Source organism: Rhizobium sp. S163, assembly GCF_030380805.1.
Lineage (GTDB): Bacteria > Pseudomonadota > Alphaproteobacteria > Rhizobiales > Rhizobiaceae > Rhizobium.
Genome location: NZ_JAUDSA010000019.1, coordinates 110,939 through 168,609, shown reverse-complemented (window position 1 = coordinate 168,609; position 57,671 = coordinate 110,939). Strand labels below are relative to the sequence as shown.

Genomic DNA, 57,671 nt, shown 5'->3' with positions numbered 1-57,671 from the left:
TCTCAGATCGCGTCGCTCACGACCGATAAGGCAGGTGCCCTCAGCAGCGACCAGATCGGCGCTCTGACAGCAAAGCAGATCGCGGCAATCAGCGCTGCTGACGTTGCGGTTCTGTCCACCGACAACGTGGCGCTGCTGAAGACCGACCAGGTGGCCGCTCTCACCACGGCGCAGATCACGGCGATGTCGTCGGATCAGATCAAGGCCCTGACCAGCACCCAGATCGGCGTGCTGAACTCGGCCCAGCTCGGCGCCATGTCGACTGATGGTGTCTCGTCCTTCACGACAGACGAGATCGCCTCGATCAGCACCAAGGCGCTGACCGGCCTGAGCACTGACGATATCAGCGTGCTGAGCAGCGATCAGTTCAAGGCTCTGAAGACCGGCCAGATCGCCCTTTTGACGACCGGCCAGCTTGCCGCGATCAAGACCGACAACATCGCTCTCCTGTCTTCGGATCAGGTCGGTGCGCTGACGGCGGTCCAGGTCAAGGGTCTGACCACCGACGAAGTCGCGGCTCTCACCACCGACAACGTCGCTGTGCTCAAGTCGACCCAGGTCTCTTCGTTGACCACCGACCAGATCACCGCCATGTCGTCGGATCAGGTCAAGGCACTGACGAGCGCTCAGGTCGCGGTTCTCACCGCTGCCCAGATCGGCGCGATGGATACGGACGATATCGGCTCGTTCTCCACCGACGAGATCGCGGCCATCAGCACCAAGGCTATCGCGGAACTCTCCGCGGCCAGCATTGAGGCAATGAGCACCGATCAGTTCAAGGCTCTGACGACGAACCAGATCGCGCTTCTGACCACCAGCCAGATCGCCTCGCTGTCGACCGACAAGATGGTCGCCATGAGCTCCGATCAGCTCGGGGTCCTGACCGCCAAGCAGGTTGCGGCGCTCAGCACCGCAGACATCGCGGTCCTGACGACGGACCAGGTGGCTGTGCTGAAGACCGGTCAGGTGGCTTCGCTGACGACGGACCAGATCGAGGCGATGACCTCCGATCAGGTTCAGGCCTTCACCAGCAGCCAGATCGCGGTGATGAGCTCGGCGGAGATTGCCGCGATGTCCAGCGAGGACATCTCGACCTTCACGACCGACGAAATCGCGGCGATCAGCAACAAGGCTCTGGCTGGACTGCAGACCGAAGACATCGCGGCCATGAACAGCGACCAGCTGGGCGCCTTCACCTCGACGCAGGTGCCGGCTCTGAACTCGGCCCAGGTCGACGCGGTTCTCGCAGCATACGCAGCGCTGAACCCGTAAGCCGGAACCAGACCGAAAATAGAGACGCCGCCCGATCACATCGGGCGGCGTTTTGCGTTTTGGCAGATTGAGCCAGACAGCCTTGTCATCAGGCGTTCTACGGCGTTTCGCGGGCCAATCAGCCAGCCCGACGCAAGCTCTATCCGATAGCAAGGAGCCCGACGCTTTCGTGCGTCTGTTGACCTCAGGCCATCCGGCCACCTTGCCGTAGGACGTCCATGAACGCGAACACCGCCATTGCATCGAGCCAAGTCTCTCCAATCGCAAACATTTTGGAGCAGGCACGCCATCAACGCCTGTCGCTTGGCGACCTGATCGCCGTCGCGGAAGGTCTCGCGAACGCCGACCAGCGGCAGCAGGCGGCCGAGCTCTACAAGACGTGGATCGCGTTCAACGACAGCAATCCGTTGCTGCATCTCGCCTATTTCAACTATTCCGTCGTCTCGCGTAATGCCGGTGACGTGGCCGGCGCGATCAGCGCGCTGCGTGCCTGCCTGAAGATCGATCCGCGTTTTGGCCCGGCGCATATCAACCTCGGCCGTGCGCTTGAGGATTGCGGTCTCGGCCATCAGGCCGTCGAGCAATGGCGCAGCTATGTCGAGATGACCAGCGACATTACCAGCGAGCGCATCGAGCATCGCCTGATGACGCTTCAGCATATCGGCCGCGTTCTTGAGGGCGGCAACGTGCTGGAGGCGGCGGAAACCACGCTGTGGCAGGCGATCGAGCTGCAGCCGAACCGGCCGGAGGCCGGGCAGCACTGGACGTCGCTGCGCCAGCGGCAGTGCAAGTGGCCGATCCTGACGCCGTCGATCCATGTCAGCGCCCGCCAGCTGCTCGACGCCATGTCGACGCTGACGCTCTCCTGCTACGCCGACGACCCGCTCTATCAGCTGGCCAAGGCCTATCGATACAACAAGACGCTCGTCGGCCGCCCGAATCTTTCGGCCTTCCCGCGCAAGCCCGCGCGCGTGAAGACCGGCACCGGCCAGCGCCTGCGCGTCGGCTATGTCTCGTCGGATCTGCGTGATCACGCCGTCGGCTTCGCGCTCAGCGAAGTGCTGGAGCTGCACGACAAGACGACCGTCGAGATCTTCGGCTATTATTGCGGTGAGCCGCGCACCAATGACGCGACGCAGGAGCGCATCAAGGCGGCCGTCGATGGGTGGCGCGATATCAGCGCGCTCAGCGATACCGATGCGGCCAACCTCATCCGCAAGGACGAGATCGATATCCTGATCGACGTCAACGGCTACACCAAGCATGCCCGCACGAAGCTGTTCGCCTATCGTCCGGCGCCTGTGATCGTCAATTTCTGCGGCTATCCGGGCTCGATGGGCAGCCCCGTGCACCAGTACATGATCGCCGACGAGACGATCGTGCCTGTTGAAAACGAGATCTACTATACGGAAAAGGTCCTGCGGATCGCCTGCAACCAGCCGATCGATCGCAAGCGCCAGATCGCCGCGACGCCGACCCGCACGCAGGCGGGCCTGCCCGAGGATGCCTTCGTCTTCGCCTGCTTCAACGGGATGCAGAAGATCAGCGAGCCGTGCTTTGCCCGCTGGATGACGATCCTGGCTGCGACGCCGGGCAGCGTGCTCTGGCTGCTCGCAGCAGACGAAGCCGTGAACGACCGCCTCGTGCAGGCCGCCGTCAAGGCCGGCATCGATGCCGAGCGGATCATCTTCGCGCCGAAGGCGCCGAACGCGCATCACCTGGCGCGCATTGCGCTTGCCGATCTCTTCCTCGACACCTTCCCCTATGGTGCTCATTCGACTGCGGGCGACGCGATCACGATGGGCCTTCCGGTACTCACGGTCCCGGGCAAGAGCTTTGCCTCGCGCTTCTGCAACAGCATCGTTGCCGCCGCCGGTGTGCCGGAGCTCGCCTGCAGCGGGCCTGATGATTACGTCAAGCGTGCGATCGGCTTCTTCAAGGATCGCGCAAGCCTTGCCGCCATCCGCCAGTCGCTGAAGGACAAGCGCGAGGGCAGTGCGCTTCGCGATATTCCAGGTCTCGCCCGTCGTCTGGAACAACTCTTCTGGCAGATGCAGGGCGAAGCCGAGCGCGGCGAAACGCCGGTGCCTGATCTCAGCAACCTCGAGGCCTATTACGAGATCGGCGCCGAGCTCGTGCAGACGCTCAGCGAGTTCGAGGACGATGCAAGCTATCGCCGCCACTACCGCGAGAAGCTCGCGCAGTGGAACGACTACGCGCCGCTCGCCATCGATACGCGCCTGTGGACGGAGCCGACGGCTTAACGCCGCCGGTCCATCCTCAAGGGTTTCAACTTGCCGCAAGGCCACAGGCAACGGGTGCTTTAGAGAATGCAGGGGAATGGAAAGATCGTGATCGTCGGCGCCGGACTGTCGGGCGCCGTGATCGGGCGAGAACTGGCGCTGGCGGGGCACAAGGTCGAGATCCTTGATGCCCGCGACCATATCGCCGGCAACTGCCACACCGAGCGCGATGCCGACACCGGCGTGATGGTGCATGTCTACGGACCGCACATCTTCCATACCGACGATGCCGAGGTCTGGGACTACGTCAACGGCTTCCAGACCTTCATGCCCTACAAGAACCGCGTGAAGACGACGAGCAAGAGCCAAGTCTATTCGCTGCCGGTCAATCTGCACACGATCAACCAGTTCTTCGGCAAGACGCTGCGTCCGGATGAGGCAAAGGCGTTCATCGAGGAGCAGGCCGACAAGACGATCACCGATCCGCAGACCTTCGAAGAGCAGGCCATGCGCTTCGTCGGCAAGGATCTCTACGAGGCCTTCTTCAAGGGCTATACCGAGAAGCAGTGGGGCTGCTCGCCGACCGAGCTGCCAGCCTCGATCCTGAAGCGGCTGCCGGTGCGTTTCAACTACGACGACAACTACTTCTTCCATAAATTCCAGGGCATGCCCGAGAATGGCTATACCGACATGATCGGCCGCATTCTCGACCATCCCAATATCACGGTGAAGCTGAGCACGCGTTTCGAGCGCGCCGAGCATCCGGATGCCAGCCACATCTTCTATTCCGGCCAGCTCGACGGCTATTTCGACTATGAGGCCGGACGTCTCGGCTACCGGACGCTCGATTTCGAGCGCTTCAGCTATGACGGCGATTATCAGGGCTGCGCGGTCATGAACTACGGCGACGCCTCGGTTCCGTTTACGCGCATCACCGAGCACAAGCACTTCTCTCCGTGGGAAGAGCACCAGGGCTCGGTCTGCTACCGCGAGTTCTCGCGCGCCTGCGGGCCTGATGATATTCCCTACTATCCGATCCGGATGGTCGAGGAGAAAGAACAGCTGGCGCAATATGTTACGCGTGCCGAGAAGGAAGAGGGCGTCACCTTCGTCGGCCGCCTTGGCACCTATCGCTATCTCGATATGGACGTGACGATCCGCGAGGCGCTCGACACGGCGCGGCTCTATCTCTCGACGCTGTCCGAGAGCACCCGCATGCCGGCTTTCCTGCATCGTCCGGTCTGACCGAAACCTCTTCGTCGCTATTGCGAAAGGCGCTGGCTGCAAGGCTGGCGCCTTTCTCGTTTACAGCGTCGAATTTCGACTTTGCGGCGTTCGATCCGACAAGACGCGCGTCCATCAGGCAATCACATATTGGTGAACTGGCAGTCGCAGCTTGTCCGGAAGGCGGCTTTGGCTTTCGTATAGCGTTGTATTCCTTTGAATATATTGCTCTGCTGATGCGGCAGCCGGCGCTTTGGTGAGGGCGCTGTATTTCGAGTGTGGCGCGTAACAAAATGGCTGCGCCGCCCGTACTTGTTGTCAGACACACTTGATACCGTCGAGGAGACCACGAGATGATGAATAGACGCAGACTGCTTTTCAGTGCCGGCATTGCCGCGATCGGCCTGCCGCTTGTTCTCGGTCGTTCGAAGGTTTCGGCCGCTGAGACCTTTCCCGTCACCCATACGGATGCCGAGTGGAAGAAGATGCTGACAGCGGATCAATATGCCGTCCTGCGCGAGGAGGGGACCGAGCGCCCCTTCACCAGCGCCCTGCTTCACGAAGAGCGCAAGGGGAACTTCGCCTGCGCCGGCTGCGGACAGGACGGTTTTGCATCCGCGACCAAATTCGACAGCGGCACGGGATGGCCGAGCTTCTGGGCGCCGCTTGACGGCAAGGTCGTCGGCACGACGCGCGACACGCAGTTCGGGATGGTGCGCGAGGCGGTGCATTGCGGCCGTTGCGGCGGGCATCTCGGGCATGTCTTCGACGACGGGCCGCAACCGACCGGCCTGCGCTACTGCCTGAACGGCGTCGCTTTGACATTTCATCCGGCTTCGGCCTGATCAACGGGACCTGTCATGATCCTCTTCATTCTCGCTTATCTCGGGGGCGTGCTGACCATCGTCAGCCCCTGCATCCTGCCGGTGCTGCCGTTCGTCTTCGCGCGCGCCGGCCAGCCGTTTCTGCGCAGCACGCTGCCGATGCTTGTCGGCATGGCGGCGACCTTTGCGGCCGTAGCGACACTGGCGGCGCTTGGTGGCGGCTGGGCGGTGCAGGCCAACGAGTATGGCCGCTATGCGGCGCTTGTGCTGCTCGCTGTCTTCGGCATCATCCTGCTTTTCCCGGCCCTGTCCGATTATCTGACGCGGCCGCTGGTATCGCTCGGGGCGCGGCTGTCGCAATCTGCCGATCGCGGTGCCCGAAGCGGCGGATCGACGGTCGCGGCGTCGGCCTTGCTGGGCGTTGCCACGGGGTTGCTCTGGGCGCCCTGCGCCGGCCCGGTTCTCGGCCTGATCCTGACGGGGGCGGCGTTGCAGGGCGCGAGCGTCGGGACGACGTTATTGCTGCTCGCTTACGCTCTGGGTGCGGCGACGTCGTTGGCGCTGGCGCTTTTGATCGGCGGCCGGGTGTATCAGGCGATGAAGCGGTCGCTTGGCGTCGGTGAATGGGTGCGCCGCGGGCTGGGCGTTGCCGTTCTGGCCGCGGTTGTGGCGATCGGTCTCGGCCTCGATACCGGTTTCCTCACGCAGGCCTCGCTGGCCAGCACGGGCACCCTGGAGCAGAGCCTGATCGACAAGCTGCATCCGCAGCAGCAGGCGGCGGAGAATACCGCCTCCGTCGTCATGAAGGGCGACGCCATGATGAGCGGAAGCAACCAGATGATGATGTCCGGCAATTCTCCCGCCATGATGTCCGGTAATAATGCGATGATGGCCGGCTCGAACGCGATGATGATGAAGGGCGGGCCGAAGAAGACTGCCGCTGAAACGCTTCCGGTCGAAGGAACGATGCCGTCACTGGATGGCGCCGTACAGTGGCTTAATTCGCCGCCGCTCTCGGCGCAGTCGCTCAAGGGTAAGGTCGTTCTCGTCGATTTCTGGACCTACTCCTGCATCAACTGCCTGCGCGCCATTCCCTATGTCCGCGCCTGGGCGGAAAAGTACAAGGATCAGGGGCTGGTGGTGATCGGCGTGCATGCGCCGGAGTTCGCATTCGAAAAGAACATCGACAACGTCAAGAAGGCGATCGGCGATCTCAAGATCACCTATCCGGTCGCCATCGATAACGACTATGCCATCTGGCGCGCCTTCGAAAACCAGTACTGGCCGGCGCATTATTTCATCGATGCCGAGGGCAGGGTGCGCCATCATCACTTCGGCGAGGGGGACTATGACGGCTCCGAGCGGGTGATCCAGCAGCTTCTGGCGGAGGCCGGCAAGGCCAACGTTGCCGCCGATATGGTTGAGGTCAAGGCGACTGGTGCCGAAGCGGCATCGAACCAGGCGGATGTGCAATCGCCGGAGACCTATGTCGGCTGGCAGCGTTCCGAGAACTTCGTCGATCAGAAAGGCACGGTCAATGACGCCGCCCATACCTATGTCGCGGCGACACCGCGGCTCAACGAATGGGGCCTGACGGGCAACTGGACTGTCGGTTCCGAGCAGGCCGCGCTGAACGACAAGGACGGCAGCATCTACTACCGCTTCCATGCGCGCGATCTGCATCTGGTGCTCGGTCCGGGCGCCGATGGCAAGCCGGTGCGCTTCCAGGTGACCGTCGATGGCAAGCCGCCCGGCGACGGGCATGGGGCCGATACCGATGCCGATGGCAACGGTACCGTGACCGCGCAGCGGCTCTACCAGCTCATCCGCGAGCCGGGCGCCGTTGGCGATCACACATTCGAAATCCGCTTTCTTGATCCCGGCGTACAAGCTTACGCCTTCACCTTCGGTTGATAGGAGACCATCATGACTGATTATAAGGGCATGACTGACCATAAGGGCATGACCGATCATAAGGGTTCGACTACACGGCGCTCGATGCGCATCGTCGCCTTTGGTGCGGCGGGCGTGCTGGCCGCGGGGCTGGCGATGTATTTCACGCCGTCATCGGCCGAAGAGGCGCGGGTCATTCCGGCACCTGTTCTGGACGAGCCGGCCGGCGGCGGCAGCGAGACGGCGACCTTTGCCGGCGGTTGCTTCTGGGGCGTGCAGGGCGTGTTCCAGCATGTGAACGGGGTGAAGAGCGCGACGTCGGGCTATGCCGGCGGCTCCAAGAATACCGCGCAATACGAGACCGTCAGCGGCGGTGATACCGGCCATGCGGAATCGGTTCAGGTCGTGTTTGATCCGAAGAAGGTGAGCTACGGCCGGCTGCTGCAAATCTACTTCTCGGTCGCACACGATCCGACGCAGCTGAACCGCCAAGGGCCGGATACCGGCACGCAGTATCGCTCGGCGATCTTCCCCGCCAATGACGAGCAGGCCAAGGTGGCCAAGGCCTATATCGGCCAGCTGAACCAGGCACGGGTTTTCGACGCGGCCATCGTGACGAAGATCGAGCCGGGCAAGAGCTTCTATCCCGCGGAGGGGTATCATCAGGACTTCCTGACGAACAATCCGACCTACCCCTATATCGTCATCAACGACCTGCCGAAGGTCGCCGCGCTGAAGCAGCTGTTCCCTAGAGATTACAGCGAAAAGCCGGTTCTTGTGGCGGCCTCCGGGTCGAACTAAGGATCGCCTGACGCGAACAGCAAGCGCCCGCTCGCTTTCGAGCGGGCGTTTTGCGTTCAGCCGCTCCTCGTCATCTCATTATACCTGAGTATAAAATTCCAGAAATACCGAGTTTTACGCGCTAAATATCGCGCCAAAGTTTGCACATGTGCAAAATAGTTCTCGCTTTCATCTAAAATGGAACCAGTTTTCACCTCGGGGCGCTTGTCACCTGAGGCAAGCGGGCGTACGGCGCTAGCGTCACATTGCCCTGCGCTGAATTGACGCTTCAGCAACACTCGGTGGCTGCCTCCCACAGCCACAAAGGAGCCAATCATGAGAGACCTCCCGGGCCTGCCGTCCCGCAGAAGCTTCCTGAAAGCTTCCGCGGCGACCGCGGCTATTGCCGGTATCGCCGTTGGAGCGAAAGCCGAACAGAAACCCGAACCCGTCGCACTCACCGAATACAAGCCGGACTGTCTTAAGCCCACGGAGTGGGCCTTCGTCATGGCTGCGGTCGCGAGGCTGATTCCGTCGGAGGGCGATGGCCCCGGCGCGATCGAGACGCGCGTTCCCGTTTTCATCGACAAGCAGCTCGCCGGCGATTACGGCAAGGCGTCCGACTGGTACATGGTCGGCCCCTATGAGCCGGCGGCGAGCCCGCTGCGCGGCTGGCAGACCCCGCTCAACCCGCTGGAGATCTACCAGCAGGCGATCCCGCTGTTCGACGAATGGTGCAAGACCACCCACGGCAAGATCTTCGCCGAGCTTGACGCGGCAACGCAGGACAAGGCGCTCACCTCGCTCCAGAAGGACGAGATGAAGATCAAGCCTGAATTGCGCGAGTTCTTCGGCATTCTGCTTGCCAACACCAAGGAAGGTTACTTCTCCGACCCGATGTATGGCGGCAACCATGGCATGGCAGCCTGGAAGTATATCGGCTTCCCGGGCGCGCGGGGTTCCTACAAGGAATGGGTCGGAAAGCATAACGTCAAGTATCCGCTTGGTCCCGTCTCGATCTCCGGCGAAAGGGGCTAACGATCATGGCACGTACAGAAAAGAAAAAAGACGTCGTTCTCGTCGGCTTCGGCTGGACCGGCGCGATCATGGGCATCGAGCTTGCCAATGAAGGCCTCGAGGTTCTGGCGCTGGAGCGCGGTCACGACCAGGCGACGGTTCCTGATTTCCAGTACCCGAACATGATCGACGAGCTGAAGTACGGCATCCGCTACGGCATGATGGAAAAGCCGGCGAACACGACGGTCACCATCCGCCGCTCGCTGGATGAGACCGCGCTGCCTTACCGCAGCCTCGGCACCTTCCTGCTCGGCACCGGTGTTGGCGGCGCGGGCACGCACTGGAACGGCCTCAACTGGCGTCCGATGCAGTCGGAATATCGCTTGAAGTCCTACGTGACCGAGAAGTTCGGCGCAGGCGTCATGACCGAGGACATGACGATCCAGGACTATCCGATGACCTACGAAGAGCTCGAGCCGCATTTCGATCGCTTCGAGAAGGTCGCGGGCATTTCCGGCCAGGCCGGCAACGTCAATGGCAAGATCGTCGAGGGCGGCAACCCGTTTGAGGCGCCGCGTTCCAACGACTATCCGATGCCGGCGATGCCGTCGACCTGGGATGGCGTGAAGTTCCGCGATGCGGCGAAGGCTGCGGGCTATCACCCGTTCCCGAGCCCTGGCGGCATTGCCTCCAAGGACTATGTCAACGAATACAACATGCAGATGGGCCCGTGTAACCATTGCGGTTTCTGCGAGCGCTACGGCTGCTACAACTATTCGAAGTCCTCGCCGCAGACGGCCATTATCGATGCCCTGAAGCGCAAGAAGAACTTCGAATACCGCGTCAACTCGGAAGTGCTGCGCGTCGAAAAGGCGGAAGACGGCAAGACCGCGACCGGCGTCACCTATTTCGACCACAAGACCGGCGAAGAAGTCTTCCAGCCGGCCGATCTGGTGATCCTGACCGCGTTTGCGCTGAACAACGTTCACCTGATGCTCGTCTCCGGCATCGGCAAGCCTTACGACCCGGTCACCAACGAAGGTGTCGTCGGCCGTAACTATGCCTACCAGATCACCGGCGGCTACACGCTGTTCTTCAAGGACGAGAACTTCAACCCCTTCATCGGCACGGGCGCCAACGGCTTCTGCATCGACGATTTCGGTATCGACAATATCGACTTCGCCAAGGAAGGTTTTGTTGGTGGCGCCTACTGGCGTGCCGGCCAGACCAACGGCCAGCCGGGCCACACGATGCCGCTGCCGGCAGGTACCCCGGGTTGGGGCGCAGGCTGGAAGAAGGGCATCGGCGAATGGTACGGCCACTCGATGAACATCGGCGCCCACGGCTCCGTCATGTCCTATCGCGGCCACTATCTCGATCTCGACCCGACCTACAAGGACCGCCACGGCCGTCCGATGATGCGCATGACCTACAACTGGCATGAGAACGAAATCCGCCAGACGCAGTTCATGAAGTCGAAGATGGAACCGATCGCCAAGTCGATGAACCCGACCACGATGCAGGAAGGTTTCAAGAAGGAAGGCGCCATGTTCGACGTCCGTCCTTACCAGACCACCCACAACACGGGCGGCACCGTCACCGGCGACGATCCGAAGACCTCGGTTCTCAACCGTTATCTGCAGTCCTGGGATTGCCATAACGTCTTCGTCATGGGTGCCAACGTCTTCCCGCAGAACACGCAGTACAACCCGACCGGCATGGTCGGCGGTCTGGCCTATTGGGCGGCGCACCACATCCGCAAGGATTACCTGCCCAACCCGCGGCCGCTGGCTTAAGGAGAACAGAGATGAAAACCTTTCTCCGCATCATCGGAACGCTGGTCGTTCTCGGCGTCATCGCCTTGGTCGCCTTCATCTTCGTGCCGGTGCAGCGCACCGGCCCGGTCACTCAGCTCGCAGCCGACTTCAAGCCGGCCAAGGGGCAAGGTGAATATGTCATGCGCGCCGGCGACTGCATGGCCTGCCACACCAGCGAAGGCGGCAAGCCCTTCGCCGGTGGCCGCGCCATCCAGAGCCCGATGGGCACGATCTGGACCACCAACATCACGCCCGACAAGGACACCGGCATCGGCAACTGGACGCTCGCCGATTTCCGCGCTGCCCTCTACGACGGCGTGACGCCCAACGGTACGCATCTCTATCCGGCCATGCCGTACGAGAACTACCGCAAGCTGTCTGAAGAAGACGTCGTGGCGCTCTACGACTACTTCATGCACGAGGTCGAGCCCGTCTCGAACAAGGTGGAGGAAACCAAGCTTTCCTTCCCGTTCAACATGCGCTTCGGCCTGCGCGCCTGGAACTGGCTGGCCGCCAGCTACGCGGCCGGCTTCAAGCCGGAGCAGGGCGAGGACGTGCAGTTCAACCGCGGCAAGTATCTCGTTGAAGGCGCCGGCCACTGTGCTGCCTGCCACAGCCCGCGCAACCTGTTCATGGCGCAGGACGGCATCGACAATTCGTCGAAGGCCTTCCTCTCCGGCGGCGAGATCGACGGCTTCACGGCCCCTGATCTTCGTGGTCCGGCAAGTGGTCCGCAGACCTGGAGCACCGAGCAGCTGGCGGCTTATCTCTCGACCGCTCGCAACGCTCACTCGTCGGCAACCGGCGAAATGATGCTCGTCGTTCGCGACTCGCTGCAGTACATGAGCCACGACGACAACCTCGCCATCGCCACCTATCTGAAGAAGATCGGCAGCGCTGGTGGTTCGGCTTCGGCCGCACAGCCGGAGAAGGCAGAGGTAACGGCAACCGAAACGCTGCTTTCGGACGCCAAGCCCGACATGCCGCTCGGCCCGCGTCTCTATCTCGACAACTGCGCTGCCTGCCACATGGTGAGCGGCAAGGGTGCCGGCGAGACCTTCCCGGCGCTCGATGGCAACTCGCTGGTTGATGCGAAGTCGCCCAAGGGCCTGATCAGCGTGATCCTGCACGGCGCCGAACTGCCGTCGACGCCGGATCGCCCGATGAAGCTGCGCATGCAGGGCTACGAGAACCGCCTGTCGGATGACGAAGTCGCCGCACTCGCGACCTTCCTGCGCGACGGCTGGCACAACAAGGCCGCCGCTGTTACGGCTGCCGACGTGACCGCCGTTCGCGGCGAGAAGCACTAGGATAAGAGCCCGGCAGCGCGAGAGTGCTGCCGGTTTTTCCATGAGACTGGACATGAAACAGCCCGCGGGAGAGATCCCGCGGGCTGTTTTGCTTTTGTGCCTCTGGCCGGCCTCAGCGCTATCGCTCCCTCATCCCGGCCTTGTGCCGGGATCCAGCAGCGCCGCGTCTGCGGCGCGAGAAAGCTCTTTCAGCCCAAGGACTTGGGCTGGCTGGATTCCTGTGACATCGCCTGAGCGAAGCTTGGGCACAGGAATGAGGTGGATGGCGTGGGCGCCGGATAACAAACAGCCCACCGGACAAGATCCGGTGGGCTGTTTCCATTGCAAAGCCGACTTGAAATCAGGTGCGCGGCTTCAGGTTTTCGGGGTCGTAGATCGGCTTGTAGCCGACGCTGACCACTTCGACCGGATAGGTCTCGGCGAAATACTCGACGTTCAGCTTGCGGCCGACCTGGCAGTATTCCTGCGGGAGGTAGGCGAGCGCGATGTTCTTGCCGACGGTCGGGCCATAGGCGACCGAGGTGGTGTAGGAGATGCGGCCGAGGCTATCGACCAGCGACTTGCCTGTTTCCGGATCCATGACCGGCATGGAGCCGACGGGGTAGCGTTTGACGCCCTTGCTGTCGGTATTTTCGGTCATCACAAGCGTGCAGAGCATCGCCGGCTGATGTTCGCGGGCCTTGTATTCCAGGTGCTTGGCCTTGCCGCGGAAATCGGCTTCCTTGACCTTCGGGCGGGCGAGGTCTGCTTCCAGCAGATTGTACTGGGTGAGCAGGTCACCGTTCTGCAGGCGCAGCGATTTTTCCATGCGGCGCGAGTTGGCGTAGGTTTCGACGCCGAAGGGCATGACGCCGGTGGCGCGCAGCGCATCCCAGACGGCCAGGCCGTCCTCGTACTTCATGTGCAGTTCCCAGCCCTGTTCGCCGACATAGGAGATGCGGAAGGCGGTGACTGTCTTGCCCGCGATCTCGATCGGCTTGATCGCCGCGAAGGCGAAGTTTTCGGGATCGAGCGCTGCCGGATCGGCGACCACCTTCTTCAGCGTGTCGCGGGCGTTCGGGCCCCAGATGCCGATCGTGATGAACTTTTCCGAGACGTCCGTGATGATGACCTCGAGGCCACGATCCTCGGCGACGCGCTTCATGTAGTGGAAGTCGCGCGGGCCGGCATCGGCGCCGTTGATCAGCCGGCAGCGGTCGGCCATGCGGATGACGGTGAAGTCGGCGCGCACCATGCCCTCGTCGTCGAGGAAGTGGGTGTAGATGCCCTTGCCGATGTTGGCGTCACCGCCGATCTTGGCGGCGCAGAGCCACTCAAGAAGCTCGACATGATCAGGGCCTTCGAGGTCGACCATGTGGAAGTGGCTGAGGTTGACGATGCCGCAATCCTCGCTCATCGCCAGATGCTCGGCGTTGGAGACGCGCCAGAAGTGGCGGTTGTCCCATTCGTTTTCGCGCACGGGAACGCGGTCTGCATATTTCTCCAGCAGGTGCTCGTTGGCCTTGTAGCCATGTGCGCGCTCCCAGCCGCCGAGCTCCATGAAGTAGCCGCCGAGTTCCTTTTCGCGCTCGTAGAATGGCGAGCGCTTGGCGTTGCGGCCCGAGGCGTAGGGTTCGCGGGTGTGAACGGCGGGGAAATAGATCTTCTGTGCGGCCTCGTAGCAGCGGCCGGCGATGAAGTCCTCGGTCAGCTGGTGCGGATAGAAGCGGGAATAGTCGATCGAGTTGTGGTCGATCTCGGTGCGGCCGTCGGTCATCCAGTCGGCGATCAGCTTGCCGTAGCCCGGGCCGTCCTTGACCCAGATGGCGACGCAATACCAGAGGCCACGCACCTTCTGGCTCTCGCCACAGGAAGGGCCGCCGGCGGCGGAGACCTGCAAAAGGCCGTTGAAGGAGTGGCCTTCATTATAGCCGAGTTCGCCGAGGATCGGCGTCAGTTCCATGGCCTTTTCGAGCGGCTCGAGGATCTGCTCCATTTCCAGATCGCGCTGCGAGGGCGAGAGGCGCGCCTCGTGCTTTTCGAGAAGCTCGCGCGGGTGGCACATGCGCGGATTGGTGGTCTCGTAGTAGCCCCACTCGATCTGGCCGCCTTCGGTGGTCTTCGGGTCGCCGGTGTCGCGCATATAGGCGGAGTTGCCCTGGTCGCGCAGCAGCGGGTAGCCGATTTCCTTGCCCGTGCCTTCGAACTCGTTGTAGGGGCCGAAGAAGGTGAGGGGGTGATCGACCGGCATGACGGGCAGGTCCTCGCCGACCATTTCGGCGATCAGGCGGCCCCAGAGGCCGGCGCAGACGATGACGTGATCGGCCATGATGGTGCCGCGATGGGTGACGACGCCCTTGATGCGGCCGCCCTCGACGATCAGCGACTGGGCCGGCGTGTTGCCGAACATCTGGAGCTTGCCGGATTTCTCGGCGGCGTCGACCAGCTTGCCGGCAACGGTCTGCGAGCGCGGGATGACGAGGCCGGCGTCGGGATCGAACATGCCGCCCTGGACCTGATCTTCCTCGATCAGCGGGAACATTTCCTTGATCTCTGCGGGCGAGACGTAATGCGCCCGGGTGCCGAAGGCCTTGGCGGAGCTCAGCTTGCGCTTGATCTCTTCCATCCAGGCGTCGTCGCCGGTACGCGCGACTTCCAGGCCGCCGATGCGGGAGTAGTGGCCCATCTTCTCGTAGAAATCGATCGAATACTGGGTGGTCCAGACCGAGAGATAGTCGTGCGACGTGGTGTAACAGAAGTCCGAGGCGTGGGCGGTCGAGCCGATATCGGTCGGGATGCCCGACTTGTCGATGCCGACGATGTCGTCCCATCCGCGCTCGATCAGGTGATGGGCGATGGATGCGCCGACGATGCCGCCGAGACCGATGATGACGACCTTAGCCTGCTTAGGAAACTCTGCCATTGAGTGCGACCCTGATTGAATATTGAGATCGGATTTTAGGGATAGAAACGCGACGTGTAGAGCCTGTCTACGACATAATTATCAAACTGCACGACCAGAGGCATGTGGCTTGTGGATGAAAGGGCGCGGGCAGCGCGGGCTTTCGCTGCTTTATGGGCACGAGCCGCGCCACCGGGCAAGGCTGATGTTGCGTCGTTTCCGCGACATGTTAGAATCCCTTCTAATATTCAGAGAGTTGGCTCTATTTCCGCCACCCCCGCGGGCAAGGACCGGCAATGAAGACTGCGAGTGCGCCGATGGCAAGCTACGGTGTCGAACCAGGGATACGCTTCGCGTTGCTCCTTGATGGGCGCGGCGGCTGCAGGCAGATCGACATGGACGATGTCTGCGCCTGGAAGCCTGGCGATGGCGTGATCTGGCTGCACCTCGAGCGCGATCATCCGGCGGCCGCCGAATGGGTGAACGCCAAGGGCGGTTTCGATAGCTTCGTGGCGGAAGCGCTGCTGGAGGAGGAGACGCGGCCGCGCGTGGAGCCTGTTGATGACGGGCTTCTGATCATCCTGCGCGGCGTTTGCGCCACCGCCCCCGATGAGGCCGAGGAGCCGCATTCCGGGCTCGATCTCGTGCCGCTGCATCTTTGGGTCGACGGCGACCGCGTCGTGTCTCTGCGTGACAGCGGCCACTACATCACCGCGCTTCGCGATATCAGGGCGGCCCTGGAGAAGGGCAAGGGGCCGCAGCGCAGCGGCGATCTCCTGGCGCTGATCGGGGAGAAGCTGGTGCGCGATCTCGAACCGGTTCTCGACGGAATGGACGAGGAGGTCGACGAGCTCGATGAGATGATCTTCCACGGCGAGGCGAGCGAGGTGCGCGAGCGCCTGAAGCTCTTGCGCCGCCGTTCGGTGCAGCTGCGCCGCTATCTGGCGCCGCAGCGCGATGCGCTGAACCGTATCGAGCACGACGACGCGCCCTGGCTGCTCGAACGCGACAAGCTGAGGCTGCGGGAAGTGATCGACAAGCTGATGCGATTCATCGAATATCTCGACGCGATCCGCGACCGGACGGGGATTCTGCACGACGACTTGTCGACCGTGATCAGCGAGCGCATCGCCCGCAATTCGAACCGGCTGGCGGCTCTTGCGGCGCTGCTTCTGCCGCCCAGCGTTGTGGCCGGGCTGTTCGGGATGAATGTCGGCGGGATACCCGGGGTCAACGATACCTGGGCGTTCATCGTCATCGTTGGTTTCGTGACGATCACGTCGATCGCGACGCTCTGGGCGTTGCGACGGATCGGCTGGCTTTAGCTAAGAGTGGTAGCCGGATATCAAACAAGCGTGATTTAGGATCGGCTTCATTGACAATGCAATTTCGGGGGAAATATCACTCCTCCTACCGCTGCAGCGTGTGGCTCAGTAAATCCGTGTCCCCGCCACCTGTTGCCTTCAACCAAGGCTGAAGATCAGCATGATCGATACGCGTTTTTCCACGGCGATGCAGATCGTTGTCAGCGTCGCCGTCAATGACGAGGCCGACGTGCGCTCGACGAGCCAGTCGCTTGCGGTGGGGCTCGATACGAATGCGAGCTTCGTGCGCAAGCTGCTGCCGCCGCTGACGGAGAGCGGCATTCTCGTTTCGGCAGCAGGGAGCAAGGGCGGGATCAGGCTGGCGCGGCCGAGCAAGGAAATCCTGCTCAGCGAGATTTATGCGGCGGTGACGGGAAGCCGGAAGCTCTGGGCGACGCGCCACGAAATTCCGCATGCGGGTCTGGTGGGCGAGAATATCGGCGATCTCTCCGAATATCTCTGCGACCGGGCGGAGCAGGCGGTTGTCGATATGCTGGGAGCGGTGACCGTCGAGGATAGCGTCGCGGAGCTGCGTCGCCTCGATGTCGAGCGGCACAAGCTTGATGCTGCCGGCACACGTGCGGCCGATCGGCGTGACGCCGCGGAATAATCCATTCAGCCAATAGCAAAAGGTGGCTCAGCAGGGAAACCGAACCACCTTCCGTAAACTGATCGGAGGTCAATCTGATCAGAAACACCTGATTCGGGCGCCATTCCTCGCTCACGCCGGATCAGAGGATCCGGTGTGATTGAAGAGTGGCGCCCGAAGTTTATTAGAATGCGCGCTGCAGGCGGAAGAAGCCCGTCGTTACGTCGTTGCCGACGTCCGGATCGAGATAGTTCACGGTTGCCTTGGCATAGAGGTTGTCAACGATCTGGTAGTCGACCGTTACGCCAACCTTCCAAGCGTCGTTGTTGTCGTTGAACTGGCCAGCGACGATGCCGTAGTTGCCGTAGTACTGAACGCCGGGGGTGATCTTCAGCTTGTCGGTTGCCTTGATGGCGTACTCAGCAGCGAATACCCACTCAGCCTTGTTGTAGTAGGCGTTCGGGTCGGAGGAGTAGATACCTGCGAGGCCGAGGGTGCCCGGGCCGATAGCAACGGTGCCCATAGCGCGAACAGCGCCGGCTTCGTTGTCGGTGTCGTAGCCAGCAGTGATCTGGTACGTGAAGGCGCCAGCCTTGCCGCCGATGCCAACAGCAACGCCGAAGTTGTTGGAGGTTTCGCCGTTGTAGTACGGGCTGTCTTCCAGCTCGTCGAGGCTGATGCCAGCGTAGAAGCCGTCAGCTTCGTACTGGTAACGCAGCGAGTTGTGCAGGGTGACCGGCGAGCCGATGTCATCGGTTTCGCCCGAGAGACCATCGTCCCACCAGCTGTAGAACAGACCAGCGCGGATGCCGGCGATGTCGATGTAAGCGGAGTCGAGGATAGCAGCCTGCGAGGAAGCGTTGTCAGCATTCGTCTGCAGAACGATTACGCCGGTGAGCGGGCCGTATTCGGTGTCGCTCTTAGCGGTGAACTGAACCTGACCGCGGGTGTACATGTCCCAGTCCGAACGGTTGGCGACGGTCGAGCCGTTGCCGGTCGTTGCGCTGGCGTTCGGGCCGGCGTTGATCTGGGTACGGATGTAACCGCTGACCTTGAGGCAGGTTTCCGTGCCCGGGATGTAGAAGTAGCCGGTGCCGTAAGCGTCGCAAACGCGAACGTATTCTACAGCTTCCGGTTCAGCAGCGACGATAGCGTCTGCAGCCTGAGCGCCCGATACGGCGGCGAGAGCCGCTGCCGAGCTGATGAGCATCATACGAATAGTCATAGTTGAGTCCAATCTATTTAGGATTGGGCACAGGTTATTGCTGCCGAAAACGGCTCCTACCTACCCCAATTTTTAAACAAGCCCTCACGGGGACGTGATGTTCCCGTGACCGGCAAATTACATTTTGGTCTAAATGTATCAATTACAGATACAGTCATAATTCGTTATATTTGCGATGCAAAAAGACGGTGTTGCAGAAAGGCAACTTTTACGACGATGAACGCGGTTCATCAGCAGCCCAATCCCAATAATCGAGCTATCTCAATACTATATGGCGAAATGCTTATGCACGTCTATCGTGCTGCAATGCAATATTATTGCCGAATTACGGTTGTCCTTCGGTCATGATGCAGCACTCACGCCAGCGAATCGTTCGCCAATCAGATGGCGGGTCAACGGGTCTTCAAGGTCGAATTGAAGGCGGCCGTCCGGTGTCGTCAGCCGCTCCAGCATCCTGCGAACGCCCTCGCTAAAGAGGTGGCTCGACTGGTGCGCATCGACACTCGCTAAAGTAGTTTTTCCGACAATGCTAATGTCGTTATGGGCGATGATTTCGTTCACCTTGGTCATCGCGCAATTGCCGCCGGCGGCGGCCTCGAGATCGATGATGACGGTGCCCGCCGTCAGCAGGGGGAGCGATGCGTCGTCAATCAAAACAGGTGCGCGCCCGGTGGAGCCGCCGACGCCCGATATGATGAGCTGCATGTCCTGCAATTGGCTGGCCAGCTGCTTGCGGCTGGCTGCGACAAGAACGTCGGTTGTCGAAGCGTGGGCGCTAGCGAGCGAGGGGTTCATCGCCACGAACTTCGCGCCCAGTCCTTCGGCCCGTTCGCGATCGCCCTCGGTGAAACCGAAAAGATGGGTGAGGGCGCCGAGACGGCGGGCGGTAGCGATCGCCTGGAGGGCGGCCGCGCCGGCGCCAAGCGCCGCCATCTTGATCGGGCGCGCCTGAGAGCCATCCATGACCAGCATCGGATGGCCGACGCCGAGTTGGCGGGCGCCTTCGAGAACCGCGGCGTGGCCGCAGATGGCCGCCTGCCGCGTCGCCACGTCCATGCTGCCGGCATCCGCGACGCCTTCGAGGCGCGCGAGGTCGAGCATGAGGCCGCGGGTTGCCGGTTCGCTGGCGTCGAGCGGGGAGCCGAGGAAGAGCAGGGTCGCGGATCCGGCAAAGCCGCGCGCGTCCTGCGGCTTGCGGATGCTGACGAAAAGATTGCAGTCGCGCGCGATCGTTTCGCGGTTGGCAGGCTGTGCGCCGGCTGCGATATAGGCTTCATCCTCATAGCCCGCGGCGATGCCGCAGCCGCGTTCGAAGCTGATCGAAAAGCGTGTCGATAGGCTGCCGACATCCTCGGGCGTCAACGCCACGCGCCGCTCACCGGGCACAGTTTCCCGGAGCAGTCCAGCGTGGACGGGAGCGAGGTTTGGCATTCAGAACTCTGTTGGTGAAAGACCGAAGGGCGCGCGCGGTCGCTATAGGGCGTTGACCTCATCGTTTTATGACAGTTTTGTAATTTTTCACCGATGATCGCGATATATTCGCGGAACGTGCAACCCACGGTAAAATTCCGGTTGAGACACGTTCCAGAAGTTTGCAAGAATGAGCCCGGCAGGGGGCAGCATTGCGAGGATATGCGGTTTTGCGCTGCCGCATTTGGATGTAATGATCCTTGCGAAGCGCTTGGCTGCTGGAGGCATTCGTGAATTTCTATTCGGTCTATGATCAGGGATTTGTCCGCGTGGCGGCTTGCACGCCGATCTGCGAGGTAGGCGATCCTGATTTCAATTCGAAGGCGACGCTGGATATGGCGCGACAGGGCCACGCGCAGGGCGTTGGCCTGATGGTGTTTCCGGAGCTCGGCATATCGGGCTACTCCATCGATGACCTTCTTGGACAGGACGCGCTTCTGAAGGCGGTGGATGCATCGATCGCCGAGATTGTGGCGGCGAGTGCGGCACTGACCCCGGTTCTCCTGGTGGGCGCGCCGCTGCAGCACGAGGGGCGGCTTTATAACTGCGCCGTCGCCATTCACGCCGGCCGCATCCTTGGCGTCGTGCCGAAGGTGCATCTGCCCAATTATCGCGAATTCTACGAGAAGCGCTGGTTTGCCTCCGGGCGGACGGTGCGGGGCCAGACGATCCGGGTCGCCGGCGAGAGCGTGCCTTTCGGTATCGACATGATATTCGCGGCCGAGGATCGGCCCGATTTCACCTTCCATATCGAGATCTGCGAGGATCTCTGGGCGCCGGCCGCGCCGAGCGATTTCGGTGCGCTTGCCGGCGCGCTTATCCTGACCAACCTGTCGGCCAGCAACATCACCGTCGGCAAGGCGGAAACCCGCAAGCTGCTCTGCGCCTCGCAATCGTCGCGCAGCCTGTCTGCCTATATCTATTCGGCCGCCGGGCCGGGGGAATCGACGACGGATCTGGCGTGGGACGGACAGGCCTGCATCTACGAGCTTGGCTCGATGCTATCGGAGACCGAGCGTTTCCCGATGACGTCGCAGATGTGCGTTGCCGATATCGATGTCGAGCGGCTGCGGCTGGAGCGCTTGCGCACCGGGACCTTCAACGATGCCGCGACGCTCAACCTGACGCCGGATCGCGCGTTCCGGCGCATCGGCTTCCAGTTCCAGGCGCCGCAGGGCGATATCGGGCTCGAGCGGGATGTCGCGCGCTTTCCGTTCGTGCCTGCTGATGAAAGCCGGCTGGATCAGGATTGCTACGAGACCTTCAACATCCAGGTGCAGGGCTTGATGAAGCGTCTGCGCTCGACGGGGATCAAGCGGCTTTGCCTGGGCATCTCGGGCGGGCTTGATTCGACGCATGCACTTCTGGTGGCGGCGCGGGCATACGACAAGCTCGGCTGGCCGCGCTCCGATATCTTGTGCTTCACCATGCCGGGCTTTGCCACCGGCGACGAGACCAAGTCGAATGCCTGGGCGCTGATGCGCGGCATCGGAGTGACGGCGGAAGAGATCGATATCAAGCCGCTGGCGCTGCAGCTGCTGCGCGACCTCAAGCATCCGTTCTCCGGCGGGCAGCCGGTCTATGACGTAACGTTCGAAAACGTGCAGGCGGGCCTGCGCACCGACTTCCTGTTCCGCGCGGCCAACCAGCGCAACGCGCTGGTGCTTGGCACGGGCGACCTGTCGGAAATCGGACTGGGGTGGTCGACCTATGGGGTCGGCGACCAGATGAGCCATTATAATGTCAACGCCTCCGTGCCGAAGACGCTGATCCAGCATCTCATCCGCTGGGTCATCCGCACCGGCGATTTCGATGCCGACGCGAAGGCCACGCTGGAGCGCATTCTCGGCACGCTGATCTCGCCGGAGCTCGTTCCCGCCGACGAGAACGGCGTGATGCAGAGCACCGAAGACAAGATCGGTCCATATGATCTGCACGACTTCGCGCTGTTCTACACCACCCGGTTCGGGCTGCGGCCGTCGAAGGTGGCTTTCCTCGCTTATTCCGCATGGAAGGATGTCGACGCCGGTGTCTGGCCGCCGCATTTCCCCGAGGACAAGCGCCGCGCCTTCGATCTTCCGGTGATCAAGAAGTGGATGGAAACGTTTCTATTCCGATTCTTCACGATCAGCCAGTTCAAGCGCTCGGCCTCGCCGAACGGGCCGAAGGTCACATCGGGCGGTTCGCTTTCGCCACGCGGCGACTGGCGCGCGCCTTCCGATGGCAATGCGCGGGTCTGGATCAAGGAACTGAAGGCCAACGTTCCCGACGTCGTGAACTGACGGAGTTGGCGGCGGCATCCTTGCCGAAGCCTGCCTGTGGCACACATAAGAGAGCATAGCTTACGGAGGTAGATGCTCGTGGAGTGTGATGGTCCTGACGAACCGTTGCGTTACGAGATTCGGCGCGAGCCCTCGGGGCGGTGGACGGTCGTGGATTCGATGACCGCGCTGCCGGCGGCAAGCAATGGACGCGACCTGGTCGGGCTTTCCAGGGATGACGCGCGCGATATCGCCGAGGAGCTCAACCGGAGTATCGCGCAGGGTCGTGATCCGTTGATCTGACGACCGGCGGAACCTGATGGAGATGCGATATGGCAGATCATGACGATCGCCTGACGGATCAACGCCGGACAGATCAAGGCTCGGCGGATCAGGCTACCGAACGGCCGGGTCGCCTGGATGACAGGGAAGAGCGCATGCTCAGCGAAGGCCGCAGGCTTTCGGTCTGGGCGCTTATCGGTGCGGCGATCTTCGTCGTGGTGATGATTGCGCTTGCTTTTGCCGTTTTCAAGAGCGATGGACCTGATCCGGGCGCCGCGACGTCACCTCCAGCTGCAAATAAGCCGTCTTCCGAGGGGCCATAGGGCAACACTTCGCCATATAAACTCTATAAACGATGTCATTTGTTGTCTCTGGACAGATTCAGCGCTATTCCCTGCGCTACAGGGGATCACGCGAGGAGCTTAAGGTATTCGGAAATGCTGACAAAAAAAGGAAAATACGGCCTGAAGGCATTGGTTGATCTCGCACGGCTCGCACCGGGCGAAACGGCGTTCATCAACGATGTGGCGGCCCGCAACAATATTCCGAAGAAGTTCCTCGACACCATCCTTCTCGAATTGCGCAATGTCGGCATCCTTCGCTCGAAGAAGGGGCCGGGCGGTGGCTATTCGCTGTCGCGTCCGGCGTCCGAAATCCGCATCGGTCATGTGATCCGCACGCTCGATGGTCCGCTGGCGCCGATCCGCTGCGCAAGCCGCACCGCGTTCGAAGCCTGCGACGACTGTTCCGATCCCGAGACCTGTCAGGTGCGCCGGTCGATGACCGATGTGCGCGACGCGATTGCCGATATCCTCGACAACATGACGCTCGAGCAGTTCGTCGCATCCGGCAACAACAACAAGTGGACCGAGAGCGACGAGACGGTGCCGATGTCGGTCGCCTGAGCGACGGCGTTTCGTAGCATACCCCGGTTTCTATGATTTCGGCCATACGACCTGTCCCATGACCGTGCTGCCGATTCATAGGATACTCACTATATGGTGAGGGGATGGTCTTCGCGGGGTGGCTGCGCGAAGATAGCGCGTGTTTTTTAAGAAGTAAGAGTGCTACTGACATTCCATTGCCCGCGTGGGCGCTGTCTTGGGTCGTGTTTGCCGCTGCCTGATGAAAGGCGCAGCCTCCGCGACCCATGACATTATGCAGCATGAGGTACCATATGCCGTCGAACCCTCGCACACGGCTCCAGCTCGATCCCGGCGATATGCCGATCTACGCGATTGGGGACATTCACGGCAGGCTCGATCTCTTGCGACAGGCCGAGCAGGCGATTTTCGACGATGCATCGCGCCTGCCGGGGCGCAAGCTCATCATCACGCTCGGTGACTATATCGATCGCGGGCCGGCCTCGGCGCAGGTGATTTCGCACCTGATGCAGCCGGTGCCCGAGGATTTCGATCGCATCAGCCTGACGGGCAATCATGAAATGATGATGCTCGACTATCTCGACGGCAAGATGTCGTATGACAGCTGGATGATGACCGGTGCGGATGCGCTGCTGCATTCCTACGGCATCGATCCGAACCAGATGCCGGGGCTGTTTCGCACGGCGTCGAAGCGCGATGCCTTCATTCGCGATTCTTTGCCGAAGGCGCATATCGACTTCCTGCGCGCGCTGCCGATCATGATCGACACGCCGGCGGTGCTTTTCGTGCATGCCGGCATCGATCCGGCGCGGTCGATCGACAATCAGCAGGATGACGATCTGGTCTTCATCCGCCACCGCTTCATCGAAAGCGATCTGCCGCTGCCGAAGCTCGTCGTGCACGGGCACACGCCGGTCGATCAGCCCGACGTGCAGGAGATGCGGCTCAACCTCGACACCGGCGCCTACCGCAGCGACAGGTTGACTGTCGCGCGGTTGTGGCAGGGCGAGGTGCGCCTGTTCTCGACCTAATCAGGCATCCGCTTCAGCGGTTTCCCGCATCTTCGGCGTCTCTTCGGTGTAGTAGCTCGTGTATTTGTGGCGGTAACGCTCGGTGCCGCCGAAGTTGGTGAACTTGCCGAGTTCGGCCATGTCGGTCTTGTTGAGGATCACACCAAGGATCTTCGACTTGATCTGCGGCTCGGCGTTCAGGACATCGCGCACTAGGTTGGTGGGCGTCTCACCCCATTCGGTGACGAACAGGAAGCCATCGACCTGCGGCGCGAAGGCCTTGGCATCGATGACGGGGCCGAGCGGCGCAAGGTCGACGACGATGTAGTCGAACATCTTGCGTGCAGCTTCCATCAGGTTGAACATGCCCTGCGAGGCCAGCAGTTCGCTGGTGTGCATCAGGTTGTCATTGGAGACGACGGGCAGGATCGCGAGCTTGCTGGCCGGGTCGACCTTAACGGCGCCGGCCCACGGGATTTCACCCAGAACGGCTTCGACGAGGCCATGCTGCGGCGGCGTCTTCAGCATGCGGGTCAGGCCCGGATTGCGAAGGTCGGCGTCGATGAGGAGCGTGCGCTTGCCGCTTGAGGCGAGCAGTGCCGCGAAGTTTGCGGCCGTCGTCGACTTGCCTTCGCCCGGCATAGCCGAGACGACGCCGATGACGCGGTCGGAGCGACCCTGGAACATGACGTCGCTGGCAAGCTTGGCGTTGCGGAGCGTTTCGGCGAAGACCGAGCGCGGCGCTTCCAAGACGACACGCATGATACGCTCGAAAGTCGCGCCGTCGTCACCGACAGGATCTCCGGGCTCGGGGGCGAGCTGGCTCGGGTTTCGGAAGATCTTGCGTTCACGCGGCGGCTTGCCGACCAGCGGCAGGTAGCCCAGGAACTTCAGGCCGAGAATGGTGCGGACATCGCCCTCGACGCGGAAGAAGCGTTCGCGGAATTCCTGGAACACGACTAGGCCGCCGCCGGCCATCAGGCCGAGAACGATGGCGAGACCGAGCGTCATCGTCCGCTTCGGGCTGGACGGCGAGACCGGGATGCCGGCTTCGGAGATCACACGCGCCTTGGCGATCGGGAAGGACTGCTGCTGCGAGGCCTCTTCATACTTGCCGAGGTAGGATTCGTAGAGCGTCTTCAGTGCCGATGCGCGCTGTTCGAGATCGTTCAGCTGAACGATGGACTTATCGGCCTCCGAGTTCTTGCCGGTCAGGTGGTCGATGTTCTGGCGCAGCGATGCTTCGCGCGAGCGGGCGACTTCGAATTCGTTGCGGGCGTTCGAGGCGAGCTGCTGCAGTTCCTGGAAGATCTGGCGGGTCAGATCTTCCTTTTCCGAGCGGAGTGCGACCGCCTGCGGATGATCGGCGCCGAAGTTCGTCGTCACTTCCTGCTCGCGCTTGCTGACATTGATGTAGCGCGTACGCAGATCCTGGATAACGGAATTGTTGGCCTGGCCGGAAGAGATGGCGGCGTTGTTGACTGCGCCCTCGGGGCCGAGATCGATGATCTGCTTGAACTGGTTGTAGCGGGCCGAGGTGCTGGCAGCGTCCGATTGGGCGACGATCAGCTGCTTGGTGAGGTCGGCCAACTGCTGCTCGGACATGAGCTCGCCATTGGCCGAGGTCAGGCCGTTCTTCGCCTTGAAATTGGCGGCCTCAAGCGCTGCCTGCTGCGAACGTTCGCGCAGGTCGGTCAGGCGCTGCTGCAGCCAGACGGAGGCGCTTTCGGTGGCGTCGAAGTTGGCGTTCAGCTGGTCGCTCAGATAAGCGGTCGCATAGGCCTTGGTGATGCGGGCGGCGAGGAGCTTGTCGGTCGAGCGGAACGAAACGGCGAGAACCGCGCTTCGGTTGACGCGCGAGACAGCGACGGCTTCCTGAATGAGGGCGGCGGCCTTCTGGCGGCGGCCGGCGCGGGCGTCGTCTTCGGAAACCGGAGGACGGCCGGGAAGGACGGCGCTGGCGAGCAGCTTGACGCCCGACTTGATCAGGCCAACAGGGGAGGCGGGCGGATCGAGGATCGTGGCGTTGTCCTGCAGGTTCTCGGCATCGACGACGCGCAGAGCGAGCTGATTGGACTTCAGGATTTCGACCGCGCTGGCGATCTGCATGTCGACCTGCTGCGAGTTCGCCACCGGCGTGGCGTCCTGCGCATACTTGGTCATGCTGTCATCGAGCAGAATCTGCGTCATTGACGTATATTGCGACGTGGAGAACAGAAGGTAGATCACCGCCAGCGTCACTGTCACCCCGACGCAGAGCGCGATCGAGCCGACGCGGCGCATCAGGATCGCGATCAGGCGATCGATGTCGATGAAGGAATCGGAGTCGTCGGGCGCTTTTGGCAGAGAGCTGTGCAAGGTGAGGTTCCGTTGGTTCATGGCTCTATCCTTTGCGGGAACGGGTCGTGCCATCGATGGCTGTGAGGTCGGCCTGCGGGCCAATCAGTTTGCGGAGCGACGCGATAACGCGGTTGGCCCGTGCTGCGATGGGCATGCTGAGATGCCCGACAGCGGATGGGGTGCCCCAGGCTGTCCTGATCGTTCCGAGGATCGACCGGTCTTTGATATTCTGGACGAGAACGAGGAAGGCTCTTCCCCGAAGCAGGCTTTTTGCCCTGAAATCCTGGGCGGCTGCTGCTTCCGCATCCAGCGTGTGATTGCGAAGGAAGGTCTTATCCCCTTCGATCATGGCGTCGATGTGGTGAAGCGAAAGAACGCGGGAGATCGATCCTTCGCGGATATTATAGTCGTAACCGGCAAGCGGCTCGAAAACGCAGCGCCCGCCGAGCGCCATAGCGCTGGCGAGATAGAGATAGTCCTCGCCGATCTTCAGGCTTTCGTCGAAGCGAAGGGCATGGCTTTCGATGAAGGCGCGCTGAAAGATCGGCTTCAGATAGCCGAAATTATGGGTGGTTTGAAAAAGGGCGTTGGAGCGAATGAAGGCGGAAAGCGTGAGCGTCGGCATTTGCGCCAGCGCGTCCTCGGCGAACATGGTTTCGGCCGGCGTGCCGTCGGTCCTGATGACACGCAGATTGTCGACGGCGATTTCGGCGCCGGCCTTTTCGGCACGATCAATCATCCGGCGCAGCCGGTCGGGATCGACCGTGTCGTCTGAATCGAGCACCGCCAGCCAGCGGCCGGTGGCGGCCGAGATCGCGGCGTTGCGCGCCGCTGATGGCCCGCCGTTACGGGCGAGCGCGATCAGCCGGACGTTGCGGTCGGCATAGCTTTCCGCGATCGCCCTGGTTTCATCGGCCGAACAGTCGTCGGCGACGATGACCTCGACCGTGACGCCGCGCTGGGCAAGCGCGCTGTCGATCGCCTTTCCGAGCGTCGCCGCCGCATTATAAGCGGCGATGATAAAGCTGACGTCGGGCATGTCTTGCTTCATGCGGCCTCCGCCGTTCCGTACTGGCGGATTTCGCGCACGCCGAGCAGGCCGCTGACGACGCCGGAATGCATGACGCCGCGAAGGGCGTAGCGGTAGCGCGGCACGGCCGAGAAGACGCAGGCGAGGGCGGCAGCGTAGCAGAAGCCGGCCTTTGCAGCGGCAAGCGCGATCTGCTTCGGCCGGTTGAGGCCACCGGAACCCGTCTCCTGCAGCAGCCGTCCGTGCGTCTGGCCGAAGCGGAAGCGGCGCTTGGCGAGCCAGGAGAGATCGGCGCGATTTTCGGTCACGGGCTCGTAGACATAGGCCTTCTCGGCAAAGGCGATCTTGCCGCCGGCCTCATGCATGTGGCTGAAGAATTCCGTGTCTTCTCCACCGGTATGGCCGAGCGCGAGATTGAAGCGGCGGCCGGCAAGGCTTGGCGAGGAGAGGCGCAGCAGGACGTTGCAGGTGTAGCCGGTGCGGATTTCGCCGTTGACCCAGACGGGCAGCGTCGAATGGAAATCGCCGACCCGCATCCAGCGTGGTGCGGTGTCCGCGTATACACTGCGGACAGGTCCGAGAACGGCGTCGGCCTTGGTTGATCGGGCAGTCGAGAGGAGCTCGACCAGCCAATCCTCGCTGGCATCCTCGTCGTCGTCGATGAAAGCCAGGAAATCGCCGGTGGCGTTATCGAGGCAGGCGTTGCGGGCGATCGAGATGTTCGATGCCGGGCAATGCACATAGGCGATTTCGTGGGCGATGCGCGGACGAAGTGCCTCGACGCGCTCCCTGGCGCTCGGCGTCTTGTCGTTATCGGCGACGATGATGCGCAGGCGCGAGCCGGGAGGGACTTCGAGGACGGCCAGCGACAGCAGCGCTTCGTCGAGCGAAGCGCGGCGATAGGTGCAGATGCCGATGTCGATCTGCAATTGTCTCGTCTGCTGTTTTTTCGTCTGCTGTTTCTCAGTGTGCTCTGGGGGCTGGTTCACGACGCCACCTTTCTGCCGCGGAAGCTGAGGAGTTCCATCCAGAAACCGGCCGACCAGGCGAAGTGCATCACCATGGCCGATACGGCGGCCAGCGGGCCGTAGGGGTTGCGCTGGCCGATCGCCATCCAGAAACCGTAGCCGACGCAGGCGACTGCCCAGAGGCTGAACGGAATGACGGCGGCCCAGTTCACCACGGCCAGAAATGCGCCGATGAAGACGGGGACGACCAGAAGCGGCAGCATCTGGCGAACATTCGGCATGCTGCCATGCTTCAGGATGTTCTTGGCGCGGCCGCGGCCATAGCCGAGATATTGCCTGAACAGCGTGGCGACGCTGGAGCGCGGGTAATAGACCATGCGGGTCTTGTCAGTCATCCAGATGCCGAAGCCGGCCTTCTTCAGGCGGTAGTCGAGCTCGGCGTCTTCATTGTGGCTGAAGGTCTCGTCGTAGCCGCCAACGGCCTCGAAGGCGGCGATGCGCATCAGGGCGTGGTGGCCGTGGTTGGTCCAATGGCCCTTGGCACCCTCGCGGTGCTTCGAGCCGCCATTGCCGAGCTTGGAGTTCTGGGCGAAGGCGGTGGCCTTCTGGAACATGCCGAAGCCGACCGTTTCCATGGACACGACCACGGAATCGGCCTGGGTCGCGACGGCTTCCTCGACGAGGCGACGGCAATAATCGTCGGGATAATCGCCATGGGCGTCGATGCGGATGAGATAGTCGTAGTCGCGGCCGAAGGTGGCGACGGCCAGATTGGTGGCGGCGCTCTGCAGGCGGCGGGGATTGTCGAGGAGCACGATGCGCGGATCGGACATGCTGATGCGGGCGACGATCTCGCGCGTCGCATCCTTGCTGCCGCCGTCGGCGACGACGATCTTGGCGTTCATGTGATCGATTTCGCGGCTCAGCTTAGCGAGCAGCGGCTCGATGTGCTTCTCTTCGTTCAAGCAAGGGATGATTATGAGACTGGAGACGCTGGAACTGGCATCAGGCTGCATGGTTGTCCACCCTTCTGGAGATACGGTTTTCGGTGCGGATGCACTGCTGTCGCCCCTCTCGACGGCAGCAGGCACAAGGCGGGAAAGGCTGGCGACGAGCGCTTCGCAGTCGCTGCGGTCGGCAAGCCAGGTTTTCTGATCGGTCAAGGCGACGGCGTCGCTCAGCGCATGGTAGCGCTCGCCGGTCATGGTTTCGAACAGCGCGCGCAGTGCTGCCGGGCTTGCATCCGGAAGGGCAAGGCCGATTGATTTTTCGCGCAGGAAGCGCGCGGTCTGCGTGCCTTCGAGCGCGATCGGAACGGTGCCGTAGAGGCATCCCTCGTAGAGCCGGTTCGGCAGCAGCCAGCTGGAATTCAGGCCTTCCTCGAAGAAGTCGATCGCCCAGGAGAAATGGACGCCGTCGTAGATCGCCCTCAAATCCTCGGGGTTCCTGTAGGGGCCTTCGAAGCGGAGATAGGGTTCGCTGGCGACGAAGCCGTCGAAATCCTCGAATTCGGAATAGGCGGGGCGGCCGCGCAGCACGATCTCGACGCGACCTTCCATGAGGCGGGAGAACTCGGCGAGCATGGTCAGCGACTTCCTGCAACGGAGCGCGCCGAACCAGCCGATCTTCCAGGGCTGGCCGGGCTGCTTCAGAGGGCGGGCGATCGTCGGCTGCACCGTCTGGTCGATCGATATGACCTTGTTTTCGATCAGCAGCGTCTCAGCCTTGATGCCGGAGCGCGGTGCGAAGTGGTGTTCGATGAAGGCGGGGGAGCTCGTCATGATCAGCCGGGCGTTGCGGCCGAAACGGGCTTCGGCGCCGCGCATGATCTTGCCGACCATGTCGTTGCGCGAGAGCAGCCGGTGAATGTCGAGGCATTCGTAGACGACGGGCACATCGCCGCCGAACATCGCATTGGCGCGATCGGCGACCGCGAGCGCCTCGAGATTGCGGCCGATGATGACGTCGGGCTTGTCGACGCTATTCAGCAGGCCTTTCAGCCCGCTCATTGCCTTTACGACAGCGCCGATGCGCTGCGCGAACTTGGCGTCGGCGGTGCGGCCAAGCTCGATCGGCGTGATGCCGTGCACTTCGGCGAGACGGTTTTCGCCGCGCCTAAAGCCGGCCAGCGTCACCTCCGCGCCGCCCTCGCGCAGCATCAGCACCCGCCGCCGGACGGCGGGATCCGCCAGATCATGCACGAGATACAGGACTTTGAGCATGGCACTCCTTGTCATTTGCGCGCCTTCGGCGCCGGTCAATTCAGCGTGCATGCGATCGATTCAGGGAACTGGCACTTGTCGCCGGGGGCCGTGTAGGCGAAGCGGTCGACTTCCAGCGATGTCGGCTTGGTGTAGGCGAACTTGCCCATCCAATCCTTCAGCGTGTCGGTGCCCCAGAGGCTGAAGAAAATCTTCTGCTGGCTGTCGGGGATCTTTGCGGGATCGGTGACATCCTGGACGAGCTTGCCGTTCAGATAATAGCGCAGCCGGCCGGGCTCCCAGACGAAGGCGTAGTCGTTGAAGCCGTCATCGGCGTTGGCGCCGATCGGAACCAGCTTCTCATTGCCGCCCTTGGCCTTGATGTACTGGTTGACCTGAACCTGGCCGGAATTCTTGCCGAGGACCTCGAAGTCGATCTCGTCGTGCGGCTGCTTGTCGGCCGGGCCGATATAGGTGAAGAAGGCCGAGTTCAGGCCGGACCCGGTGGCCGCCTTCATGCGGGCCTCATAGGTGCCGTAGCCGAAGCGCTTCTTGGTCTGGATCTCGCCGCAGAGATAGCTGCGGTCCTTCGACTGACCCTCGGCGAAGGAGAGCTGCAACGCGCCGCCTTCGACCTTCACCTGGTTTTTCGACCAGGTACAGTTCTGATGTGGGCCGTTGTTCCAGCCGTCGGAGATGTACCAGATGCTACGGTCGAGCTTATCGAAGTTCTCCACGAAGGAGGCACTGCCCGGTTGCTGGGCTGCCTGCTGGGCGAAAGCCGAGGAGGCGCCGATGAGGAGCGTGCCGATAATGCCGAGTGTGGGGCAAAGCTTTCGCGCATGGGCGATTTTGGTCGTCATGTGTCACCTTTGCTGTGTAGCGAGTTTGGAAGGAGCCGCGCCCGCGGAAACCGGCTTGTCATAGGGCTTCTTGGCCCGCGCGCCGGTCATGACGGCGTAGAGGCGAGGGGCGATCTTGCGGCAGAGATTGTTCGAGAAGGCCAGGAACGGGAACAGGATCGCCAGCGAGAGAATGAAGAAGGCCGGGTAGAAGCTGACGCCCGATTTGCCCCAGACGATCCACATGAAGATCAGCAGCGGATAGTGGCTGCAGAAAATCCAGAAGCTCAGGCTGCCTGTTTTCGACAGCCGCTGGCCGATCTGTGTTTCGATAAGCGGCGCCGACAAGAGCCAGAAGCCGAGCGCGCCGAAGATGGCGAGCGTGTTGCGCAGGAACTGCACCCAATCCGGCAGGCTCGGTCCGGTCATGTAGATGACGGTGGCAAGCGCCGCGCAACTGGCGAGCAGGAGGACCGCGCCAAGCGTGGCGAAGCGGTCGAGCGCCTTCAGGTCGATCTTGTTCAGGCCGATATAGATGCCGAGGCTGAACGAGAAGAGGATGGAGCGCTTCAGGACGACATAGAGCGATGCCTCCGGCACCACGGCGACCACGAGCAGCACCGACAGCGTCAGAAGCGGCGCATGGCGGATCAGCCATGCCAGCAGCGGCGACAGCAGGATGCAGACGAAGAGATCGCGCAGGAAATAGAGCGGCACGTTGACCGGGAAGTCCTCGACCGCGAAGAGCTGGGTCATCAGCTCGCGCGCCGAGGCTTGCCACGGGTTCGGCACGTATCCGTCGCCAAGGCCGACGCCGAGCGCCACCAGGATCGCGAGGAAGAACAGGCCGTTCCACAAGAGGAATGGCAGCAGCACGGTCTTGGATTTCGTGCGTACCGTTTTCAGGTAGCTGAAATTCTCCAGGCCGCCACGGAACAGGAGATAGCCGGAAATCGCACTCAGGCAGGGCACACCCACCCTGAACAGCGCTTCCGCCAGGAATACTCTCAGCCAATCGAAGGCGCCGTAGGTCCCGACGAAGGGACTGGTCTGGTCGCTGAATGGTATGTGTACGAAGACGATGCCCGAAATGAGCACAATCCGCATCAGGTTGATCCGTGAGGACACGTTGGTATCAACATTCACGTTGTCAGTCACCCCTTTTGGGTCGCAGCTCCCCTTTGCAACCGTTTCAATCAGAGCAGACTTCAGCTCGCAGCGAGGGAAGTTAGGGCGAATTCACGGAAGAAAATATGGCACTGCAGCAAAAGTGATCGATCACGCCGTTTCGTAACGGATACTACTTGCCGTAACGGCTCGCGAAAAATGCGCGGCTGAAGTGTTCTCGCCCCGGCCAGAAGCCAGCGTCAGCAGTGCATTCAAGAAAATGATTATATTCACTGGCTTAGGCGCGAAAGACGTGGTGCGGCGCACGAAAGTTTTTATCAAATGAGAGGAAATGTTACAGTAGCCGTCCGCAAGTGGTTCATCATTTATGGTCGGAATGGGGCGGTTTGATCCGGAATGGAGCGTTTCCGGATCGAGGGGCCGTCAGCGGCCTTCCTGCCGCCTTTGACAAATTTCGGCCGAAATGCCCCTGATGCTTGTGCGGTGCAGCAGCTGGCCTAGATGGCACGGCTGCAGGCACCGACCGAAGCACCAATTCGAACCTCTCAGGGAGAGAGTATGGCGACTTTCACGATCATTATTCCGTTTTACCAGCGGGATGACGGCATCCTCAGACGGGCGCTTGCGTCGGCGTTTGCGCAGAGTTTTCAGGACTTCGATATCATCGTCGTCGACGATCAGTCGCCCTATGCGCCGGCAAGCGAGCTTGCGCCGCTGACCGCCGAAGAGCGGGCGCGAATCACCGTCGTCAGCCAGCCGAACGCGGGGCCGGGCGGCGCGCGCAATACCGGGCTCGATCATGTTCCCGCCGATACGCGCTATGTCGCGTTTCTCGATTCGGACGACATCTGGACGCCGGATCATCTGAAAAACGCGTTCACGGCCATGGATACGCTTGGCGGCGATTGCTACTGGGCGTCGATCGAGGGCGGGGCGGAGTTCGACTATCATTTCGGGATCGCGGCGCTTGCGAAGATCGACGGCGCGCAGCGGCTGATGGAGACGCCGCATATTCTCTCTGTTCCCGATATAGCGGGGGTGATGATCAACGACTGGGCCTTCCTGCACATGTCGTGCATGGTCATCGGCCGACCCCTGATCGAGACCGTGCGTTTCGACGCGGCGCTGCGGCTGGCGGCGGAAGACGTCCTGTTCTTCTGCGACTGCATGCTGGCGGCCAAGCAGGTTCTGCTTTGCGCCGATGCGGGCGCGCTGCGCGGCGAGGGGATCAACATCTTCCACGGCGTCGACAATACGTCGCCGGAATATCTGAAGCAGCAGTTCATCACCTGGATGGCGCTCGACAGGCTGGAAAGCCGCTTCGCCTCGCGGCCGCGTGAGATCGCGACCATCCGCTCCTACAAGAGCCGGGCGCGCAAGCAGGCGCTGTGGGGGCAGGTGGGGCAGCTCAAACGCCGCCGCCGCCCTGATTTCGGCTTGCTCGCCCGCTGGCTGGTGCAGGATCCAAGGCTGATCCAGAGCGCATTCCAGCTCGCCGCCGGCAAGCTGGTAAAATAACTGCTCTTTGCTTTATCGCATGTCGGTGCCGCAAAACCGCGGCACGCTTTTGCGCGACATGCTTTACTCCGCCGGCGCGTCGAGCAAATAGCGAAGGCGGTCGCCGCTTGAGGTGACCGCTACGCCATCCGGGTTGCGCCAGCGTTCCGTCTTGTCGGCGAGGATGCCGCCGGCGATGGCCGGAAAGGCGGAGGGATGGGACGCGACATAGGCGATCGCGGCGCCGGCGCCCTTCTGGTTCTTGATGTCGAGAAAGTGGCGCAGCTCGTATTTGGCGCGAATGTGCTGTTCGTGCCGGCGCACGGCGTCCGCCGCCATCGGCTTCAGCTTGAAATCCTTCAGCAGCGAACGGTCCGCCTCGTAAAGGCGGCGCAGGTCTTCCGTGCGGTGGCTGCCGCTCAGCGAGTTGCCGCGCACGACGGCGCCGTAGCCGCAGCTGTGGATCACCTTGTAGCGGGCGCCGAGCGCCAGTGCACGGATGTAGAGATCGTAATCCTCGCCGAGACGCATGTCCTCGCGGTAGCGGAGTTGATGCTTGTCGAGAAAGCTTCGGCGCATGACGGGCTTCAGGAAGCCGATCTCGCCGCGGCGCACGCCGCGCTTGGAGATGTTGCCGTCCACGAATGTCGTCAGATCGAGATAGAGAGGGTTTTCGGCGAAGCGATCGAGCTTCTGTGGGGCCTGGGCGACCGTGTCGGCATCGACGAAGGCGATGTTGTCGGCCACGAACTCCCAATCATTGTCCGAGAGCATGCGGGAGAAGCGGCCGGCGAAGAAGAAATCGTCGGCATCAAGAATGGCGATCAGCGGCGATGTGGAGATATCGATGGCATGATTGCGTGCGGCGGACGGGCCCTTGTTCTTCTCGAACCTGACGATCCTGAGCCTGCCGGTGGCGTCGTTGCCGCGTTCGGCGGCTTGCGCCGTGGAATCGCTCGAGCCGTCGTCGACGACCACGACTTCGGCGACTTCAGGCTCGAGAAGTGCTGATCTGACGGCGATTTCGATCGTATCGGCCGCGTTCTTGGCGGCGATGATGACGCATATGCTAGCTGTTTCAGCCACGCTCTACCTCCGTTGTTTCGCCCAAGACCTAGGACGTTGCAGCGCAGCAGACAACAAAGAGCGCTTCACATGATGTTACGAAGGGTGGGTTCGTGAGCGGCGAACGGGCATCAGGACTGCCCTCGGGGCTTAGCGATTGAACGGCTCGGAGCTGTTGAAAGGCGGTACGTGAAGCTTTTCAGCTTCCTCGGCGCGGCCGGCCGCGCGCTTGGCGCCGTTGCGCTCCTTGCTTTCCTTCCAGACGAGGTAGAGCACGCCGCCGAAATAGCCTGCCTGCAGCAGGATCGCGCAGATCACGGTCTTGATGATGGTTCCGGAAAGAGAGCCGCTCAGCCAATAGGTGGCGACGGCGAACACTGCGAGTGCGCCCAACATGCTGACAAAAACGCGAGGTGCATACATTTGTTGCCTCCCCAGATGGTGCCCTTCAATGAACAGCCATTGAATACGCGGCCACACCAGGACCCTTTTGTAGATTCTTTTTACAGGACTTCGTCATATAACTAAAGCGGTGAAGACGTCGTTTGCGCCTGTATTCAGTATCTACAAGTGTCATCTTAAAGCTTTGTTCCGGGTATTGGTAAAAATGCCACTTATCGGCCTGGCCGCCCGGCAATCGGAAAACGTCGTTAAAGTTGGGTTTCGATGTGAGGGTTGCATCGATTTCGGCAATGCACGTTCTTGTTTGTGCCACAATCGATACCCGCTGAGGTGTAGTGGGCGCGTTTCGCATTCAACTTTTATTACAAAGATTTAATTTCAACCGATTTGTGAGTGCGGCGCAAAAACGATGCTGCGATGCAATAAAACGCCCCCGTTCAAGTTTAAAAACAGGTCCGTTGCAGAAGTGATGGCCGCGCTCAAGAACTTTCGACCGCGACCGGTCACCCCTGTAAACTTCGCTCGGGGTGTATTGGCAAGAAGTCACGAGGCATTTTATTTCGATCTGCAAATATAGTTTTGATCGCTTTGGTGGAATCTAAATATGTTTCAGCGACCGCTGAAATACAAAAAGTTGAACAAATGTTTCCAAAACCGTTCGATAACGACCGGTTTTAAAAACGTGGCTTAAAAAAACAAAATCCCCTCATACACTCCCAACTCGTCAGCGCTAGCTTAGCGTCCTGAGCCTTAACCGACCAAACGGCAAACATAAGTGGAGTTACCTCTATGAAGTCTGCGACGAGATCGGACAGTTCGCCATTTTATGGCGCAGTTCACGAAAACGCGTTTCCGCCCACGGGCGGCTTCGCAAAACGGGCATTCGATGTGTCCGCCGCCTGCCTCGGGCTTCTGTTTCTGAGCCCAATCTTTTTGATGGTGATGCTGCTTGTGAGGCTCACGGACAAGGGTCCGGCCTTCTATGGCCATCGCCGTATCGGCCACAATGGCCAGGAATTCCGTTGCCTGAAGTTTCGGACAATGGTCACCAATGGCGACAAGGTGCTGCAGGACTATCTGCGCAACAACCCTTCCGCCATGGATGAGTGGCGCGCCACGCGCAAGCTGCAGAACGACCCTCGGGTCACTGCCGTTGGCGCCGTGCTGCGCAAGCTGAGCCTTGATGAGCTTCCCCAGCTCTTCAACATCATTCGCGGTGAGATGAGTGTCGTCGGTCCGCGTCCCGTCGTTCAAGACGAACTTGAAATGTACGAGCACGCCGCCGTCTTCTATCTGCAGTCCCGCCCAGGCCTTACCGGTCTCTGGCAGGTCAGCGGACGCAACGACGTCTCCTATGCCGCTCGCGTCGCTTTCGACACCCACTACGTCGAAAACTGGTCGATGGCCCGGGACGTTGCGATCATCGCAAAGACCATTCCCGCCGTCTGCGCTCAGCGCGGAAGCTACTAACGGCATCCTTACGCCCGACGAGCACGTCTTATGGCTCGCCGTCGGGACGAAACACGGGGAAAAATATGAACGAACGTCTATTTGGCAGTCAGGCTGGGCGATCCCGTGCCCTTCGATCCGGTGTTGCAGTCGCTGCCGGGTTGAGTGCATTCCTGCTGTCCTCATTCATTGCCAGCGCGGACGACTACCGCCTTGGAACCATGGATAAAGTGAAGATTCGAGTTGCCGAATGGCAGACGGCGGATGGGACGATCCGCGACTGGTCTGTCGTCAGCGGCGACTACACGGTTGGCCCGTCCGGCAGCATTTCGCTGCCATTCGTCGGCGATCTCGCTGCTTCCGGGCAGACGACCGACGCCATCGCCAAGCAGATCGGCATGGCCCTTCAGAAGCAGTTCGCCCTGAAGGACCGGCCGTCGGCATCCGTCGAATTGTCGGAATTCCGCCCTGTCTATCTCTCCGGAGACGTGGAGAAGCCGGGTGAGTTTCCGTTCGCGCCGAACCTCACCGTCGCCAAGGCCGTCAGCCTTGCCGGCGGCCTTCGCCGGGCTGATTCCGGCCAGCGGTTCGCGCGTGATTTCATCAACGCCAAGGGCGACGCGGTCGTCTACATGGCGGACAGGGCACGGCTTCTGGTGAAGCAGGCTCGTCTTCAGGCCGAAATCGACAACAAGGATAGTTTCGAGATCCCGGCCGAACTGAAGGACAAGCCTGAGGCCAGAGCGCTCGTCGACAGCGAGAACGCGCTCATGACCTCGCGCAAGAAGCGGCTGACGCTGCAGCTTCAGGCACTCGATGACCTGAGGGCTCTGCTGCAGAGCGAAGTCGAGACGCTTGCCAAGAAAACGCAGACGCAGACGCGTCAGTTGGAATTGGCCACGGCCGACCGCGACAAGGTCGACGATCTCGCCGAGAAGGGGCTGGTGCTCAGCGCCCGCAAGATGACGGCCGAGCAACGCGCGGCAGATCTCGAGGCGATGCTTCTCGACATCGACACGAACTCGCTCAAGGCCAAGCAGGATATCAGCAAGGCCAACCAGGACGAGATCACGCTTCGCAACGACTGGGACGCTCAGCTTGCCCAGGAAAAGCAAAGTGCGGATGCGCAGCTCGACCAGCTCAACCTGAAGCTCACGACGAGCAACTCGCTGATGGCCGAGGCGCTGACCCAATCCACGGATGCCGCCCGCTTCGACACGTCGACGGGTGCGGCCAGCATTGCCTACTCCGTCATCCGTGACGTGGACGGCAAGCCGAAGGAAATCCCGGTGCAGGAAAGCACCGCGTTGCAGCCCGGCGATCTGATCAAGGTCACCGCCGGACTGGCCATGAGGTAACGAGGCAGTATGCGTATCGCTAAGTCGGCGCTCATCCAGCCCGGCGGGAATGTGGCCTATGCCGTTTCCGCCGTGGCGATTTCGCTTTTTTCGTTCGCCTACTCGCTTCGGTTCGGGCAGGTGTCGATCCTGCTTTACTATGCGCTCTGGCTGCCGTTGATCGCGGTCGATTACCGCAAGGTGCTCGGCAACTACAATCGCTACATCTGGATCTACGCTTTCGCGGCGATCGCCTTCCTGTCGGTCTTCTGGTCGGCGGCACCCAGCGTTTCGATGCGCGCCGCCATTCAATATTTCACGCAGGTGCTCTGCACGCTGATCGCGGTCAGGGTGCTGGATGCCAAGACGCTGACGCTCGGCATGGTCGCCGGCATCGGCATCGTCCTCGTCTATTCGGTGCTCTTCGGGCATTCCGAGCTCGACGTGATCGACAACACCTACAGCTTCGTCGGCGCCTTCGCGTCGAAGAACCAGCTCGGGTTCTATGCCTCGCTCGGCCTGATCGCCTGTTTCGCGACGGTATTCATCTTCGGCGAACGCCGTCCATCATGGCTGGGTGCCACAGGCGTCGTCGGGCTGCTGTCGGCCTATTGCCTGATGATGTGCCAATCGGCGACCTCGGTTCTGACCGCGGTCGTGGTTCTGGCGCTGATGGTCGGTCTGCGTGTGGTGCTGACGCTGACGCCCGACCAGCGCAAGCTGCTCGTCATTGGCGGCGGGGTCGCGGTGATCGTGCTTGCGGTCGCCGGTGTCTATCTCGGCGCGGTCGATGCCGTGCTCGGGATCTTCGGCAAGGATTCGACGCTGACGGGACGCACCTATCTGTGGCAGCAGGGGATCAAGGCTGCGGCCGACAATCCCTATTTCGGCGTCGGCTATCAGGCCTATTGGGTTCAGGGCTTCTCGGAGCCGGAGCGTCTCTGGGAAGAGTTCTTCATCGGCTCGCGCAGCGGCTTCCACTTCCACAACACCTATATCGAAACGACGGTGGAGCTCGGCCTCGTGGGCCTTTTGATCCTGGTTTTCACTTTCCTGAAGATCCTGTGGGGGCATCTCCGTCGCCTGATCGAAGACATCAGGAACGATGAATCCTATCTGCTGTTTGCCATCTGCGTGCTTCTGTTGATCCGCTCCTTCGTCGAGATCGACATTCTGACGCCCTACAATGTCGGGACGTTTCTGTTCTATTTCTGCGCCGGAAAGCTGATGAGCGTGCGCCGCCAGCCTGATGTCGCGGCATGGGCGCGGCAGGCACGGCAGCCCGAACCTTTGATGCATTAGCACTTAACAGCATTGTCGGCCGGCATTGACCGGTCATTTGAGGAAACCGGATGAAGACCCTTTACGGCATCCAATATCTGCGCGCCTTCGCGGCGCTTGCTGTCGTCGTTTTTCACGCGGCCGAGAAGTCCGGCGAGCACTTCGCCATCGGGGCTGCCGGTGTCGATGTGTTCTTCGTCATCAGCGGCTTCATCATGTGGGTGATCAGCGAGCGCCGGCCGATGACGCCGCAGGGCTTTCTCCTGGACCGCCTGCGCCGCATCGCGCCATCCTATTGGCTGGTGACAGCAATCATGATCGCCGGCGCCGTGGCCGGGTTGTTTCCGAACCTGCAATTGACGACATCGCATATCCTTGCGTCGCTGTTCTTCATTCCCGCGCATTCGCCGAGCACCGGCGACATCTGGCCGGTGCTGGTGCAGGGGTGGACGCTCAATTTCGAGATCTTCTTCTACGTCCTCTTCGCCGGCGCGCTGTTCCTGCCGCGCAAATGGCGTCTCGCCTTTCTGCTCGCGCTGTTCGGTGGCTTCTTCCTGGCCGGGCAGATCCTGCAGCCGACGACACCGGCGCTCTACACCTACACGCGGCCGATCATCCTCGAGTTTGTCGGCGGCGTATTGATTGCCGAGCTGTGGCTGCGCTGGTGGATTGCCGGCACCAGCCTGGGGCTTGCCTGCGTGGGCGCCGCCCTTTCCGGTTTCGCCGCCATCCATCTGATGGGCGCCGAGTTCAATGCCGGGATATGCGGTCCGCTGGCGATGGTTCTGGTCTACGGGATGGTGTCGCTGGAGGCGGCCGGAAGCCTCGGACGCATGCCGCTGCTGACCTATCTCGGCGACGCTTCCTACTCGATCTATCTCTGGCACACGCTGGCGATCTCGGTGGTCGCCAAGGCGGGGCAGATGATCGGCCTCTCAGCCACCGTTATGGCTCCGGTGTGCGTTCTCGCCGGCGTGGTTCTTGGAACCGCGGCCTACGAACTCATCGAAAAGCCGCTGAGGAAGCTGCTTTCCAGCTCGCGCTCGAAACAGGCGACACTCGCCCGCCGAGCCTCATGACCAGAGCCTTTCCTGGTTAGATTGCAGCATTCTGTTGGCTCAAACGGAGTCGGATGGTCGTCCGGCCGGCGCGCGTCGTAGCCAACGCATACGGCCAAGCCGGCCGGACGATCAGACGGCCCGTTTCAGCCAACCCGAAGGGCCGGGCATCTTTCCGCCAGGATCAAAGGCGATCGGCTCGACCGTACCTGGGGTATGCCCTTCGCCAATCGCCTTTGCCCTGACGAAAACCTGCTCCGGCAGAATGCTCCAATCTAACCAGGACAGGCTCTAGGCTTCGGCCGGCGGGGCGCCTGCATCCGGTGCGGCGGTTTCTACCGGCCGGGCCTTTCTCCTGAACGAGCGTAGCGCGACATAGAAGACGGGCGTCAGGAACAGGCCGAAGATCGTGACCCCGAGCATGCCTGAGAAGACGGCCGTGCCGAGCGACTGGCGCATTTCGGCGCCGGGGCCGGTGGCGATCGCAAGCGGCAGCACGCCGAAGATGAAGGCGAACGCCGTCATCAGGATCGGGCGCAGGCGCAGATGGCTCGCCTCGACGGCTGCCTCCACCGGCGACTTGCCTTCGTCTTCCGCCTGTCGGGCGAACTCGACGATCAGGATCGCGTTCTTCGCCGCAAGCCCGATCAGGACGATCAGGCCGATCTGCGTCAGCACGTTGTTGTCCATGCCACGGAACCAGACGCCGATCAGTGCCGCCAGCACAGCCAGCGGAACGATCAGGATGATTGCCAGCGGCAGCACCCAGCTTTCATATTGGGCCGCGAGCGCCAGGAACACGAAGATGACCGAAAGGGCGAAGATGTAAACCGCCGTGTTGCCGGTGTGGGTTTCCTGGTAGGCGAGTTCGGTCCATTCGAAGGTCGTACCGGGCGGCAGGATCTTGGTCGCCAGCGCCTCCATCTTCTTCAGCGCGTCGCCGGTCGACGTGCCTGGCGTCGGGTTGCCCTGCAGCGGAACGGAGACATACATGTTGTAGCGCTGGACGAGGGCGGGGCCGCTGGAATCCTGGATATCCATCAGCGTGCCGAGCGGCACCAGCGCGCCGGTCGCCGAGCGCACCTTGAGGCCGAGAATATCCTCGCGGTCCATGCGGTATTGCCGGTCGGCCTGAGCGCGGACCTGGTAGACGCGGCCGAAGGCGTTGAAGTCGTTGACATAGGCGACGCCGAGATTGATCGACAGCGCGTTGAAGATGTTGGGGATCGGCACGTTGAGGAAACGGGCCTTGTCGCGATCGATAGCGAGATAATATTGCGGGCTGGCATCCGAGAACGTCGTGAAGACGCCGGTCAGGCCTTCGGTCGTCGCGGCAGCACCCATCATCTGCCGGGCAAGGCCGAGAACGCGGGTCATGTCGGCGTTTTCAAGATCGAGGATCTGCATCTTGAAGCCACCGGAATTGCCGACGCCGCGCACCGAAGGCGGCGGGACGGCGATGATGAAGGCCTCCTGGATGCTCTGCAGCTTGCCGAAAAGTTCGCCGATGATCTTGTTTGCCGTTTCGCCGCCTTCCTCGCGCTCGGCAAAGGACTTGAACGGCACGAAGACGACGCCGGAATTGGAGGCGTTGGTGAAGGTCGCGCCGCTGAAGCCCGCGAACTGCACGGCGTTGCCGACGCCGGGGACCGTGCGGGCGATATCGCCGACTTGCTTGACCACCGCATCGGTACGCGCCAGCGACGCGCCATCCGGCAGCTGGACGACGACGATCGCGTATCCCTGGTCCATGGTCGGGATGAAGCCTGACGGGACCTTGGTGATCATGAAGTAGGTGGCGCCAAGCAGACCGGCGAAGACGAGCAGCGAGCAGGTGATGCCGATCCAGCTTCTGACGAGATGCCTGACGATCCACGAATAGCCGTGGCTCAGGCGATCGAAGCCGTTGTTGAAGCCATTGGCGAGACCGCGCCCGAAACGCAGGGCGATGTTGTTGCGCGTGTGCTGGTGATCGTGGCTTCGGAGCAGAATGCCGGCGAGTGCCGGCGACAGCGTCAGCGAGTTCAGCGCCGAGATCGCGGTGGTGACCGAGATCGTCACGGCGAACTGCTTGTAGAACTGGCCGGAAATCCCTGGAATGAAGGCGGTCGGAACGAAGACGGCGATCAGCACCAGCGAGATGGCGATGACCGCGGTGCCGACTTCGTCCATCGTCACATGCGCGGCCTCCTTCGGCGTCATGCCTTTGGCGAGATTGCGCTCGACATTTTCCACCACGACGATGGCGTCGTCGACGACGATGCCGATCGCGAGCACGAGGCCGAACAGCGTCAGCATGTTCAGTGAGAAGCCGAAGGCGAGGAGCACGGCGAAGGTGCCGATCAGCGAGACCGGGATGGCGATGATCGGGATTATCGCGGTTCGCCAGGATTGCAGGAAGACGAGGACGACGATCGCCACCAGGATCGCGGCTTCGGCGATGGTGCGATAGACCTCGGTGATCGATTCCGAGATGAACTCGGTGGTGTCGTAGACGATGCGGTATTCCAGGCCCTGCGGGAAGGTCTGGGAGATGTCCTTCATCAGCGACTGGATCTGGTGCGCGGTATCGAGCGCGTTGGTTCCCGGGCGGGCGAAGATGCCGAGCGCCACGGCGGGGTCGTTGTTGAGATAGCTGTTCGTCACATAGTCCTGCGCACCGAGTTCGATGCGGGCGACGTCCTGCAGCTGCACAAGCCGGCCGGCGCCCGTCGATTTGACGATGACGTAGCGGAATTCGCGCACGTCGGAAAAGCGGCCGTCGGTTCTGACCGTATATTCGAAGGCGTTCTTGCCGGTGACGGGCGGCGCGCCGATCTTGCCGCCGGAGACCTGGACGTTCTGGTCGCGAAGGGCCGAGACCACGTCATCCGATGTCATGCCGTAAGCGGAGAGCTTCTGCGGATCGAGCCAGATGCGCATCGAATACTGGCGCTCGCCGAACACCTGCACGTCGCCGACGCCATCGAGGCGCACCAGGGTGTCGCGGATGCGGTTTCGGGCATAGTTGGAGACGTAGAGCTGGTCGTAGCGATGCGAGGGCGAGAGCAGGTGCACGACCATCATCAGGTCGGGCGAGCTCTTGTCGGTGGTGACGCCGAGGCGCTGCACCTCTTCGGGAAGGCGGGGAAGGGCGATCGAGACGCGGTTCTGGACAAGCACCTGCACCTTGTCGAGATCGGTGCCGAGCTTGAAAGTGATGGTCAGCGACATGGCGCCATCGGCGCTGGAATAGGAGGACATGTAGAGCATGTCCTCGACGCCGTTGATCTGCTGCTCGAGCGGCGTGGAGACCGTATCGGCGATGGTCTGCGGGTCGGCGCCCGGATAGGAGGTGCGCACGACGATGGTCGGCGGCGCGATCTCGGGATATTGCGACACCGGCAGCTGCGTATAGGCGATGCTGCCGACGACGAGGAGCACGATCGAGATGACCGCCGCGAAGATCGGGCGGTCGACGAAGAAATGAGCGAACCTCATTGTGGCGTCTCCGTCGCGGCGTTTTCCGGCGGTGTGTCGCGCCGTTCCTGCGGCAGTTCGGTCATCTGCGGCGTGATGGTCGCGCCGGGGCGGGCGCGCATCAGGCCGTTGACGATGATCGTCTCGGTGCCATCGAGGCCTTCGCGGATGACGCGGTAGCCGTAGAGACGCGGGCCGGGGCGCACCGGCTTGGTCGACACCTTGCCGTCGGTGCCGACGACGAAGACGACGCGTTCGTTCTGGTCGGAGCCGATCGCTTCGTCGGGCACCAGGATCGCCTTGTACTTGTTGGACGCCTCGACCTGTACACGGCCGAAGAGGCCGGGCTGTAGGATCAGGTCGGGATTGGCGAGGCGGGCGCGGATGCGGATGGTGCCGCTCTCGTTGTCGATGCGGTTTTCGGCGAAGTCGAGCTTGCCGGTGAAGGGCTTGGCGTTCGGATCGGAAATCGTCACGGTGACAGGTACGCCGCCGCCGCCGAGTTGCAGATCCTTGCCGAGCTTGCGCGCCGTGTCGGCGAAGTTCAACAGGCGCCGCTCATCGACGTCGAAGTAGAAATCGATCGGGTCCAGCGAGACGATGGTCGTCAGGATCGTCTGGTCGGCCTGCACCAGATTGCCTGTCGAGATCAGGCGGCGGTCGATGCGGCCGCTGAGCGGTGCTGATATCGTGGTGTATTCCATGTCGAGCGCGGCACGGTCGGCGGTCGCCTGCGCGCCGCGAACATTGGCCTGCGCGGAGAGCCACTCGCGGCGGCGATCGTCGAGCGTCGAGACCGACTGGCTGCCGCTGGTGGCAAGGCTCTGCGCGCGGTTGAACTGCGCTTCGGCATAGGTCTGGGTGGATTTGGCGACTTCGAGCGCGGCGTTGGCTTCGTTGAGCGCGGTGACGAAGGGGCGCTGGTCGATGACGAAGAGCTTGTCGCCCTTCTTCACCAGCGCGCCGTCGGTGAAATCGACCTCATTCAGATAACCGCCGACGCGTGCGCGCACCGAGACCTCGTCGACTGCCTCGAAGCGGCCGATGAACTCGTCGTTATCAATGACATCGCGAACCACGGGCTTGGCCACGGTGACCGGCGGCGGGGGCGGAGAAGCGGCCTGCTGGGCGGATGAAGCGAGGGGTAAGAACGCGACGCTGCTGAAGGCCAAGACGTATCGAAGCGAGAAAGGCATGGCGGCTCCCCATTCGGGCGGCCAAACACGCCGCCATGACTATGCTGAAAGAATGCGTTTCATGTCAGGCGGTACTCGAGCGGCTGTGTGTCGCTCGCCTATTTCTAATGCTGTCTTACGTTCGTGGCGCTGATAGCGCTCACGACTTGCATGCCGTTGAGATCGATTGGCCGGGAAGGTCCCCACCCGGTAAGCCTATGGATTTCCATATAAACGGGTGTCTTGACGAAAAGCAAATCCCGGTGGGTTGAAATTGTCGAGGTCAATGAAATCAGGGAGAGTATCGCAGAACCGTCAACGCTCACGGGTTTCGGCGGCATGTTCCTTAGCCGGGTGCGATAAATTCATCGCAGAAGGCGAATAATCAACCGAAGGTGACTTGTATGTTGCACCTGCTCAATATATCTAGACACATTATAAGTGTGCTTACTATTCGCGCAGTCTTCAATGAACAGCAATCCGCCTCTCGGCTTCCTCCTCCATGATGTCGCACGTCTGCTTCGAAAGCGTTTCGAGCAGCGGGCGAAGGGTCTTGGGCTGACGTCGTCGCAGTGGCAGGCGCTGGCGTATCTCTCCAACAATGAGGGGATACACCAGGGCGGGCTGGCGGAGATGCTGGAGATCGAGCCGATCACACTTGTACGCATTCTCGACAAGCTCGCCGAACGCGGGCTGATCGAGCGCCGCCAGCACCCGACGGACCGCCGGATCTGGCTGCTTTACATGCGCGAGGAGGCACATCCGCTTCTGGCGGAAATGCGCGGACTTGGCGATGTGACGCGAGGCGAAGCCCTGGAGGATGTTTCCGCCGAAGAACGGGAGCAGCTTTTCCAAATCCTGTCGCAGATGAAGACCAACCTAGTGCAGGCCTGCCGGACCCCCCTGGCATTGGCCGAAAACGAGACCAACCATGGCTGATAAAACTCCCCTGCGCGTCGTGTCCGACGCCGATGCCAATACTGCTGCCGGCAAGACTGCTGCCGAAACGAACGAGGTTTCTCCCCGCGAGGAAACCGTCGCCGAGGCGCCATCGTCCACTCCGGCGCCTGTCACCACTGTGGCGCCACCCGTGACCACGCCGCTGCGCCGCAAGCGCAGCATGACCCGGCCGGTGCTGTTTGCGCTGCTGCCGGTCGCGCTCGTGGTCGGCGGCTACTACTACGTCAATGGCGGCCAGGTGATGTCGACCGACAACGCCTACATCAAGTCCGACATGGTTGGGCTGACGACCGACGTTTCCGGCATCGTCGACACGATCAACGTGCATGAGAACGAAGCGGTCAAGCAGGGCCAGGTGCTGTTCAGCCTTCGCCAGGACGTGTTCAAGATCGCGCTCGATGGCGCCAAGGCGCAGCTCGGTGCGGTGCGCAACCAGATCCTCAACCTGGAAGCAAGCTACCAGCAGTCGCTGGCCGAGATCACCCAGGCCGAGGCCGACATTCCGTATTTCCAGACCGAATTCGACCGCCAGCAGAACCTGCTGAACAGCTCCGCGGCCACCCGCACGGCGTTCGACCAGGCAAAGCATAACCTGCAGGCCGGCCAGCAGAAGGTCGCCGTCGCCAAGGCGCAGGCGGCCGCCACGCTCGCCCAGCTCGGCGGCAATGCCGACCAGCCTGCCGAGCAGAACCCGCTCTATCTCGAGGCCCAGGCAAAGGTCGACGACGCGCAGCGCCAGCTCGATCACAGCGTCGTCCGGGCGCCATTCGATGGCATCGCCACCAATGTGAACGCGCTGCAGCCGGGCTCCTATCTCGAGGCATCGACGCAGGCCTTCTCGCTGGTCGCCACCAACAATCTATGGATCGACGCCAGCCCGAAGGAAACCGAGCTCACCTATGTGAAGCCCGGCCAGACGGCCACCATCTATGTGGACACCTATCCGGGTGTGACCTGGAAGGGCAAGGTCGAGAGCATCAGCCCGGCTTCCGGCTCCAGCTTCTCGCTGCTGCCGGCGCAGAACACGACGGGCAACTGGGTGAAGGTCGTGCAGCGTATCCCGATGCGCGTCAGCATCGAGGATGCAGCCGGCAAGCCGCCGCTTCGCGTCGGCATGAGCACGGTCGTCGATGTCGATACCGGCCACGCGCGCGGCCTGCCGGATTTCGTGTCCAAGCTTCTGGGCCGCTCGGGCGGAGATCATGAGTAACGCTGCCTCCGCGCCCTTCGTCCCGGTCGCCAATCGCGGCATGATCACGGCCTGCGTCATCCTCGCCGTCATCATGCAGGCGCTGGATACGACGATCGCCAACGTCGCACTGCCCTACATCCAGGGCAGCGTTTCGGCGAGCGCCGACCAGATCAACTGGGTTCTGACCTCCTACATCGTCGCGGCCGCCATCATGACGCCGCCGTCGGGCTTTCTTGCCGCCAAGTTCGGCCGCAAGAAGGTGCTGCTGACGGCGATCACCGGCTTTGTCGTGGCGTCGGTGCTCTGCGGTCTGGCGCAATCGCTGAACCAGATCGTCGGCTTTCGCCTGTTGCAGGGCCTGTTCGGCGCATCGCTGGTGCCGCTGTCGCAGGGAATTCTGCTCGATATCTACACGCCGGAAGAACGCGGGTCCGCCATGGCCTTGTTCGGCGTGTCGGTCATGGTCGGGCCGGTGCTTGGCCCTGTCATCGGCGGCTGGTTGACCGACAACATCAGCTGGCGCTGGGTGTTCTACATCAACGTGCCGATCGGGGCGCTCGCCTTTGCCGGCATCATGATCTACGTGACCGAAACGAAGCTGGACGCGCTCGCCAAGCTCGACTGGTTCGGCTTCGGGATGATGAGCCTCGGCATCGCTTCACTGCAGCTCTTCCTCGATCGTGGCGAACAGCTTAACTGGTTCGCCTCGGGCGAGATCATGATCGAGGCGATCATCTGTGCCGCGGCCTTCTATCTGCTCGTCGTGCACACGCTGACGGCGGAGAAATCCTTCGTAAATCCGAAGCTGTTCCTCGACCGGAACTTCTCCGTCAGCATGATCTTCATCTTCGTGATCGGGATCACCTATCTCGCCTCGCTGGCGCTGATGACGCCCTATCTGCAGACGCTGATGGGATATCCCGTCATCACCGCTGGTATCGTCATGGGGCCGCGCGGCATGGGCACGATGCTGTGCATGTTCATCGTCGGGCGGCTGATCGGCAAGGTGGATACGCGCCTGCTTCTGGTGCTCGGCCTCGGGCTGACGGCGTGGGCGATGTATGACATGACCGGCTGGACGCCCGATGTGTCGCAGTGGACGATCGTCTCTGTCGGCTTCATCCAGGGCGCCGGGCTCGGCTTTCTGTTCGTGCCGCTGACGACGATCGCGTTTTCGACGCTGCCGGCGGAGATGCGCGGCGACGGCACCGGTCTCTACAACCTGTCGCGAAACATCGGCTCGAGCGTGGGGATCTCCATCGTCTCGGCGCTTTTGGTCGAAAACGCTCAGGTGAACCACGAGAACATCGCCGCCTATGTCACGCCGTTCAACCACGCTTTCGATGCCGCGGCAGCGCAGGGCATGAGCCCGCTTACCGCTGCCGGTCGCGCGGCGCTGAACGAGCTGATCACGCTGCAGTCGACCATCATCGCCTATATCGATGATTTCAAGCTGCTGATGATCATGTCGCTGGCGGTCATTCCGCTGGTGCTGTTGCTGCGCAAGCCCAAGGTGGCGCCTGTCATGGACCACAGCGCCGTGATGGAATGATCAGCGAAACGGTTTGCTGAGATAGCGAGACCCTGAAATGCCGAAGCGCCATGGTGCTTCGGCATTTTTCGTTATGCCGATGCGTTTTCCGCTGACGATCGGCGCTTGTGCCGTCGGCGTGAGCGAATAGGGGTCGCGGTCGAGCAGGCGATCATTGAGGGCGATGGTGATGTCGAGCGCCTGGCAGAGCTTGCCGGGGCCGCTGCAAAGCTGCGTGAGCGCGTCGGTGCCACGGCGTTCGATCATCGTGGCGATGCCGATTTCGGGCTCGATGGCGCGGATGAGCACGGCGGAGCCGGGGGTGCAGACGAAGTTCAGGCACCAATGCATGCCGTAGATGCGGTAGATATAGACGTTGCCCGGTCTGCCGAACATGGCGTCGTTGCGCTGTGTCGGGCCGCGAAAGCTGTGGGAGGCCTCGTCGTCGGGGAAATAGGCCTCGGTCTCGACGATGCGTCCGCCGATGCCGTCGACGGTGAGGCGGCAGGCGAGAAGATCGCGGGCGACCGAGATCGCATCGCGCTCGAAGAAGCGGGTGAGGGCTTCGCCTGCAATCGGTGCCGCGCCGAGCGCGCCTGTCCCGTCGTCCATATGATCTATCGGCCGGGCTTCGGATCATGCAGCGGGATCGACGAGCCGGTGACGGAGACCGGGTCGCTTGCCGGGAAGGTGTCTTCGAGGCCTTCGTCCAGCTCCTCTTCCAGCGTCGCCGCATCCTTGCTGCGGGGGCCATCGCCGGCCGAGCTGTCATGCGCCGCGAGAAGTAGTTGGCGGGCGTGGGAGACGGCGTTGTCGCGGGTCAGGCCCGGTGTCGCCGCATTATAGAGCGTCACGGAAATGCTGTTGCCGGTCTTGTCGCCGAACATGACGGTAAAGCCGCCCTCGCGTGCATTCACTGAAATGTCTGTGATGGTCATGGTTTCGCTCCCGATGATGGGTTTGCCGATGTCTTTCTCGTATGCCTATGTTTGCCTCGCGAAGACCTTCGTCAACCACTCGATGAAGACGCGGACGCGTGGCGAGAGCTGGCGGTTTCGCGGATAGAGCAACGAGACCGGCGTTTTGGTCAGCGGATAGTCCTGCAGGATGGGCTGGAGCTCGCCGCTGTCGATATAGCGCTGGGCGTGATAGCGCGGCACCTGGATGATGCCGAGGCCGAGGCGCGCCGCTGCGTGGAAGCTTTCGGCGGCGTTGACTGATAGCGTCGCGGGCAGGGTGATGTTGCGGATCTGGCCGCCGACGAGGAACTCGAGCGGCACCAGCGCGCCGGTGGCGCTGGAGTGAAAGCCGACCATGCGGTGTCCGTCGAGCCGGTCGGGATGCTCGGGCGTTCCATAGCGGGCGAGATAGGAAGGCGAGGCGAGCGTGACTTCCTCCAGCATCGCCACGCGGCGCGCGACCATGTCGCTATCTGCGGGGGTGCCGACCCTCAGCACGCAGTCGATGCCCTCGCGCACGAGATCGACGAGACGGTCGCCCTCGCTCATGTAGAGTTCGATGTCGGGATAGGCTTCGAGAAAGGATGGCAGGTTGGGCAGCACGAAGTGGCGCGCCAGCGTACCATGCACATCGACGCGCAGCATGCCTTTCGGCTTGGCGCCGGCGAAGGCACCTTCTGCGTCCTCGATATCCGAGAGGATCGACAGGCAGCGGCGGTAATAGGCCTCGCCGTCGAGCGTCGGGCTCACGTGGCGCGTCGTACGCTGCAGCAGCCGAACACCGAGACGGGCCTCCAATTGCTTGACCGCATCGGTCACCGTCGAGCGCGGCAGGCCGGTATCCTCGGCGGCGGCGGTGAAGCTGCGCCGCTCGACGATACGGCAAAAGACGCGCATGGCATCGAATCTGTCCATCTGTCTGTTCGCTATTTCCGGATAGTGATGGCGAATAATGGATGATTATCCGCCGCGAGAAAAGGGGCATCTTCTCTCCAACGGCGCGATATCGCGCTTCCAATCAAGGAGAACGACAATGACGGTATCGGAAAACAGGGTTGCGATCGTAACCGGCGCGTCGAGAGGCATTGGTGCGGCGATTGCCGATCGGCTTGCGCGCGACGGGTTTACCGTCGTGATCAACTATTCCGGCAACGCCGCGCCGGCCGAAGAGCTGGCTGCCGCGATCGAAAAGCGCGGCGGCAAGGCGCTGACGGCGAAGGCCGATGTCAGCGACGCGGAAGCCGTTCGGCGGATGTTCGACGCGGCCGAGGCAGCCTTCGGGGGCGTCGACGTGCTTGTTAATAACGCCGGGATCATGGCGCTTTCCTCGATCGCGGATGCCGACGACGCGCATTTCCAGCGCATCATGGACGTTAATCTGAAGGGCACGTTCAACACGCTGCGCGAGGCAGGAAAGCGGATGCGCGATGGCGGCCGGATCGTCAATTTCTCGACGTCGGTGGTCGGGCTGAAGCTCGAGACCTATGGCGTCTATGCCGCGACCAAGGCGGCCGTCGAGACGTTGACGGGGATCATGGCCAAGGAAATGCGCGGCCGTAACATCACAATCAACGCGATTGCGCCGGGGCCGACGGCCACCGATCTGTTCCTTAACGGCAAGTCCGAGGAGTTGGTGGCGCGGATGGCGAAGATGAACCCGCTGGAGCGGTTGGGCACGCCCGAGGATATTGCCGCGGCCGTCTCGTTTCTCGTCGGTCCCGACGGTTCCTGGATCAACGGTCAGGTGCTTCGCGCCAATGGCGGCATGATCTGATTTGTGTCTTGGGGAGGGCGGCCTTGGGGCCGCTCGCCTTCCGGCGGTGCCCTGTTGTGGATATCAGGCGTTGAAAAATGCCAGCATCTTTAAGGGGATAGGGTTGTGCTCCGCCTTGCAGCGGCGAGCCTGCAATATCCTCTTACATTTGCATCACGATTGTCTATATTAGCAATGTAGGGATGCGCGGGACTCCTCCAATCCTACGCATCAGACCTCAATAACTGCCGAGCCATTGTTCCCTGGTGACCCGGCAGAGAGTGAAAGAAGAAATGGCAAAACATATGGTTGCGGCCCGTTGAAGGTAAACGCCTCGCGGGCCGCAGTTCTGTCAGCGAGCATCCAGCTTGGCGTCGGTCAGAAGCTTGACCATCCAGTCGACAAAGACGCGCACCTTGTTGCTGAGGTGACGGTTCGGGGGATAGACGATGTAGAGCCCGAGCGGCTCGCGGTTCCACTCCGGCAGCACCTGAACCAACGCACCACTTTCCAGCTCATTGCGGATCATGAAGTGCGGTAACTGCGCGATGCCAAGCCCCGAGGTGGCTGCCGTCACGAAGGTTCTGCTGTCGTTGACCGAGACGAGATAGCGCGGATTGATCTCCAACTCCTCGTTGTCCTTGCGGAATTCGAAGGGAAGCGTCCGGTTGGTCTGCGCGCGGAAATAGTTGACCGAATAGTGATCGTTTTCAAGTTCTTCCGGTCTCGCCGGTGCTCCGTACTTTTCAAGGTAGAGCGGCGAGGCGCAGGTGATGAGCTCCACCTCGGATACGCGGCGTGCAATCAAGGATTGGTCGGCCGGGGTGCCTGCGCGCAGCGCGCAGTCGACGTTCTCGGCGAGGTAATCCACGGTGCGGTCGCCGACGCCGAGGTCGATGCGGATATCGGGATATTTCTGATAGAAATCGCAGAGCGCCGGCACGACGATCCAGTCGGCGAAGGCGCCGGCCATCTCGACGCGAAGACGCCCGTTCGGAAGCCCTTGCGAGTTTGTAAGGCTGCCATCGAGCTCGGCGATCTCGGAAACGATCTGGGCCGCGCGTTCGTAGTAGAGCGCGCCGTCGGTCGTCACCATGACGCGGCGGGTGGTGCGGTTGAGGAGCTTGGTGTGCAGATGCGCTTCAAGCCCCTGAATGAGGTTGGTCACCGTCGCCTTGGGCATCGAGAGCGTGTCGGCGGCCCGTGTGAAATTGCCTGTCTCCACGACGCGAATGAAAGCGCGCATTGCCGAGAGCTGGTCCATCGGAATTCACCTGAGTAGGTTGCAGTGCGGTATTGTTCGAAATCCGGAACAGTGTAATCGTATTGAGGCTTCTTATTCCGTGAGTGGAATAACAATATCTTTTTTTCAGAAATTGCAAGCCGTCGCCTTGGGCAATATGTTGCAACGGCAACATTACACCCGCGACGCAAGGATCGATACGATGACGGTGCAAGTGAAAGACATGGTGTTTGACAAGGTGGCCATCGGCCCCGTGTCGACGCGTATCTATCAGGGCGCCGAATACGGTAAGGGTTCGCCGATCGTCTTGTACTTCCACGGCGGTGCTTTCCAGTCCTCGGGACTGCAGGACAATGCCGTTGCGGAAGCGATCGCAAGCGCCGGCGCCATCGTCGTCGTCGCGGATTACAACGCGCCCTTGGGCGGGGTTTTTCCGAAGCCTCTCGAAGTCGGCTACTCGCTGTTTTCCTACATGGCCAACAAGCGCGCCTCGGGTCTCGGTGACCGCAACTCCGCGCTGCTGGTTGCCGGCGAGGAAGCGGGTGGCAACATCGCCGCCAGCGTGGCCTTCAAGGCTCGCGACCACTACGCAGATGCCCTTGACGGGCAGGTCCTGATTTCTCCGCTGGTCGATCCGTTCATGGGATCGTCCTCGATGCGCGAAGCCGACAGCATCGGCATGCGCGAGCGTTGGGCCGCGGGCTGGAGCCATTATCTCAGCGGCGGCGGATGCCATCCTTATGCGGCGCCGTGCCTCTGTTCACGCATTTCGGGCGTTGCGCCCGCACTGATCTTCACCGCGAAGGACGATCCCCTTCGTGATGAGACGCTTGGGTTCGCCGATCGCCTGAAACAGGCCGGCGTACCAGTTCGTCAGCATGTCTCTCCCGCCGGGGCAGGCTGGCCTTCGATTTACGGCGGGACGTCCGACAAGCCTCCGGGTTGGCGCGAAAGCATCACCCAAGAATTCGGAAGCTTCGTTCGCGACATGCGCAGGCAACCCGTACCTTTGAAGACCTGATCAATACACGGCCGTGGGGGCCGTAAGGAGAATACCAATGACGTCCAGTAAGAAGCGCTGGGCCCTTGTGGGCGCCGGTCTGAGCCTTGTTGCGTCCGTTTCAGCCGCAGCAATCTTTTTCGAACTGCCGATGAGCGGCACCGCCACAGCGGCGACCGCCGAAGCACAGGCCACTCCTCCCGCGGTGCCCGTCACCGTTGCCGTCGTCGGCAGCCGCGACGTGACCGCGTGGGAACAGTTCTCGGGCCGCCTCGAGGCGGTTGATCGCGTCCAGATCCGCTCGCGGGTCGCCGGCGCCGTGCAGTCGGTTCATTTCCGCGAAGGCGCGCTGGTAAAGGCCGGCGACCTGCTCTTCACCATCGATCCGGCACCTTACCAGGCAGCCGTGTCGCAGGCCGAGGGCCAGGTGGCTTCGGCCGAAGCCAAGGTCAATCTTGCGCAGATCGAGCTTGATCGCGGCCGCAGGCTTTCCGACAACCGGACGATTTCGCAGAGCGATCTCGACCAGCGTCAGAACGCGTTCACCGAAGCGCAGGCCGGTCTTCGCACTGCGCAGGCAGCCCTTCGCTCGGCACAACTCGAGCTCGGTTATACCGAGGTCAAGGCACCGGTTGCCGGTCGCGTCGGCAAGCTCGAAGTGACTGTCGGCAATCTGGTTGCGGCCGGATCGACCTCGTCGGAGCTGGCCTCGCTCGTCTCCGTCGATCCGATCTACGCCAGCTTCAGCGCCAGCGAAGGCATGGTCGCCAAGGCGCTCGCCCAGCTTCCCGCCGCCGATGGCGCGGTTCCGGCACTTGAACAGATCCCCGTCGAAGTCGGCACGCTTGCCGATGAAGGCACGCCGATCAAGGGCAAGCTGCAGCTGATCGACAACCAGGTGGATGCCTCCAGCGGCACGATCGGCGTTCGCGCCGTGTTCGATAATCCCGGTGGCAAGCTGATCCCGGGCCAGTTCGTGCGGGTTCGCATGGGCCAGCCGAAGGCCGAGAACAAGATCCTCGTCAGCGAGCGTGCGATCGGCACCGACCAGGACAAGAAGTTCGTCTTCGTGGTCGATGGCGAGAACAAGGTGAGCTACCGGCCGGTCCAGCTCGGCATTGCCGAGGGTGGTGACCGCGTGATCGAAAACGGCCTTGCCGTCGGCGACAAGATCGTCGTCAACGGTCTGCAGCGCATTCGTCCGGGCGCGGTGGTGGCACCGCAGATGGAAGAGAAAGTCGCGGCCAAGTAAGAGCTAAGACCCCTCCCCAACCCCTCCCCACAAGGGGGAGGGGCTAAGCTGCCGCACCGTCTACGCCAGGATCTGGCAGGACAGTGCCACACGTCTTCTCCCCCCTTGTGGGGGAGATGGCCGGCAGGCCAGAGAGGGCCTTTTAAGCATCCAGTTCTACCCCTACCGGCGGTATCCCAACCGCCGGAGAGGGTCGTTGCATCCCAAATTTCATCCCGGAGAGGGCTTTGAAATGAATATCTCCAGATTCTTTGTCGACCGCCCGGTGTTTGCCGGTGTGCTATCGGTCCTCATCGTGGTCGCCGGCCTGATCGGCATGCGATCGCTGCCGATTTCCGAATACCCTGAGGTCGTTCCGCCATCGATCGTCGTGCGCGCCACCTATCCCGGCGCCAACCCGAAGGTCATCGCCGAAACCGTCGCCACGCCGCTCGAAGAGCAGATCAACGGCGTCGAGGGCATGCTCTACATGTCCAGCCAGGCGACATCCGACGGCGTGATGACGCTGACGGTGACCTTCAAGCTCGGCACCAATCCCGACCAGGCACAGCAGCTGGTGCAGAACCGCGTCAGCCAGGCAGAGCCCCGTCTGCCGACGGAAGTGCGCGCGCTCGGCATCACGACAGTCAAGAGTTCGCCCGACCTGATGATGGTGGTGAACCTGACATCGCCGGATAATCGCTACGACATCACCTATCTGCGCAACTATGGCGTCCTGAACGTCAAGGACCGGCTTGCCCGCATCGAGGGCGTCGGCCAGGTGCAGATCTTCGGGTCGGGCGACTATTCGATGCGCGTTTGGATCGATCCGCAGAAGGCAGCCGAGCATAATCTGGCGGCGAGCGACATCACCAATGCCATCCGCGCCCAGAACGTGCAGGCCGCTGCCGGCACGATCGGTGCGTCGCCGAGCCTTACCGGTGTCGATATCCAGCTGAACGTCAACGCCCAGGGCCGTCTGCAGACGCCCGAGGAGTTCGGCAACATCATCGTCAAGAGCGGCGCCAATGGCGAGATCACGCGTCTGCGCGATGTCGCGCGCGTCGAACTCGGCGCTTCGGATTACTCGCTGCGCTCGCTGCTCGACAGCAAGTCGGCGGTGGCTATCCCTGTCTTCCAGGCGCCCGGCTCCAACGCCATCACCATCTCGGACCAGGTCATCAAGACCATGGACGAGCTGCAGCTGGCGATGCCTGAGGGCGTGAAGTACGAGATCGTCTACGATACCACGCAGTTCGTCCGCGCTTCGATCGAGAAGGTCGTCGACACGCTGCTCGAAGCCATCGCGCTCGTCGTCATCGTCGTCATCCTGTTCCTGCAGACATGGCGCGCCTCGATCATTCCGCTGATCGCGGTTCCGGTCTCGATCATCGGTACCTTCGCGGTCATGTACGTCTTCGGCTTCTCGATCAACGCGCTCAGCCTGTTCGGCCTCGTGCTTGCGATCGGTATCGTCGTGGACGACGCGATCGTCGTCGTCGAAAACGTCGAACGCAACATCGAGAACGGCCTTTCGCCGCGCGACGCGACCTACAAGGCCATGAAGGAAGTGTCCGGCCCGATCATCGCGATCGCGCTGGTGCTGGTGGCGGTGTTCGTGCCGCTGGCCTTCATCACCGGCCTGTCCGGCCAGTTCTATCGCCAGTTCGCGCTGACGATCGCCATCTCGACCGTGATTTCCGCGATCAACTCGCTGACGCTTTCCCCGGCTCTGGCTGCGCTTCTCCTGAAGGGCCACCATGCGCCGAAGGATTGGCTGACGCGCGGCATGGACTTCGTGTTCGGCTGGTTCTTCCGCGGCTTCAACCGCGCCTTCAGCGCCAGCTCCAATGCCTATGGTAAGGGTGTCGGCGGACTGGTGTCGCGCAAGAGCATCGTCATGGTGATCTATCTGGCGCTTGCTGGTGCGACCTATGGCCTGTTCAACGCCGTTCCCGGCGGCTTCGTGCCGGCGCAGGACAAGCAGTACCTGATCGGCTTCGCGCAGCTGCCCGACGCCGCCAGCCTCGACCGCACCGAAGACGTGATCAAGCGGATGAGCGACATTGCCCTTGCAACGCCCGGCGTCGAACACGCCATCGCGTTCCCCGGCCTGTCGATCAACGGCTTTACCAACGGCTCGAACGCCGGTGTCGTCTTCGTCAAGCTGAAGTCCTTCGAGGAGCGCAAGACGCCCGATCTCTCAGGCGGAGCGATCGCCATG

45 protein-coding genes and 1 pseudogene (2 of these 46 running past the window's edge) are annotated in these 57,671 nt (G+C 62.0%); 28 read left to right on the top strand and 18 right to left on the bottom strand.

Annotated features, from left to right (window positions below; genetic code table 11):
- The 9 genes from QTL96_RS22425 to QTL96_RS22385 all read left to right on the top strand — a co-directional run.
- Positions 1–1,272 carry the 3' portion of a hypothetical protein gene (locus QTL96_RS22425; protein ID WP_289729257.1) on the top strand. It extends 3,966 nt beyond the left edge of the window, so 1,272 of the gene's 5,238 nt are visible here — the last part of the coding sequence; the start codon falls outside the window, past its left edge; the stop codon is at positions 1,270–1,272.
- A gap of 218 nt (positions 1,273–1,490) precedes the next feature.
- The gene (locus QTL96_RS22420) at positions 1,491–3,536 is read left to right on the top strand and encodes a glycosyl transferase (protein WP_289729256.1); all 2,046 of its coding nucleotides are present in this window, start codon (positions 1,491–1,493) and stop codon (positions 3,534–3,536) included.
- 66 nt (positions 3,537–3,602) lie between these two features.
- On the top strand, positions 3,603–4,760 hold the full coding sequence (glf, locus tag QTL96_RS22415; RefSeq protein ID WP_289729255.1) for a UDP-galactopyranose mutase: 1,158 nt from the start codon (positions 3,603–3,605) through the stop codon (positions 4,758–4,760).
- A 332-nt stretch (positions 4,761–5,092) separates the two neighbouring features.
- On the top strand, positions 5,093–5,584 hold the full coding sequence (gene msrB, locus QTL96_RS22410; RefSeq protein ID WP_289729254.1) for a peptide-methionine (R)-S-oxide reductase MsrB: 492 nt from the start codon (positions 5,093–5,095) through the stop codon (positions 5,582–5,584).
- Between the two features lie 15 nt (positions 5,585–5,599).
- Positions 5,600–7,477 carry a cytochrome c biogenesis protein DipZ gene (locus QTL96_RS22405; RefSeq protein WP_289729253.1) on the top strand — a complete coding sequence of 626 codons (1,878 nt, stop codon included), beginning with the start codon at positions 5,600–5,602 and terminating at the stop codon, positions 7,475–7,477.
- Between the two features lie 135 nt (positions 7,478–7,612).
- A complete protein-coding gene (gene msrA, locus QTL96_RS22400) occupies positions 7,613–8,257 on the top strand; it encodes a peptide-methionine (S)-S-oxide reductase MsrA (RefSeq protein ID WP_289729289.1) in 645 nt (214 codons plus the stop codon).
- Positions 8,258–8,572: 315 nt separating this feature from the next.
- Positions 8,573–9,274: a gluconate 2-dehydrogenase subunit 3 family protein gene (locus QTL96_RS22395; RefSeq protein WP_289729252.1), complete on the top strand. Its 702-nt coding sequence runs from the start codon at positions 8,573–8,575 to the stop codon at positions 9,272–9,274.
- A gap of 5 nt (positions 9,275–9,279) precedes the next feature.
- A complete protein-coding gene (locus QTL96_RS22390) occupies positions 9,280–11,049 on the top strand; it encodes a GMC family oxidoreductase (RefSeq protein ID WP_289729251.1) in 1,770 nt (589 codons plus the stop codon).
- 11 nt (positions 11,050–11,060) lie between these two features.
- Entirely contained in the window at positions 11,061–12,380 is a 1,320-nt protein-coding gene (locus QTL96_RS22385) for a cytochrome c (protein WP_289729250.1), read from the top strand.
- A 340-nt stretch (positions 12,381–12,720) separates the two neighbouring features.
- On the opposite strand, the gene QTL96_RS22380 is transcribed toward QTL96_RS22385, so the two are convergent.
- Positions 12,721–15,282, bottom strand: a complete 2,562-nt coding sequence (locus QTL96_RS22380) for an FAD-dependent oxidoreductase (protein ID WP_289729249.1) — start codon at positions 15,280–15,282, stop codon at positions 12,721–12,723.
- A gap of 275 nt (positions 15,283–15,557) precedes the next feature.
- Here QTL96_RS22380 and QTL96_RS22375 point away from each other — a divergent pair, with 275 nt between their 5' ends.
- A complete protein-coding gene (locus QTL96_RS22375) occupies positions 15,558–16,586 on the top strand; it encodes a CorA family divalent cation transporter (RefSeq protein ID WP_113199456.1) in 1,029 nt (342 codons plus the stop codon).
- Between the two features lie 160 nt (positions 16,587–16,746).
- Positions 16,747–17,235, top strand: a complete 489-nt coding sequence (locus tag QTL96_RS22370; protein WP_112945304.1) for an Rrf2 family transcriptional regulator — start codon at positions 16,747–16,749, stop codon at positions 17,233–17,235.
- A 163-nt stretch (positions 17,236–17,398) separates the two neighbouring features.
- Here the strand turns inward: QTL96_RS22370 and QTL96_RS22365 are convergent, their stop codons facing one another.
- Both QTL96_RS22365 and QTL96_RS22360 read right to left on the bottom strand, forming a co-directional pair.
- Positions 17,399–18,439 (bottom strand): porin, encoded by a 1,041-nt coding sequence (locus tag QTL96_RS22365; protein WP_113199458.1) that lies wholly within the window; start codon positions 18,437–18,439, stop codon positions 17,399–17,401.
- A 342-nt stretch (positions 18,440–18,781) separates the two neighbouring features.
- A complete protein-coding gene (locus tag QTL96_RS22360) occupies positions 18,782–19,870 on the bottom strand; it encodes an NAD/NADP transhydrogenase subunit alpha (RefSeq protein ID WP_289729248.1) in 1,089 nt (362 codons plus the stop codon).
- 269 nt (positions 19,871–20,139) lie between these two features.
- Here QTL96_RS22360 and QTL96_RS22355 point away from each other — a divergent pair, with 269 nt between their 5' ends.
- The 5 genes from QTL96_RS22355 to QTL96_RS22335 all read left to right on the top strand — a co-directional run bounded on the left by QTL96_RS22355 (position 20,140) and on the right by QTL96_RS22335 (position 24,367).
- Complete coding sequence (locus QTL96_RS22355) at positions 20,140–22,191, top strand: NAD(+) synthase (protein ID WP_289729247.1); 2,052 nt, start codon at positions 20,140–20,142, stop codon at positions 22,189–22,191.
- A gap of 150 nt (positions 22,192–22,341) precedes the next feature.
- Positions 22,342–22,473 (top strand): hypothetical protein, encoded by a 132-nt coding sequence (locus tag QTL96_RS22350; RefSeq protein WP_289729246.1) that lies wholly within the window; start codon positions 22,342–22,344, stop codon positions 22,471–22,473.
- Positions 22,474–22,502: 29 nt separating this feature from the next.
- Positions 22,503–22,775 (top strand): hypothetical protein, encoded by a 273-nt coding sequence (locus tag QTL96_RS22345; protein WP_289729245.1) that lies wholly within the window; start codon positions 22,503–22,505, stop codon positions 22,773–22,775.
- Positions 22,776–22,889: 114 nt separating this feature from the next.
- The gene (locus tag QTL96_RS22340) at positions 22,890–23,357 is read left to right on the top strand and encodes an Rrf2 family transcriptional regulator (RefSeq protein WP_111564083.1); all 468 of its coding nucleotides are present in this window, start codon (positions 22,890–22,892) and stop codon (positions 23,355–23,357) included.
- Between the two features lie 272 nt (positions 23,358–23,629).
- The gene (locus QTL96_RS22335) at positions 23,630–24,367 is read left to right on the top strand and encodes a metallophosphoesterase (RefSeq protein WP_113008374.1); all 738 of its coding nucleotides are present in this window, start codon (positions 23,630–23,632) and stop codon (positions 24,365–24,367) included.
- On the opposite strand, the gene QTL96_RS22330 is transcribed toward QTL96_RS22335, so the two are convergent.
- The 7 genes and pseudogenes from QTL96_RS22330 to QTL96_RS22305 all read right to left on the bottom strand — a co-directional run bounded on the left by QTL96_RS22330 (position 24,368) and on the right by QTL96_RS22305 (position 32,834).
- Complete coding sequence (locus tag QTL96_RS22330; RefSeq protein WP_113199463.1) at positions 24,368–26,725, bottom strand: polysaccharide biosynthesis tyrosine autokinase; 2,358 nt, start codon at positions 26,723–26,725, stop codon at positions 24,368–24,370. It lies immediately after the preceding gene.
- Between the two features lie 4 nt (positions 26,726–26,729).
- On the bottom strand, positions 26,730–27,737 hold the full coding sequence (locus QTL96_RS22325; RefSeq protein ID WP_112980730.1) for a glycosyltransferase family 2 protein: 1,008 nt from the start codon (positions 27,735–27,737) through the stop codon (positions 26,730–26,732).
- Entirely contained in the window at positions 27,734–28,645 is a 912-nt protein-coding gene (locus tag QTL96_RS22320; protein WP_289729288.1) for a glycosyltransferase family 2 protein, read from the bottom strand. Before QTL96_RS22320 ends, QTL96_RS22325 begins: the two co-directional genes overlap by 4 nt.
- Before the next feature lie 56 nt (positions 28,646–28,701).
- Positions 28,702–29,700, bottom strand: a complete 999-nt coding sequence (locus QTL96_RS22315; RefSeq protein WP_026282735.1) for a glycosyltransferase family 2 protein — start codon at positions 29,698–29,700, stop codon at positions 28,702–28,704.
- 75 nt (positions 29,701–29,775) lie between these two features.
- A pseudogene (locus QTL96_RS31290) lies at positions 29,776–30,906 on the bottom strand (glycosyl transferase); the annotation flags it as partial.
- Positions 30,907–30,941: 35 nt separating this feature from the next.
- The gene (locus QTL96_RS22310; RefSeq protein WP_289729244.1) at positions 30,942–31,748 is read right to left on the bottom strand and encodes a glycoside hydrolase family 16 protein; all 807 of its coding nucleotides are present in this window, start codon (positions 31,746–31,748) and stop codon (positions 30,942–30,944) included.
- A 3-nt stretch (positions 31,749–31,751) separates the two neighbouring features.
- Positions 31,752–32,834, bottom strand: a complete 1,083-nt coding sequence (locus tag QTL96_RS22305) for an acyltransferase (protein WP_289729243.1) — start codon at positions 32,832–32,834, stop codon at positions 31,752–31,754.
- Positions 32,835–33,413: 579 nt separating this feature from the next.
- Here QTL96_RS22305 and QTL96_RS22300 point away from each other — a divergent pair.
- On the top strand, positions 33,414–34,373 hold the full coding sequence (locus QTL96_RS22300; RefSeq protein ID WP_289729242.1) for a glycosyltransferase: 960 nt from the start codon (positions 33,414–33,416) through the stop codon (positions 34,371–34,373).
- 63 nt (positions 34,374–34,436) lie between these two features.
- Here the strand turns inward: QTL96_RS22300 and QTL96_RS22295 are convergent, their stop codons facing one another.
- Entirely contained in the window at positions 34,437–35,438 is a 1,002-nt protein-coding gene (locus QTL96_RS22295) for a glycosyltransferase family 2 protein (protein ID WP_289729241.1), read from the bottom strand.
- A 129-nt stretch (positions 35,439–35,567) separates the two neighbouring features.
- On the bottom strand, positions 35,568–35,840 hold the full coding sequence (locus QTL96_RS22290) for an exopolysaccharide production repressor protein (protein ID WP_209191402.1): 273 nt from the start codon (positions 35,838–35,840) through the stop codon (positions 35,568–35,570).
- 768 nt (positions 35,841–36,608) lie between these two features.
- Between QTL96_RS22290 and QTL96_RS22285 the strand changes: the two genes are divergently transcribed.
- The 4 genes from QTL96_RS22285 (at position 36,609) to QTL96_RS22270 (ending at position 40,965) form a co-directional block, all read left to right on the top strand.
- Complete coding sequence (locus QTL96_RS22285) at positions 36,609–37,289, top strand: sugar transferase (RefSeq protein ID WP_289729240.1); 681 nt, start codon at positions 36,609–36,611, stop codon at positions 37,287–37,289.
- Between the two features lie 65 nt (positions 37,290–37,354).
- On the top strand, positions 37,355–38,626 hold the full coding sequence (locus QTL96_RS22280; RefSeq protein ID WP_026282737.1) for a polysaccharide biosynthesis/export family protein: 1,272 nt from the start codon (positions 37,355–37,357) through the stop codon (positions 38,624–38,626).
- A 9-nt stretch (positions 38,627–38,635) separates the two neighbouring features.
- Positions 38,636–39,907 carry an O-antigen ligase gene (locus QTL96_RS22275; RefSeq protein WP_289729239.1) on the top strand — a complete coding sequence of 424 codons (1,272 nt, stop codon included), beginning with the start codon at positions 38,636–38,638 and terminating at the stop codon, positions 39,905–39,907.
- A gap of 50 nt (positions 39,908–39,957) precedes the next feature.
- Complete coding sequence (locus QTL96_RS22270) at positions 39,958–40,965, top strand: acyltransferase (RefSeq protein ID WP_289729238.1); 1,008 nt, start codon at positions 39,958–39,960, stop codon at positions 40,963–40,965.
- A 270-nt stretch (positions 40,966–41,235) separates the two neighbouring features.
- On the opposite strand, the gene QTL96_RS22265 is transcribed toward QTL96_RS22270, so the two are convergent.
- Both QTL96_RS22265 and QTL96_RS22260 read right to left on the bottom strand, forming a co-directional pair.
- Positions 41,236–44,424, bottom strand: coding sequence for a multidrug efflux RND transporter permease subunit (locus QTL96_RS22265; protein ID WP_289729237.1), 3,189 nt, complete (start codon positions 44,422–44,424; stop codon positions 41,236–41,238).
- Positions 44,421–45,599: an efflux RND transporter periplasmic adaptor subunit gene (locus tag QTL96_RS22260; RefSeq protein WP_289729236.1), complete on the bottom strand. Its 1,179-nt coding sequence runs from the start codon at positions 45,597–45,599 to the stop codon at positions 44,421–44,423. Before QTL96_RS22260 ends, QTL96_RS22265 begins: the two co-directional genes overlap by 4 nt.
- 447 nt (positions 45,600–46,046) lie before the next feature.
- Between QTL96_RS22260 and QTL96_RS22255 the strand changes: the two genes are divergently transcribed.
- From QTL96_RS22255 to QTL96_RS22245, 3 genes are read left to right on the top strand one after another with little or no spacing between them, the layout of a single operon-like run.
- The gene (locus QTL96_RS22255; RefSeq protein WP_113008363.1) at positions 46,047–46,517 is read left to right on the top strand and encodes a MarR family transcriptional regulator; all 471 of its coding nucleotides are present in this window, start codon (positions 46,047–46,049) and stop codon (positions 46,515–46,517) included.
- A complete protein-coding gene (locus QTL96_RS22250) occupies positions 46,510–47,748 on the top strand; it encodes an HlyD family efflux transporter periplasmic adaptor subunit (protein WP_289729235.1) in 1,239 nt (412 codons plus the stop codon). Before QTL96_RS22255 ends, QTL96_RS22250 begins: the two co-directional genes overlap by 8 nt.
- A complete protein-coding gene (locus QTL96_RS22245) occupies positions 47,741–49,282 on the top strand; it encodes a DHA2 family efflux MFS transporter permease subunit (RefSeq protein WP_112945322.1) in 1,542 nt (513 codons plus the stop codon). Before QTL96_RS22250 ends, QTL96_RS22245 begins: the two co-directional genes overlap by 8 nt.
- Here QTL96_RS22245 and QTL96_RS22240 read toward each other — a convergent pair whose 3' ends face one another.
- Genes QTL96_RS22240 through QTL96_RS22230 form a run of 3 tightly spaced genes read right to left on the bottom strand, consistent with a single transcriptional unit; the run spans position 49,283 to position 51,135 of the window.
- The gene (locus QTL96_RS22240) at positions 49,283–49,873 is read right to left on the bottom strand and encodes a DNA-3-methyladenine glycosylase (protein ID WP_289729234.1); all 591 of its coding nucleotides are present in this window, start codon (positions 49,871–49,873) and stop codon (positions 49,283–49,285) included.
- 5 nt (positions 49,874–49,878) lie between these two features.
- Positions 49,879–50,199 carry a hypothetical protein gene (locus QTL96_RS22235; protein WP_289729233.1) on the bottom strand — a complete coding sequence of 107 codons (321 nt, stop codon included), beginning with the start codon at positions 50,197–50,199 and terminating at the stop codon, positions 49,879–49,881.
- 45 nt (positions 50,200–50,244) lie between these two features.
- Entirely contained in the window at positions 50,245–51,135 is an 891-nt protein-coding gene (locus QTL96_RS22230) for a LysR family transcriptional regulator (protein WP_289729232.1), read from the bottom strand.
- Positions 51,136–51,253: 118 nt separating this feature from the next.
- Between QTL96_RS22230 and QTL96_RS22225 the strand changes: the two genes are divergently transcribed.
- A complete protein-coding gene (locus QTL96_RS22225) occupies positions 51,254–51,994 on the top strand; it encodes an SDR family oxidoreductase (RefSeq protein ID WP_289729231.1) in 741 nt (246 codons plus the stop codon).
- Positions 51,995–52,325: 331 nt separating this feature from the next.
- Here the strand turns inward: QTL96_RS22225 and QTL96_RS22220 are convergent, their stop codons facing one another.
- Positions 52,326–53,237, bottom strand: coding sequence for a LysR family transcriptional regulator (locus tag QTL96_RS22220; protein WP_018897043.1), 912 nt, complete (start codon positions 53,235–53,237; stop codon positions 52,326–52,328).
- A 181-nt stretch (positions 53,238–53,418) separates the two neighbouring features.
- Between QTL96_RS22220 and QTL96_RS22215 the strand changes: the two genes are divergently transcribed.
- The 3 genes from QTL96_RS22215 to QTL96_RS22205 form a co-directional block, all read left to right on the top strand.
- Positions 53,419–54,237: an alpha/beta hydrolase gene (locus tag QTL96_RS22215; protein WP_289729230.1), complete on the top strand. Its 819-nt coding sequence runs from the start codon at positions 53,419–53,421 to the stop codon at positions 54,235–54,237.
- A 37-nt stretch (positions 54,238–54,274) separates the two neighbouring features.
- Complete coding sequence (locus QTL96_RS22210; RefSeq protein ID WP_289729229.1) at positions 54,275–55,468, top strand: efflux RND transporter periplasmic adaptor subunit; 1,194 nt, start codon at positions 54,275–54,277, stop codon at positions 55,466–55,468.
- Positions 55,469–55,700: 232 nt separating this feature from the next.
- Positions 55,701–57,671, top strand: partial view of an efflux RND transporter permease subunit gene (locus QTL96_RS22205; RefSeq protein WP_289729228.1) — the 5' portion only. 1,233 nt of this gene lie beyond the right edge of the window; the window shows 1,971 of its 3,204 coding nt (coding positions 1–1,971); it begins with the start codon at positions 55,701–55,703; its stop codon lies off the right edge, out of view.

What these genes read in the sequence shown, in the direction of transcription:
- QTL96_RS22390 (WP_289729251.1), top strand. Translation starts at nt 9,280, where the DNA reads ATGGCACGTACAGAAAAGAAAAAAGACGTCGTTCTCGTCGGCTTCGGC.
- QTL96_RS22270 (WP_289729238.1), top strand. Translation starts at nt 39,958, where the DNA reads ATGAAGACCCTTTACGGCATCCAATATCTGCGCGCCTTCGCGGCGCTT.
- QTL96_RS22285 (WP_289729240.1), top strand. Translation starts at nt 36,609, where the DNA reads ATGAAGTCTGCGACGAGATCGGACAGTTCGCCATTTTATGGCGCAGTT.
- QTL96_RS22255 (WP_113008363.1), top strand. Translation starts at nt 46,047, where the DNA reads ATGAACAGCAATCCGCCTCTCGGCTTCCTCCTCCATGATGTCGCACGT.
- QTL96_RS22420 (WP_289729256.1), top strand. Translation starts at nt 1,491, where the DNA reads ATGAACGCGAACACCGCCATTGCATCGAGCCAAGTCTCTCCAATCGCA.
- QTL96_RS22215 (WP_289729230.1), top strand. Translation starts at nt 53,419, where the DNA reads ATGACGGTGCAAGTGAAAGACATGGTGTTTGACAAGGTGGCCATCGGC.
- QTL96_RS22225 (WP_289729231.1), top strand. Translation starts at nt 51,254, where the DNA reads ATGACGGTATCGGAAAACAGGGTTGCGATCGTAACCGGCGCGTCGAGA.
- QTL96_RS22245 (WP_112945322.1), top strand. Translation starts at nt 47,741, where the DNA reads ATGAGTAACGCTGCCTCCGCGCCCTTCGTCCCGGTCGCCAATCGCGGC.
- QTL96_RS22325 (WP_112980730.1), bottom strand. Translation starts at nt 27,737, where the DNA reads ATGAAGCAAGACATGCCCGACGTCAGCTTTATCATCGCCGCTTATAAT.
- QTL96_RS22380 (WP_289729249.1), bottom strand. Translation starts at nt 15,282, where the DNA reads ATGGCAGAGTTTCCTAAGCAGGCTAAGGTCGTCATCATCGGTCTCGGC.
- QTL96_RS22385 (WP_289729250.1), top strand. Translation starts at nt 11,061, where the DNA reads ATGAAAACCTTTCTCCGCATCATCGGAACGCTGGTCGTTCTCGGCGTC.
- QTL96_RS22365 (WP_113199458.1), bottom strand. Translation starts at nt 18,439, where the DNA reads ATGACTATTCGTATGATGCTCATCAGCTCGGCAGCGGCTCTCGCCGCC.
- QTL96_RS22275 (WP_289729239.1), top strand. Translation starts at nt 38,636, where the DNA reads ATGCGTATCGCTAAGTCGGCGCTCATCCAGCCCGGCGGGAATGTGGCC.
- QTL96_RS22335 (WP_113008374.1), top strand. Translation starts at nt 23,630, where the DNA reads ATGCCGTCGAACCCTCGCACACGGCTCCAGCTCGATCCCGGCGATATG.
- QTL96_RS22250 (WP_289729235.1), top strand. Translation starts at nt 46,510, where the DNA reads ATGGCTGATAAAACTCCCCTGCGCGTCGTGTCCGACGCCGATGCCAAT.
- msrB (WP_289729254.1), top strand. Translation starts at nt 5,093, where the DNA reads ATGATGAATAGACGCAGACTGCTTTTCAGTGCCGGCATTGCCGCGATC.
- QTL96_RS22305 (WP_289729243.1), bottom strand. Translation starts at nt 32,834, where the DNA reads ATGCGGATTGTGCTCATTTCGGGCATCGTCTTCGTACACATACCATTC.
- QTL96_RS22235 (WP_289729233.1), bottom strand. Translation starts at nt 50,199, where the DNA reads ATGACCATCACAGACATTTCAGTGAATGCACGCGAGGGCGGCTTTACC.
- QTL96_RS22370 (WP_112945304.1), top strand. Translation starts at nt 16,747, where the DNA reads ATGATCGATACGCGTTTTTCCACGGCGATGCAGATCGTTGTCAGCGTC.
- QTL96_RS22240 (WP_289729234.1), bottom strand. Translation starts at nt 49,873, where the DNA reads ATGGACGACGGGACAGGCGCGCTCGGCGCGGCACCGATTGCAGGCGAA.
- glf (WP_289729255.1), top strand. Translation starts at nt 3,603, where the DNA reads ATGCAGGGGAATGGAAAGATCGTGATCGTCGGCGCCGGACTGTCGGGC.
- QTL96_RS22210 (WP_289729229.1), top strand. Translation starts at nt 54,275, where the DNA reads ATGACGTCCAGTAAGAAGCGCTGGGCCCTTGTGGGCGCCGGTCTGAGC.
- QTL96_RS22345 (WP_289729245.1), top strand. Translation starts at nt 22,503, where the DNA reads ATGGCAGATCATGACGATCGCCTGACGGATCAACGCCGGACAGATCAA.
- QTL96_RS22260 (WP_289729236.1), bottom strand. Translation starts at nt 45,599, where the DNA reads ATGCCTTTCTCGCTTCGATACGTCTTGGCCTTCAGCAGCGTCGCGTTC.
- QTL96_RS22310 (WP_289729244.1), bottom strand. Translation starts at nt 31,748, where the DNA reads ATGACGACCAAAATCGCCCATGCGCGAAAGCTTTGCCCCACACTCGGC.
- QTL96_RS22290 (WP_209191402.1), bottom strand. Translation starts at nt 35,840, where the DNA reads ATGTATGCACCTCGCGTTTTTGTCAGCATGTTGGGCGCACTCGCAGTG.
- QTL96_RS22330 (WP_113199463.1), bottom strand. Translation starts at nt 26,725, where the DNA reads ATGAACCAACGGAACCTCACCTTGCACAGCTCTCTGCCAAAAGCGCCC.
- QTL96_RS22230 (WP_289729232.1), bottom strand. Translation starts at nt 51,135, where the DNA reads ATGGACAGATTCGATGCCATGCGCGTCTTTTGCCGTATCGTCGAGCGG.
- QTL96_RS22300 (WP_289729242.1), top strand. Translation starts at nt 33,414, where the DNA reads ATGGCGACTTTCACGATCATTATTCCGTTTTACCAGCGGGATGACGGC.
- QTL96_RS22220 (WP_018897043.1), bottom strand. Translation starts at nt 53,237, where the DNA reads ATGGACCAGCTCTCGGCAATGCGCGCTTTCATTCGCGTCGTGGAGACA.
- QTL96_RS22395 (WP_289729252.1), top strand. Translation starts at nt 8,573, where the DNA reads ATGAGAGACCTCCCGGGCCTGCCGTCCCGCAGAAGCTTCCTGAAAGCT.
- msrA (WP_289729289.1), top strand. Translation starts at nt 7,613, where the DNA reads ATGTATTTCACGCCGTCATCGGCCGAAGAGGCGCGGGTCATTCCGGCA.
- QTL96_RS22315 (WP_026282735.1), bottom strand. Translation starts at nt 29,700, where the DNA reads ATGCAGCCTGATGCCAGTTCCAGCGTCTCCAGTCTCATAATCATCCCT.
- QTL96_RS22360 (WP_289729248.1), bottom strand. Translation starts at nt 19,870, where the DNA reads ATGCCAAACCTCGCTCCCGTCCACGCTGGACTGCTCCGGGAAACTGTG.
- QTL96_RS22265 (WP_289729237.1), bottom strand. Translation starts at nt 44,424, where the DNA reads ATGAGGTTCGCTCATTTCTTCGTCGACCGCCCGATCTTCGCGGCGGTC.
- QTL96_RS22375 (WP_113199456.1), top strand. Translation starts at nt 15,558, where the DNA reads ATGAAGACTGCGAGTGCGCCGATGGCAAGCTACGGTGTCGAACCAGGG.
- QTL96_RS22340 (WP_111564083.1), top strand. Translation starts at nt 22,890, where the DNA reads ATGCTGACAAAAAAAGGAAAATACGGCCTGAAGGCATTGGTTGATCTC.
- QTL96_RS22280 (WP_026282737.1), top strand. Translation starts at nt 37,355, where the DNA reads ATGAACGAACGTCTATTTGGCAGTCAGGCTGGGCGATCCCGTGCCCTT.
- QTL96_RS22405 (WP_289729253.1), top strand. Translation starts at nt 5,600, where the DNA reads ATGATCCTCTTCATTCTCGCTTATCTCGGGGGCGTGCTGACCATCGTC.